Origin of the sequence: Pseudonocardia lutea (assembly GCF_042658055.1) — a bacterium.
In the GTDB taxonomy this organism is placed as follows: Bacteria; Actinomycetota; Actinomycetes; order Mycobacteriales; family Pseudonocardiaceae; genus Pseudonocardia; species Pseudonocardia lutea.
Genome location: NZ_JBHSQK010000044.1, coordinates 130,384 through 185,489, shown reverse-complemented (window position 1 = coordinate 185,489; position 55,106 = coordinate 130,384). Strand labels below are relative to the sequence as shown.

54 protein-coding genes, 2 tRNA genes and 3 pseudogenes (2 of these 59 only partly in view) are annotated in these 55,106 nt (G+C 74.3%); 31 read left to right on the top strand and 28 right to left on the bottom strand.

Annotated elements, in window-relative coordinates:
• Positions 1-616 carry the 3' portion of an RNA polymerase sigma factor gene (locus ACFQH9_RS18435; RefSeq protein WP_379567375.1) on the top strand. The gene continues 530 nt to the left of window position 1, outside the view, so 616 of the gene's 1,146 nt are visible here — the last part of the coding sequence; the start codon falls outside the window, past its left edge; it ends in the stop codon at positions 614-616.
• Between the two features lie 62 nt (positions 617-678).
• Here the strand turns inward: ACFQH9_RS18435 and ACFQH9_RS18430 are convergent, their stop codons facing one another.
• Positions 679-1,566, bottom strand: coding sequence for a MerR family transcriptional regulator (locus ACFQH9_RS18430; protein ID WP_379567374.1), 888 nt, complete (start codon positions 1,564-1,566; stop codon positions 679-681).
• Between the two features lie 429 nt (positions 1,567-1,995).
• Between ACFQH9_RS18430 and ppdK the strand changes: the two genes are divergently transcribed.
• A complete protein-coding gene (ppdK, locus tag ACFQH9_RS18425) occupies positions 1,996-4,716 on the top strand; it encodes a pyruvate, phosphate dikinase (protein WP_379567373.1) in 2,721 nt (906 codons plus the stop codon).
• A gap of 186 nt (positions 4,717-4,902) precedes the next feature.
• The gene (locus tag ACFQH9_RS18420; protein WP_379567372.1) at positions 4,903-5,235 is read left to right on the top strand and encodes a hypothetical protein; all 333 of its coding nucleotides are present in this window, start codon (positions 4,903-4,905) and stop codon (positions 5,233-5,235) included.
• A gap of 131 nt (positions 5,236-5,366) precedes the next feature.
• Here the strand turns inward: ACFQH9_RS18420 and ACFQH9_RS18415 are convergent, their stop codons facing one another.
• Both ACFQH9_RS18415 and ACFQH9_RS18410 read right to left on the bottom strand, forming a co-directional pair.
• Positions 5,367-5,831, bottom strand: a complete 465-nt coding sequence (locus ACFQH9_RS18415; protein ID WP_379567371.1) for a hypothetical protein — start codon at positions 5,829-5,831, stop codon at positions 5,367-5,369.
• A 328-nt stretch (positions 5,832-6,159) separates the two neighbouring features.
• Positions 6,160-6,633, bottom strand: a complete 474-nt coding sequence (locus ACFQH9_RS18410; RefSeq protein ID WP_379567370.1) for an ArsI/CadI family heavy metal resistance metalloenzyme — start codon at positions 6,631-6,633, stop codon at positions 6,160-6,162.
• Between the two features lie 73 nt (positions 6,634-6,706).
• Between ACFQH9_RS18410 and ACFQH9_RS18405 the strand changes: the two genes are divergently transcribed.
• From ACFQH9_RS18405 to ACFQH9_RS18390, 4 genes and pseudogenes are all read left to right on the top strand, one after another.
• Positions 6,707-7,090, top strand: a complete 384-nt coding sequence (locus tag ACFQH9_RS18405) for an ArsR/SmtB family transcription factor (protein ID WP_379567369.1) — start codon at positions 6,707-6,709, stop codon at positions 7,088-7,090.
• A 134-nt stretch (positions 7,091-7,224) separates the two neighbouring features.
• Positions 7,225-7,458, top strand: a pseudogene (locus tag ACFQH9_RS18400) (low molecular weight phosphatase family protein); the annotation flags it as partial.
• Positions 7,459-7,460: 2 nt separating this feature from the next.
• Positions 7,461-8,468, top strand: coding sequence for a hypothetical protein (locus tag ACFQH9_RS18395; RefSeq protein ID WP_379567368.1), 1,008 nt, complete (start codon positions 7,461-7,463; stop codon positions 8,466-8,468).
• Positions 8,469-8,580: 112 nt separating this feature from the next.
• Entirely contained in the window at positions 8,581-9,483 is a 903-nt protein-coding gene (locus ACFQH9_RS18390; protein WP_379567367.1) for an MBL fold metallo-hydrolase, read from the top strand.
• Between the two features lie 60 nt (positions 9,484-9,543).
• Here ACFQH9_RS18390 and ACFQH9_RS18385 read toward each other — a convergent pair whose 3' ends face one another.
• From ACFQH9_RS18385 to ACFQH9_RS18370, 4 genes and pseudogenes are all read right to left on the bottom strand, one after another.
• Complete coding sequence (locus ACFQH9_RS18385; protein ID WP_379567366.1) at positions 9,544-10,101, bottom strand: MarR family winged helix-turn-helix transcriptional regulator; 558 nt, start codon at positions 10,099-10,101, stop codon at positions 9,544-9,546.
• Positions 10,098-10,589, bottom strand: a complete 492-nt coding sequence (locus ACFQH9_RS18380) for a CBS domain-containing protein (RefSeq protein ID WP_379567397.1) — start codon at positions 10,587-10,589, stop codon at positions 10,098-10,100. Before ACFQH9_RS18380 ends, ACFQH9_RS18385 begins: the two co-directional genes overlap by 4 nt.
• Positions 10,590-10,760: 171 nt before the next feature.
• Positions 10,761-11,587, bottom strand: a pseudogene (locus tag ACFQH9_RS18375) (chloride channel protein); the annotation flags it as partial.
• Positions 11,512-11,970 (bottom strand): hypothetical protein, encoded by a 459-nt coding sequence (locus ACFQH9_RS18370; protein WP_379567365.1) that lies wholly within the window; start codon positions 11,968-11,970, stop codon positions 11,512-11,514. The gene ACFQH9_RS18370 and the pseudogene ACFQH9_RS18375, both read right to left, overlap by 76 nt.
• A gap of 125 nt (positions 11,971-12,095) precedes the next feature.
• Between ACFQH9_RS18370 and ACFQH9_RS18365 the strand changes: the two genes are divergently transcribed.
• Complete coding sequence (locus ACFQH9_RS18365; protein ID WP_379567364.1) at positions 12,096-12,287, top strand: hypothetical protein; 192 nt, start codon at positions 12,096-12,098, stop codon at positions 12,285-12,287.
• A 101-nt stretch (positions 12,288-12,388) separates the two neighbouring features.
• Here the strand turns inward: ACFQH9_RS18365 and ACFQH9_RS18360 are convergent, their stop codons facing one another.
• The 5 genes from ACFQH9_RS18360 to kdpF form a co-directional block, all read right to left on the bottom strand.
• Positions 12,389-15,010 (bottom strand): DUF4118 domain-containing protein, encoded by a 2,622-nt coding sequence (locus tag ACFQH9_RS18360; RefSeq protein WP_379567363.1) that lies wholly within the window; start codon positions 15,008-15,010, stop codon positions 12,389-12,391.
• Between the two features lie 67 nt (positions 15,011-15,077).
• Positions 15,078-15,701: a potassium-transporting ATPase subunit C gene (locus tag ACFQH9_RS18355; RefSeq protein WP_379567362.1), complete on the bottom strand. Its 624-nt coding sequence runs from the start codon at positions 15,699-15,701 to the stop codon at positions 15,078-15,080.
• The gene (gene kdpB, locus ACFQH9_RS18350; RefSeq protein WP_379567361.1) at positions 15,701-17,746 is read right to left on the bottom strand and encodes a potassium-transporting ATPase subunit KdpB; all 2,046 of its coding nucleotides are present in this window, start codon (positions 17,744-17,746) and stop codon (positions 15,701-15,703) included. The genes ACFQH9_RS18355 and kdpB overlap by 1 nt, the downstream gene beginning before the upstream one ends.
• The gene (kdpA, locus tag ACFQH9_RS18345) at positions 17,743-19,404 is read right to left on the bottom strand and encodes a potassium-transporting ATPase subunit KdpA (RefSeq protein ID WP_379567360.1); all 1,662 of its coding nucleotides are present in this window, start codon (positions 19,402-19,404) and stop codon (positions 17,743-17,745) included. The genes kdpB and kdpA overlap by 4 nt, the downstream gene beginning before the upstream one ends.
• A gap of 1 nt (position 19,405) precedes the next feature.
• Complete coding sequence (kdpF, locus tag ACFQH9_RS18340) at positions 19,406-19,507, bottom strand: K(+)-transporting ATPase subunit F (RefSeq protein WP_379567359.1); 102 nt, start codon at positions 19,505-19,507, stop codon at positions 19,406-19,408.
• Between the two features lie 520 nt (positions 19,508-20,027).
• Here kdpF and ACFQH9_RS18335 point away from each other — a divergent pair.
• Both ACFQH9_RS18335 and ACFQH9_RS18330 read left to right on the top strand, forming a co-directional pair.
• The gene (locus tag ACFQH9_RS18335) at positions 20,028-20,972 is read left to right on the top strand and encodes a bile acid:sodium symporter (RefSeq protein WP_379567396.1); all 945 of its coding nucleotides are present in this window, start codon (positions 20,028-20,030) and stop codon (positions 20,970-20,972) included.
• 62 nt (positions 20,973-21,034) lie between these two features.
• Positions 21,035-21,202 (top strand): annotated as a pseudogene (locus ACFQH9_RS18330) (cytochrome P450); the annotation flags it as partial.
• Positions 21,203-21,208: 6 nt separating this feature from the next.
• On the opposite strand, the gene ACFQH9_RS18325 reads toward ACFQH9_RS18330, so the two are convergent.
• A complete protein-coding gene (locus ACFQH9_RS18325; protein ID WP_379567358.1) occupies positions 21,209-23,887 on the bottom strand; it encodes a LuxR C-terminal-related transcriptional regulator in 2,679 nt (892 codons plus the stop codon).
• A gap of 266 nt (positions 23,888-24,153) precedes the next feature.
• On the opposite strand from ACFQH9_RS18325, the gene ACFQH9_RS18320 reads away from it, so the two are divergent.
• The 3 genes from ACFQH9_RS18320 (at position 24,154) to ACFQH9_RS18310 (ending at position 28,446) form a co-directional block, all read left to right on the top strand.
• Entirely contained in the window at positions 24,154-24,576 is a 423-nt protein-coding gene (locus tag ACFQH9_RS18320; protein ID WP_379567357.1) for a hypothetical protein, read from the top strand.
• A 23-nt stretch (positions 24,577-24,599) separates the two neighbouring features.
• Positions 24,600-25,868, top strand: a complete 1,269-nt coding sequence (locus ACFQH9_RS18315) for an alpha/beta hydrolase family protein (RefSeq protein WP_379567356.1) — start codon at positions 24,600-24,602, stop codon at positions 25,866-25,868.
• 652 nt (positions 25,869-26,520) lie between these two features.
• Positions 26,521-28,446, top strand: coding sequence for a potassium transporter Kup (locus tag ACFQH9_RS18310; RefSeq protein ID WP_379567355.1), 1,926 nt, complete (start codon positions 26,521-26,523; stop codon positions 28,444-28,446).
• A 229-nt stretch (positions 28,447-28,675) separates the two neighbouring features.
• On the opposite strand, the gene ACFQH9_RS18305 is transcribed toward ACFQH9_RS18310, so the two are convergent.
• On the bottom strand, positions 28,676-28,957 hold the full coding sequence (locus ACFQH9_RS18305) for a hypothetical protein (RefSeq protein WP_379567354.1): 282 nt from the start codon (positions 28,955-28,957) through the stop codon (positions 28,676-28,678).
• Positions 28,958-29,216: 259 nt separating this feature from the next.
• Here ACFQH9_RS18305 and ACFQH9_RS18300 point away from each other — a divergent pair, with 259 nt between their 5' ends.
• Genes ACFQH9_RS18300 through ACFQH9_RS18290 form a run of 3 tightly spaced genes read left to right on the top strand, consistent with a single transcriptional unit; the run spans position 29,217 to position 30,654 of the window.
• A complete protein-coding gene (locus ACFQH9_RS18300) occupies positions 29,217-29,579 on the top strand; it encodes an ArsR/SmtB family transcription factor (RefSeq protein ID WP_379567353.1) in 363 nt (120 codons plus the stop codon).
• A complete protein-coding gene (locus ACFQH9_RS18295; RefSeq protein WP_379567352.1) occupies positions 29,576-30,088 on the top strand; it encodes an SRPBCC family protein in 513 nt (170 codons plus the stop codon). The genes ACFQH9_RS18300 and ACFQH9_RS18295 overlap by 4 nt, the downstream gene beginning before the upstream one ends.
• On the top strand, positions 30,085-30,654 hold the full coding sequence (locus tag ACFQH9_RS18290) for a TIGR03086 family metal-binding protein (RefSeq protein WP_379567351.1): 570 nt from the start codon (positions 30,085-30,087) through the stop codon (positions 30,652-30,654). The genes ACFQH9_RS18295 and ACFQH9_RS18290 overlap by 4 nt, the downstream gene beginning before the upstream one ends.
• A gap of 15 nt (positions 30,655-30,669) precedes the next feature.
• Here ACFQH9_RS18290 and ACFQH9_RS18285 read toward each other — a convergent pair whose 3' ends face one another.
• Positions 30,670-30,831 (bottom strand): hypothetical protein, encoded by a 162-nt coding sequence (locus tag ACFQH9_RS18285; protein ID WP_379567350.1) that lies wholly within the window; start codon positions 30,829-30,831, stop codon positions 30,670-30,672.
• 406 nt (positions 30,832-31,237) lie between these two features.
• Here ACFQH9_RS18285 and ACFQH9_RS18280 point away from each other — a divergent pair, with 406 nt between their 5' ends.
• On the top strand, positions 31,238-32,623 hold the full coding sequence (locus tag ACFQH9_RS18280; RefSeq protein ID WP_379567349.1) for an alkaline phosphatase PhoX: 1,386 nt from the start codon (positions 31,238-31,240) through the stop codon (positions 32,621-32,623).
• Between the two features lie 117 nt (positions 32,624-32,740).
• Here ACFQH9_RS18280 and ACFQH9_RS18275 read toward each other — a convergent pair whose 3' ends face one another.
• On the bottom strand, positions 32,741-33,679 hold the full coding sequence (locus ACFQH9_RS18275; RefSeq protein WP_379567348.1) for an NADP-dependent oxidoreductase: 939 nt from the start codon (positions 33,677-33,679) through the stop codon (positions 32,741-32,743).
• 111 nt (positions 33,680-33,790) lie between these two features.
• Between ACFQH9_RS18275 and ACFQH9_RS18270 the strand changes: the two genes are divergently transcribed.
• On the top strand, positions 33,791-34,324 hold the full coding sequence (locus tag ACFQH9_RS18270; RefSeq protein ID WP_379567347.1) for a MarR family winged helix-turn-helix transcriptional regulator: 534 nt from the start codon (positions 33,791-33,793) through the stop codon (positions 34,322-34,324).
• 149 nt (positions 34,325-34,473) lie between these two features.
• Here the strand turns inward: ACFQH9_RS18270 and ACFQH9_RS18265 are convergent.
• Together ACFQH9_RS18265 and ACFQH9_RS18260 are read right to left on the bottom strand one after the other, a co-directional pair.
• Positions 34,474-34,549, bottom strand: a tRNA-Arg gene (locus ACFQH9_RS18265).
• 24 nt (positions 34,550-34,573) lie between these two features.
• Entirely contained in the window at positions 34,574-35,293 is a 720-nt protein-coding gene (locus ACFQH9_RS18260) for a class I SAM-dependent methyltransferase (protein ID WP_379567346.1), read from the bottom strand.
• 256 nt (positions 35,294-35,549) lie between these two features.
• Between ACFQH9_RS18260 and ACFQH9_RS18255 the strand changes: the two genes are divergently transcribed.
• The 3 genes from ACFQH9_RS18255 to ACFQH9_RS18245 all read left to right on the top strand — a co-directional run bounded on the left by ACFQH9_RS18255 (position 35,550) and on the right by ACFQH9_RS18245 (position 38,981).
• A complete protein-coding gene (locus ACFQH9_RS18255; protein WP_379567345.1) occupies positions 35,550-36,749 on the top strand; it encodes an MFS transporter in 1,200 nt (399 codons plus the stop codon).
• Between the two features lie 94 nt (positions 36,750-36,843).
• Positions 36,844-37,542 (top strand): response regulator transcription factor, encoded by a 699-nt coding sequence (locus ACFQH9_RS18250; RefSeq protein WP_379567344.1) that lies wholly within the window; start codon positions 36,844-36,846, stop codon positions 37,540-37,542.
• Positions 37,539-38,981, top strand: a complete 1,443-nt coding sequence (locus ACFQH9_RS18245; protein ID WP_379567343.1) for a sensor histidine kinase — start codon at positions 37,539-37,541, stop codon at positions 38,979-38,981. Before ACFQH9_RS18250 ends, ACFQH9_RS18245 begins: the two co-directional genes overlap by 4 nt.
• Positions 38,982-38,988: 7 nt before the next feature.
• Here ACFQH9_RS18245 and ACFQH9_RS18240 read toward each other — a convergent pair whose 3' ends face one another.
• Both ACFQH9_RS18240 and ACFQH9_RS18235 read right to left on the bottom strand, forming a co-directional pair.
• The gene (locus tag ACFQH9_RS18240; RefSeq protein WP_379567342.1) at positions 38,989-39,648 is read right to left on the bottom strand and encodes an SRPBCC family protein; all 660 of its coding nucleotides are present in this window, start codon (positions 39,646-39,648) and stop codon (positions 38,989-38,991) included.
• A complete protein-coding gene (locus ACFQH9_RS18235) occupies positions 39,645-40,334 on the bottom strand; it encodes an ArsR/SmtB family transcription factor (RefSeq protein WP_379567341.1) in 690 nt (229 codons plus the stop codon). Before ACFQH9_RS18235 ends, ACFQH9_RS18240 begins: the two co-directional genes overlap by 4 nt.
• Positions 40,335-40,477: 143 nt before the next feature.
• Here ACFQH9_RS18235 and ACFQH9_RS18230 point away from each other — a divergent pair, with 143 nt between their 5' ends.
• Positions 40,478-41,890 (top strand): S1C family serine protease, encoded by a 1,413-nt coding sequence (locus tag ACFQH9_RS18230; RefSeq protein ID WP_379567340.1) that lies wholly within the window; start codon positions 40,478-40,480, stop codon positions 41,888-41,890.
• A 252-nt stretch (positions 41,891-42,142) separates the two neighbouring features.
• Positions 42,143-42,634: a MogA/MoaB family molybdenum cofactor biosynthesis protein gene (locus ACFQH9_RS18225; RefSeq protein ID WP_379567395.1), complete on the top strand. Its 492-nt coding sequence runs from the start codon at positions 42,143-42,145 to the stop codon at positions 42,632-42,634.
• 78 nt (positions 42,635-42,712) lie between these two features.
• Here the strand turns inward: ACFQH9_RS18225 and ACFQH9_RS18220 are convergent, their stop codons facing one another.
• On the bottom strand, positions 42,713-43,336 hold the full coding sequence (locus tag ACFQH9_RS18220; protein WP_379567339.1) for an Rv0909 family putative TA system antitoxin: 624 nt from the start codon (positions 43,334-43,336) through the stop codon (positions 42,713-42,715).
• A gap of 97 nt (positions 43,337-43,433) precedes the next feature.
• On the opposite strand from ACFQH9_RS18220, the gene ACFQH9_RS18215 reads away from it, so the two are divergent.
• The gene (locus ACFQH9_RS18215) at positions 43,434-43,601 is read left to right on the top strand and encodes a hypothetical protein (protein ID WP_379567338.1); all 168 of its coding nucleotides are present in this window, start codon (positions 43,434-43,436) and stop codon (positions 43,599-43,601) included.
• A gap of 35 nt (positions 43,602-43,636) precedes the next feature.
• On the opposite strand, the gene mscL is transcribed toward ACFQH9_RS18215, so the two are convergent.
• The 4 genes from mscL to ACFQH9_RS18195 all read right to left on the bottom strand — a co-directional run bounded on the left by mscL (position 43,637) and on the right by ACFQH9_RS18195 (position 45,950).
• A complete protein-coding gene (gene mscL / locus ACFQH9_RS18210) occupies positions 43,637-44,056 on the bottom strand; it encodes a large conductance mechanosensitive channel protein MscL (protein ID WP_379567337.1) in 420 nt (139 codons plus the stop codon).
• Positions 44,057-44,098: 42 nt separating this feature from the next.
• Complete coding sequence (locus tag ACFQH9_RS18205) at positions 44,099-44,797, bottom strand: SAF domain-containing protein (RefSeq protein WP_379567336.1); 699 nt, start codon at positions 44,795-44,797, stop codon at positions 44,099-44,101.
• Positions 44,798-44,894: 97 nt separating this feature from the next.
• Positions 44,895-45,212 carry an FmdB family zinc ribbon protein gene (locus ACFQH9_RS18200; protein ID WP_379567335.1) on the bottom strand — a complete coding sequence of 106 codons (318 nt, stop codon included), beginning with the start codon at positions 45,210-45,212 and terminating at the stop codon, positions 44,895-44,897.
• A gap of 51 nt (positions 45,213-45,263) precedes the next feature.
• The gene (locus ACFQH9_RS18195) at positions 45,264-45,950 is read right to left on the bottom strand and encodes a 5-formyltetrahydrofolate cyclo-ligase (protein ID WP_379567334.1); all 687 of its coding nucleotides are present in this window, start codon (positions 45,948-45,950) and stop codon (positions 45,264-45,266) included.
• A 34-nt stretch (positions 45,951-45,984) separates the two neighbouring features.
• Between ACFQH9_RS18195 and ACFQH9_RS18190 the strand changes: the two genes are divergently transcribed.
• From ACFQH9_RS18190 to ACFQH9_RS18170, 5 genes are all read left to right on the top strand, one after another.
• Positions 45,985-46,872: a UTP--glucose-1-phosphate uridylyltransferase gene (locus ACFQH9_RS18190; protein WP_379567333.1), complete on the top strand. Its 888-nt coding sequence runs from the start codon at positions 45,985-45,987 to the stop codon at positions 46,870-46,872.
• 4 nt (positions 46,873-46,876) lie between these two features.
• Positions 46,877-48,106, top strand: a complete 1,230-nt coding sequence (gene glp, locus ACFQH9_RS18185) for a molybdotransferase-like divisome protein Glp (RefSeq protein ID WP_379567332.1) — start codon at positions 46,877-46,879, stop codon at positions 48,104-48,106.
• 6 nt (positions 48,107-48,112) lie between these two features.
• Positions 48,113-48,775, top strand: a complete 663-nt coding sequence (locus tag ACFQH9_RS18180; RefSeq protein ID WP_379567331.1) for a GNAT family N-acetyltransferase — start codon at positions 48,113-48,115, stop codon at positions 48,773-48,775.
• 241 nt (positions 48,776-49,016) lie between these two features.
• Complete coding sequence (sepX, locus tag ACFQH9_RS18175; protein ID WP_379567330.1) at positions 49,017-50,447, top strand: divisome protein SepX/GlpR; 1,431 nt, start codon at positions 49,017-49,019, stop codon at positions 50,445-50,447.
• A 45-nt stretch (positions 50,448-50,492) separates the two neighbouring features.
• Positions 50,493-50,568: transfer RNA gene (locus tag ACFQH9_RS18170), tRNA-Ala, on the top strand.
• Between the two features lie 83 nt (positions 50,569-50,651).
• On the opposite strand, the gene ACFQH9_RS18165 is transcribed toward ACFQH9_RS18170, so the two are convergent.
• Entirely contained in the window at positions 50,652-51,272 is a 621-nt protein-coding gene (locus ACFQH9_RS18165; RefSeq protein ID WP_379567329.1) for a helix-turn-helix domain-containing protein, read from the bottom strand.
• Between the two features lie 106 nt (positions 51,273-51,378).
• Between ACFQH9_RS18165 and ACFQH9_RS18160 the strand changes: the two genes are divergently transcribed.
• The gene (locus ACFQH9_RS18160) at positions 51,379-52,212 is read left to right on the top strand and encodes an EamA family transporter (protein WP_379567328.1); all 834 of its coding nucleotides are present in this window, start codon (positions 51,379-51,381) and stop codon (positions 52,210-52,212) included.
• A gap of 33 nt (positions 52,213-52,245) precedes the next feature.
• On the opposite strand, the gene ACFQH9_RS18155 is transcribed toward ACFQH9_RS18160, so the two are convergent.
• Positions 52,246-53,814 (bottom strand): dolichyl-phosphate-mannose--protein mannosyltransferase, encoded by a 1,569-nt coding sequence (locus tag ACFQH9_RS18155; protein ID WP_379567394.1) that lies wholly within the window; start codon positions 53,812-53,814, stop codon positions 52,246-52,248.
• A gap of 93 nt (positions 53,815-53,907) precedes the next feature.
• Between ACFQH9_RS18155 and rsmI the strand changes: the two genes are divergently transcribed.
• Positions 53,908-54,729 (top strand): 16S rRNA (cytidine(1402)-2'-O)-methyltransferase, encoded by an 822-nt coding sequence (rsmI, locus tag ACFQH9_RS18150; protein ID WP_379567327.1) that lies wholly within the window; start codon positions 53,908-53,910, stop codon positions 54,727-54,729.
• A 40-nt stretch (positions 54,730-54,769) separates the two neighbouring features.
• Here rsmI and ACFQH9_RS18145 read toward each other — a convergent pair whose 3' ends face one another.
• Positions 54,770-55,106, bottom strand: the 3' portion of a protein-coding gene (locus ACFQH9_RS18145; protein ID WP_379567326.1) for a cation:proton antiporter. It continues 857 nt past the right edge of the window; 337 of the gene's 1,194 nt are visible here — the last part of the coding sequence; its start codon lies off the right edge, out of view; the stop codon is at positions 54,770-54,772.

Here is a 55,106-nt window from a genome sequence, read left to right as displayed (position 1 = left end):
CGATGTCGACCTCGCCGCCGAGGCCATCCGGCTCACCCGCCGGCTCGCAGCGGCGATCGACCACCCCGAGGTGGCGGGGCTGCTCGCGCTCATGCTGCTCCACCACGCCCGGCGTGCCTCCCGGACCGCGCCGGACGGCAGCCTGGTGCCGCTCGCCGAGCAGGACCGCAGCCGCTGGGACACGGCGGCGATCGCGGAGGGCGTCGCGATCCTGCAGGCGGCGCTGGCCCGCGACCGGCTGGGCGAGTTCCAGGCCCAGGCCGCCATCGCGGCCCTCCACGCCGACGCGCCCACCGCCGAGGAGACCGACTGGGTGCAGATCGTCGAGTGGTACGACGAGCTCGCCCGCCTGACCGACAGCCCGGTCGTCCGGCTCAACCGCGCGGTGGCGGTCGGCGAGGCCGACGGCCCGCGCGCCGGGCTGGCGGCGCTCGCGGAGCTGGACGAGTCCCTGCCACGGCACACCGCGGTGGCGGCCTACCTCCACGAGCGGGCGGGCGACCTGCCGACGGCGGCCCGGCTGTACGCCGAGGCGGCCCACAAGGCCCCCACCCTCGCCGAGCGCGACCACCTGACGCGCCAGGCCGCCCGGCTCAACGCCCGCCGGTCCGGCTGACGGAGCGCACCGATCCTGTCCGCGGTCCCCGGCCGATCCGCCGGACCAGGGCGCTCGCCCGGTCACCGCCGCCCGAGGGTCTCCTCGAGGAGGCGTGCCGCGTCGCGGTGGCTCTCGCCCAGGTAGACGCCGGGCACGCGGCGGCGGGAGGGGCGGGAGAGGAAGGCGTTGCCGGCGAAGAAGGTTGGCGTGCCCAGCCCCGCCGCGGCGTCGAGGGCGGCGACCGCCGCCCGCCGGCCGAGGGACAGGTGGGAGACCACGACGACGGCGACCACGTCCGGCGTCTCGGCGGCGATCGTCAGGCTCGGGACGGGGGTGCGCGCGCCGAGCACCCGGCAGGCCCGGCCGTCCGCGGCGAGGAGCATGCCGAAGGCCTCCAGTCCCAGGGAGTGCAGGTCCCGCGGGCCGCAGGCGAGCAGGACGCACCCGTCGCGGCGCGGCTCGGGCGCGAACGCCACGCTCCGGGCGAGCCAGGTCCGCGCCGCCTCCGTGGCCAGGTGCTCGTGCCCGACGTCGCAGGTCCCGATCTCCCACCAGTGCCCGATCCTGCGCATGGCGGGCACGAGCACCAGGTCGACCGTGGCGCCCAGGCCCAGCCGTCGGGCGGAATCGTCCAGACAGGAGCGGATCCCGCGCTGGTCCAGGGCTCGGGCGGCGCCCAGGAAGCGGTCCACGAGGTCGCGGCCGGGTTCGTCGGAGTCGACCAGGAGGCGGGCGGTCGACGCGGCGTCGCCGGCGCGCCGGCCCCGGGCGATCTCGTCGCGGATGATGCGCAGCTCGTCGATCACCTGCGTCGGGTAGCGGCGGTGCCCGCCGCGGGTGCGGACGACGCCAGGCACCGCGTAGCGGTGCTCCCAGGTGCGCAGGGTGGAGACCGGCACGGCGAGCAGCGCGCTCACCTGCTGGATCGTCAGCGGACGGTCCGGTGGGCTCTGCGTACTGACCGACACGGGATCAGCGTGCGCCCACGGGCCGCCCCGCGCAGCGGTCCCGGAGATTCGAATGCGCAGGTTCGGCCGTTGCCCGGCGGGGCCCGCCGCTGCACGCTGGAACCAGGTCGGCCCGGTGCGCACGGCCCTCGCCCGCCCCCCAGGCGTGGGACGCGCACCGGGCCGGCACCAGAGCGCCGGACCCGGAGCCGGAGCGGTGCGCGACCCGCCCCGGACCCCTTCCCGACCGCCGGTCCGCTCCCCGCGCGGGGCCCTCTGCCGGGCTGCCGCCGCGCGGCCCGCCTCCGTCCGCACCGGATCGAGGCGGGCCCGTGCGTCGCGACGATCCGTCGGCCGGGTCTGGTCCCGGCCGCCGGGGCACGGCAGCATCGGAGACCCGGCTCGACAGCGGACGAGGATGTCCTTGCCCGACGACGTGTGAGGTGGCCGATGCACAAGTACGTCTACGAGTTCACCGAGGGCGGCAAGGACCAGAAGGACCTGCTCGGCGGCAAGGGCGCCAACCTCGCGGAGATGACCCGGCTCGGGCTCCCGGTGCCGCCGGGGTTCACGGTGACCACCGAGGCGTGCCGGCGGTACCTGGCCGACGGGGTGGTGCCCGCGGAGCTGCGGGTGCAGGTGACCCGGGCGCTGCGTGCGCTCGAGGACCGGATCGGCCGCCAGCTCGGCGACCCCGAGGACCCGCTGCTGGTGTCGGTGCGGTCGGGGGCCAAGTTCTCGATGCCCGGGATGATGGAGACCGTCCTCAACATCGGGCTGAACGACGCCTCCGTCCGCGGGCTGGCCACGGTGTCGGGCGACGAGCGGTTCGCCTGGGACTCCTACCGGCGCCTGATCGCGATGTTCGGGAAGACCGTGCTCGACATCGACGGCGCGCTGTTCGCCGACGCGCTGGACGCGCGCAAGCGCGAGCGGGGCGCCGCCCAGGACGTCGACCTCACCGCGGGCGACCTCGAGGAGCTGGTCGAGGTCTACAAGAAGGTGGTGCAGCAGGAGACGGGCCGGCCGTTCCCGCAGCACCCCCGCGAGCAGCTCGACCTGGCGATCAAGGCCGTGTTCGACTCGTGGAACACCGAGCGGGCCCGGCTCTACCGCCGCCGCGAGCGGATCCCGCACGACCTCGGGACCGCGGTCAACGTCTGCACCATGGTGTTCGGCAACCTCGGCCCGGACTCGGGCACCGGGGTGTGCTTCACCCGCGACCCCGCCACCGGCAAGCAGGGCGTCTACGGCGACTACCTGCCGAACGCGCAGGGCGAGGACGTCGTCGCCGGCATCCGCAACACGCTCACGCTCGCCGACCTCGCCGAGCGGGACCCGGCGTCGGCGGAGCAGCTCTACGCCGTGATGCGCCGGCTCGAGACCCACTACCGCGACCTCTGCGACATCGAGTTCACGATCGAGCGCGGGAAGCTCTGGATGCTGCAGACCCGGGTCGGCAAGCGCACCGCCGCCGCCGCGTTCCGGATCGCCGCCCAGCTCGTCGACGAGCAGCTGATCACCCTGGACGAGGCGCTGCAGCGCGTCACCGGGGAGCAGCTGGCGCGGCTGATGTTCCCGCAGTTCGACCGGTCCGCGGAGCGACGGCTGCTCGCCACGGGCCTCGCGGCGTCGCCGGGCGCCGCGGTCGGCGCCGCGGTGTTCGACTCGGCCGCCGCCGTCGCACGCCACGCCGCCGGCGAGCCGGTGATCCTGGTGCGGCGCGAGACCAACCCGGACGACCTCGAGGGCATGATCGCCGCGGCCGGGGTGCTGACCAGCCGGGGCGGCAAGACCTCGCACGCCGCCGTCGTCGCACGGGGGATGGGACGCACGTGCGTGTGCGGGGCCGAGGCGATCGACGTCGACACGGCGGCCCGCACGGCCCGGGTCGGCGAGGTGGTGGTGACCGAGGGCGACATGATCGCCATCGACGGCTCCACCGGCGAGGTCTTCCTCGGCGACGTGCCGGTGATCCCCTCGCCCGTCGCCCGGTACCTCGAGGAGGGCCTCGAGGCCGTGCTGGACCGGGCGGACGAGGAGACCGGGGAGCTCGTGCTCGCGGTGCACCGCATCCTGTCCCACGCCGACGCCACCCGGCGGCTGCGTGTGCGGGCGAACGCCGACACGGGGGAGGACGCGGCCCGCGCCCGCCGGCTCGGGGCCCAGGGTGTCGGCCTCTGCCGCACCGAGCACATGTTCCTCGGTGAGCGGCGGGCGCTGATCGAGCGGCTCGTGCTGGCCGACTCGGCCGCGGCCCGCGACGCGGCACTCGAGGCGCTGCGGCCCCTGCAGCGGGGCGACTTCGTGGCGCTGTTCGAGGCGATGGACGGCCTGCCGGTCACGGTGCGGCTGCTGGACCCGCCCCTGCACGAGTTCCTGCCCGACCGCACCGAGCTGGCGGTCCGGGTGGCCGTGGCCCGGGAACGCGGGGAGGACCCGGCCGCGGACGAGGCGCTGCTCGCCGCGGTGGAGCGGCTGCACGAGTCGAACCCGATGCTGGGGCTGCGCGGTGTCCGGCTGGGCCTGGTGGTACCGGGGTTGTTCGCGATGCAGGTTCGGGCGGCCGCGGAGGCCGCCGCGGAACGCATCAAGGCGGGCGGCCGGCCCGAGGTGGAGATCATGGTGCCGCTCGTCGGGTCGGTGATGGAGCTGCACCTGATCCGGGACGAGACGGACGGCATCCTCGCCGAGGTCGCCGAGCGCGAGGCCGTCACGCTCGACATCCCGGTCGGGACGATGATCGAGCTGCCGCGGGCCGCGCTCACCGCCGGGCGGATCGCCGAGGCCGCGGACTTCTTCTCGTTCGGCACCAACGACCTGACGCAGACGGCCTGGGGGTTCTCGCGCGACGACGTCGAGGCCGCCTTCTTCGCCGCCTACCTGGACAAGGGCGTGTTCACCGTGTCGCCGTTCGAGACCCTCGACGAGATCGGCGTCGGCCGGCTCGTCCGCCTCGCCGTCGAGGAGGGCAGGCAGACCCGGCCGCGGTTGAAGATGGGGGTGTGCGGCGAGCACGGGGGCGACCCCGACTCGGTCCACTTCTTCCACCACGTCGGGCTCGACTACGTCTCCTGCAGCCCCTTCCGGGTCCCGGTCGCCCGGCTCGAGGCGGGCCGGGCGGCGGTGTCCCTCGACGACACCGCGGCCGGGCTCGCCGGCCCGCGCTGAGCCACCGGCCCGCGGCCGTCCGGCCGCGGGCGGCCACGGTCGGCCCGCCCGCTGCTCGGCTCGTCGCCCGCAGCGGGTGAAGTGCCGCCGGGGCGCACCCGGTCGGATGACGGACGCGGTCCCCGCCGCCGGGGGCGGCCCCGGGGGCGGAGCCGGGACCGACTCGACGGGGAGGGAGCGCCTCACATGGACACCGTCGACCCCACGGGCCGCTGGGCGCTCCGTGGTGATCCGGCCCTGCTCACGGAGGCGGCCACGGCCCTGCGTGTGGCCCGCGCGGAGCAGATCTTCGGGGACCGGTTCCCCGGCGAGTACGTGATGTCGGGAGTCGCCCGGCTCCTGGAGGCCATCGCAAGCGAGATGCGCGAGAAGGACACGCTCGGCCACGGCGTGGTGTCGGCCGCCACCGACATGTCCGCGCACATCCTCAGGTACCTGCCCGAGCTCGGGGAGGCGACGAGCCGTCGCGATGGTGCCGCAGGTGCCGATCGCGCCCGCACGTCTCCCCGGAACCCCTGATCGAGCCCGCGCTCGCCCCCGTGGGTGGGCCGGCCCCGACGCCGGACGGTCCGCGCGGCCGTTCGTCGTCGCCGGTCACTCGTACGGCGGGCAGATCGTGACCGTGCTGGGTGCCAGGGGTACGCCTCGCCTCACCACCGATCGTGGTGCGGGTCGTGGGTCCGGCGGAACGAGGCGTGCCGCAGGTCCGCGATGGCCGCGTCGAGATCGTCGGCCACCGCGGCGAGCCCGCACCGCTGCGGCTCCGGGAACTCCTGGGCGACGCGGTGCAGGCGCAGCCCGGCGGCGAAGAGCCGGCCGAGCGCGGCGTCGAGCAGGTCGTCGACGGTCTGCATCGGTCGGTGGTCGGCCTGGGCGCGGTCGAGCTCCGCCGTCCACTGCTGAGCCGCGGTGCGGGCCTGCTCGCCGATCGCGCGCCAGTGCTTGGCCGCCGTGCGGTGGTCGAACGAGGTCGGCGGTCGCCGGTTGCGGTGCAGGCGCTCGTGCTGCTGCGCCGTCTCCTCGCACGCCCGGTGCAGGTCCCGGGAGGTCCGGGCCAGGTCGGCGCGCAGGTCACGGCCACGGTCGACGCCGTTCTGGCGCGGCTCTCCCGGCACGGCGCTCGTCCCCTTCCCCGGGGGCCGTCCTCCCCGGTCCCGGCGGGACCGGCCGGCTCCGCGTCCTCGTCCCTGTCCCCGACGGAAGACGGCGCGGCCGTCCGATCCCTGATGGGATGATCCGCGCCGTTGCGGGTCCCATCGGACGGCCGCGCCGTTGCGGGTTCGGAACAAGGAGTGAGGACCCGCTCCCCGAAGATTCCCGCGAGCGTCGTCCTGCAGAACGCCTTGTCCAGACTTGGCTGTCCCGCCGTCCAGGTTTCGCGGGTTCCCGGGTCGTCGCGGGGCGCACCGGAGCGGGGTCGGACCGGTTCGCCCGGGACTCAGCTCAGCGGCAGCACGGCGCCGACGCCTCGTCCGTGAGCCCCGCGGGGGTGCCGCACTCGCAGGAGGCGTCCGGCGAGGCGCCCGCCGGACGGATCGACGTGGCGCCGGACGCGTCGGCCTTGACGGTGTAGACCTCCCACGGCTCCGTGCCGGGGCCGTGCACCCAGACCTTGTCCTGCAGCGCGTAGCAGCAGGTGGTGTCGTTCTCGACCCGGGTGGACAGGCCCAGCCCGGAGAGCCGGGTGACGGCCTCGCGGACCTCGGCGCTGGTCCCGACCTCGACGCCGAGGTGGTCCAGAACCGTCGGGCCGCCCGGCTCGCCCTCGATGAGCACCAGCTTCAGCGGGGGCTCGGCCACGGCGAAGTTGGCGTAGCCGGGGCGGCGCTTGGCCGGCTCCACGCCGAACAGGGACCGGTAGAAGTCGATCGAGCCCTCGAGGTCGGCGACCCGCAGGGCGAGCTGGACACGGGACATGGCGTCCTCCCTGTTTCGATGGATGTCGAGACAGAGGTTGCTCCCTTGGTTCGATAGCTGTCAAGATAGGCGCATGTCGAAGCAAGCCCTGCCGGTCGCCGACGTGTCCGCGCCGGCCTGCTGCAGCCCCTTGACCAGCGAACCCCTGGACGCGCACCGCGCGGTCGAGCTGGCCCGGGTGTTCAAGGCGCTGGGCGACCCGGTCCGGTTGCGGCTGCTTTCGCTGATCGCCTCCCACGAGGGCGGCGAGGCGTGCGTGTGCGAGCTGACCGGCGTGTTCGACCTGAAGGGCCCGACGATCAGCCACCACCTCAAGGTCCTCAAGGAGGCCGGGCTGATCACCGGCGACCGGCGCGGGACCTGGATCTACTACCGCGTCTCGCCGCGCACGTTGCGGATGCTCGGGGACGTCCTCACCCTGGACCCCGCCGACGAGCCCGCGGGTGTGCCGGCGTGAGCCCGGCCGAACGCCCCGCCGAGCCCTGGCCGGGGTCTCGGACCGCTGATCGAGGTCCCCGTCCTCGTCGCGCTCGTCTCCGTCTCGCTCGCCGCGCCGCGGCGCTGATCGCGCCGGACCCTCCGGGAGGAGCCCTGATGGCCGAGGAACCGAGGAAGCTGACGACCGACGCGGTCGAGCTCTCCGACGTCGTCATCACCATGGGGTGCGGCGACGCCTGCCCGGTCCTCCCGGGGACGCGCTACCTCGACTGGTCGGTCACCGATCCCGCCGGTCGCAGCGTCGACGAGGTCCGCCCGATCCGCGACGAGATCGACGCGAGAGTCCGCGACCTCGTCCGGACGCTCCTCGGCGAGCCGGCGGTGTAGCCGTGCCCGGCCCGGGACGCAGCTGCCCGGTGGCCTACCGCCACCGGCCCGAGGACCTGGCGGGACCGGCGTCGTTCGCCTGCACCACGCTGTACGTGGTCGGCGGCCTCTACGGCAACGCGCACGCGCTCGACGCGGTCCTGGCCCGCGCGGAGGCCGAGCCGGTCCCGCCCGAGATCGTGTTCAACGGCGACTTCCACTACCTCGACGTCGACGCCGACCGCTTCCGGACGGTCGAGGCCGGCGTGCACGCCCACCACGCCACCCAGGGCAACGTCGAGTACGCCCTCACCGTCGACGACGACACGGTCGGCTGTGGGTGCGACTACCCGGACTACGTCGCCGAGCCGGTCGTCGCGAACTCCAACCTCGTCGTCGAACGTCTCCGCGCGAGCCCCGGTCCGGCCGACCCCGGGGTCCGCGGTCGGCTCGCGCAGCTGCCCCGGCACCTCACGGTGGCCGTCGGGGACCGCCGCGTCGGGATCGTGCACGGTGATCCGGAGAGCCTCGCCGGGTGGCGGCTCGCGCTCGAGGCGGTCGACCCGCCCGACCGGGACGCCCGCCGGCACACCGCGTTCGCCGGCCCGTCGACGACGGAGGCCCAGGTGGTCGACTGGTGCCGCCGGGCCGAGGTCGACGCGCTGTGCTGCACCCACACCGGGCTCCCCTTCATGCAGGACCACGAGCACGAGGGCCGCCGGCTCGTCGTCGCGAACAACGGGTGCGCCGGCCTGCCGAACTTCGCCGGAACTCGCTTCGGCCTCCTCACCCGGGTGTCGGCGGACCCGCGCCCACCCGGCGACGGCCTCTACGGCATCACCCTCGCCGGGGTGCGCGTCGACGCCCTGCCCGTCCGCTACGACCACGACCGGTGGCACGCCGAGTTCCTGCGCTCCTGGCCACCCGGCTCACCCGCCCACGCCAACTACGCCGCCCGCATCGAGGGCGGGGCGTGGCCGACCGTCGACCACGCCGCGCGCGGCACGGTCGCGGCCGGACGCGCCCGGTGACCGCGGGCGCCGCCGGGACGGGCGCTCCGTGACCCCGCCCGGGACCGGTTGACGCCGGCCGCGGCGAACGGGCAGAACTACGGGGAGCAACGGTGCGCGACGGGAGGCGTCGATGGGGACGACGGGATGGACACCCGAGGAGTACGGGCGGGTGACGCTGCTGCGGGCGGCGAACGGCGGCGGGTACCCGTACGGGAACTCCCTGCTGATCCGCGGCAGCGCGGGCACGCTCCTCGTGGACCCGTCGCTCGCCCTGATCGAGCAGGACGCCCTGCCGCAGGCCGACGCCGTCGTGGTCAGCCACGCCCACGAGGACCACCTGGTGGCGATCGACGCGTTCGAGGCCCCCGTCCACGTGCACACCGCCGACCTGCCCGCGGTGCAGGACACGCAGGTGCTGCTTGCCGGGTACGGCCTTCCCGAGGACGCGACGGCCCGGTTCGCGGGATCCCTGGCCGAGGAGTTCCGGGTCCGCAGCCGCCCCGACGCCGTCGGCGTACCCGACGGCCACCGCTTCGACCTCGGCGACCGCACGGCGACCGTGGTGCACCTGCCCGGGCACACCGCGGGGCACTGCGGGCTGCTGGTCGAGCCGGACGGCTTCCTCTACATCGCCGACATCGACCTGACCTCCTTCGGTCCCTACTACGGGGACCGGGTGAGCAGCCTCGAGGGCTTCGAGCGGTCGATCGAGATCTGCGGGTCCGTCGACGCGCGCTGGTTCGGCACCTTCCACCAGAAGGGCGTGATCGAGGGCGCGGAGGAGTTCCGTGACCGGCTGCGGGCCTATCGGGAGGTGATCGGGCGGCGGGACGCGGCGCTGACGGAGTTCCTCGCCGAGCCGCGGACCCTCGCCGACGTCGTCGACCACCGCTTCGTCTACCGGCCCCACGTCGACGCCCCGCACGTGGAGACCGTCGAGGCGCGCACGGCCGAACAGCACCTCGCCCGGCTCGTCCGGACCGGGGTGGTCGCGGAGGTGGAGCCGGGCCGCTACCGCGCCGTCGCGGGCTGACGGACCCGCGGCGGGGACACGGGGAGCAGGTGCGGGGCCCGGACCCGGCCGGCTGCGGCGTCAGGCCCCCGTCCCGCCGCGCGCCTCCCGGGGCACGGAGCGCGCGGGGTTCTCCGTGGGCCACCCCAGGCTCCAGGCGGCCTCGGCGGGTTCGCCGGCGGCGTCGGCGAACGCGCCGAGCGCGGCGACCAGGCTCCGGCGCCGGCGGGCGGGCATCCTCGCGAGCGTGTCGTGGATGACCTGCCGACGCTGTGCGGTGACCTCGTCGACGAGCTGCGCACCGGCGTCGGTGAGCTGGAGGAGCAGGTTGCGCCGGTCGGCCGGGTCGTCGCGGCGGTCGAGCAGGCCCGCGGCCACGAGCCGGTCGCAGGCCCGGCTCGCGTTGGAGGGGTGCACGTCCAGGCTCGCGGCGATCGCGCCCAGGTTGAGCGGCCCCCGGCTGGCGATCATGACCATGATCCGCAGCTGCGGCAGGGTGACCCGGTCCTCGATCGCGGCGAACGACCGTGCGGTCAGCCCCACCAGGACCCGGGCCGTCCGCATCACGGCGTCGACCTGCTCGTGCGTGGGCGGGTCGGGGACGGCGGCCCGGTCGGCCCGGTCGGTCCTGCTGGTCATGTCCGCAGTGTCGCGTACCCCTCCCGGCGCCGCCCCGCGCGCCAGGAGCGCAGCCCGAGCGGCCGTTCCCGGTCGTGCTCCTCGGCGAGGTCGCGCAGGCGGCCGTCGAGGAGGTGGTCGACGGTGACCAGCCCGACCAGCCGCGTCGGGTCCGTGCGCTCGACGACCGGTGCGGCGGTGATGCCGTGGCGCGCGAACCGGGAGGCGATCTCGCGCAGGGTGTCGTCGGCGTGCACCACGACCGGCTCGGGGATCAGGACGTCCGCGACGGTGCGGGCCGCTCCGGGCGCCGCGAGGGACTGTCGGGGCACGGCGCCGCGGAGCCGGCCGCGGTCGTCGACGACGGGGTAGAGGCGTTGCAGGGGCGGTACCGCTCGCGCCGGCTGCCCGCTCCCGTCGGCGTCGCGGCGGGTGAGCGTCGCGGTCAGGAGGGCGGTCGACGCGGGGAGCGGGGCGTCGGGCGCGAGGACGGCGGGCTCGGCGGCCATGACCTCGTCGGCGAGCAGGACCTCCAGCGGGTCGACGTCGTACTCGCGGGAGAGGTGGTAGCCGCGCCGGGCGATCTTCTCGGTCAGCACGGAGCGGCGCAGCAGCAGGGCGGAGAGCCCGTAGGCGGCGGCCGAGGCGATCAGCAGCGGAACCAGCACGGCCCACGCATGGGTCAGCTCGAGCGAGAACACGACTCCGGTGAGCGGGGAGCGCATCACGCCGCCCACCACGGCGGCCAGCCCGACCGTCGCCCAGAACCCGGGGCCGACCGACGGGAAGACCAGCCCCTCCACGGCGCCGAGGGCGGCGCCGATCATGAACACCGGGGCGAGGACCCGCCCGAGGTGCCCGACCCGAGCGACAGCCCCCACACGAGGCTCTTCACCAGCAGGATGCCGACGATCAGGGAGACCGTGGCCCGGCCGGTGAGCAGCTCGTCGATGACGTCGTACCCCACCCCCAGCACCCGCGGCTCGATCAGCCCGCCCACGCCGATGATCAGCCCGCCGATCGCCGGCCACCACATCCAGTGCACCGGCAGGCGGGCGAACTGGTCCTCCGAGAAGTAGACCAGCGCGGTCACCGCGACGGCGAGCAGCCCGCCCACGACCCCCGCGCCGACGCAGAGCAGGTCGACGACCGGGGTGGGCCGGACGCCGCCCAGGTCCACCGGGAAGAGCGGGTCGGTCCCGAGCAGCGGTGCCCGCACGACGGTGGCGACGGCCACCGCACACGTCACCGGCAGGAAGCTGCGTGGTCGCCACTCGAACAGCAGCAGCTCGACCGCGAGCAGCACGGACGCCAGCGGCGCGTCGAACGTCGCCGCCATGCCGGCGGCCGCACCGGACACCATGAGCGCCTTGCGCTCGTCGGCGGACAGGTGCAGGTGCTGCGCCAGGATCGACCCGATCGCGCCGCCGGTCATGATGATGGGTCCCTCGGCGCCGAAGGGCCCGCCGGTCCCGATGCTGATCGCCGCGGACGTCGGCTTGAGCACCGCGATCCGGGGCGCCACCCGGCTGCGCCGCAGGAGGATCGCCTCATCGCCTCCGGCATCCCGTGCCCGCGGATCTTCTCCGAGCCGTACCGGGCCATCAGCCCGATGACCAGGCCTCCGACGACGGGTGCGGACAGCACCAGCCACCACGGGTGCGGGCCGGCCCCCGGCGACACCATCGCGGTGGACAGGTGCTGGAAGAACACGGCGTTGGTGATCAGCGCGATCAGCCGCAGCAGCGCCCACGCCGCCACGGCCCCGAGGGCTCCGATGGGCACCGACCACCCGAGCGTGACCAGGACGCGGCGGTTCAGCGTGAAGTCGCCCAGATGGCGGGGCGGCGGCGCGCCGGTGGTGGACGGCGGGGAGTCGTCGACGTTCACCGGGGGATCGTGACCGCCGACGGGTGTACAGCGCAATGATTGCGCTCACGCATTCATTGACGCCGCGGCTGTGTCCTCCGTCACGGGCCGTCGCGACGCGGGTGCGAATGCGCAATCGTTGCCGAATGGCAGAGGTGAAGCAGGCAACGGACTGGGTGGAGCAGCTCGTCGAGCTGCACGTGCTGGCCGAGAACGGGGACGCGGAGGCCGCGCGGAGGGCGGCGGACTGGGTCGCGGAGGATCCGGCGGCGCACGCCCTGTGGACCTCCGTGGAACGCGACTGCGACCGGCTCCGGCGCCCGGAGAGCCGCGGCTGAGCTCGGCACGGTCGCAGGGCCGGCGTGCTCGGCGGGTGACGGCAGCTCGCGCACGAGCGCAATGACCGGAGGGTCGCCTCGGGATGTGCGGGGCCTCGTGGTCACGGCCTCACACGGGGTGGATCGTCGGGTGAGCCCGCCCGGTCGTCGCTGCCGGCCCGCACGACCTCCTCCCGTGGAGGTGAGCCCACCACGAGCCCACCGCCGTCGGCCGGCCCGCGGAGCGTGGGCGGCGGCGCGACGGGCAGCGAGACGACGAGGGTGAGGCCGCCGCCGGGGGTGTCCTCGGCGGTGAGGGTGCCGCTCATGACCTCGGTGAGGCCGCGTGCGACGGACAGGCCCAGCCCGGCCCCGCCGGTCGCCCGGCGGTCGCCGAGGCGCTGGAAGGGCGCGAAGAGCTTCTCGCGCCGCTTCTTCGGCACCCCGGGTCCGGAGTCGACGACCCGCAGCTCGGCGCGGCCCTCGTGGGCACTGGCCCGCAGGACGACCGGGGCGCCGCCGCCGTGCCGCAGGGCGTTGTCGACCAGGTTCGCGACGACGCGTTCGAGCAGCCCCGCGTCGGCGGTCACGGCGGGTAGGTCGCCCGGGATCTCGAGGCGGACCCGGGCGGCGTCGGGCACGCCGAGCAGCGCCCGGGCGGCCACCTCGTCGTAGCCGACCCGTTCGAGCAGCGGCTCGACCGCGCCGGAGGCCAGCCGGGAGGAGTCCAGCAGGTTGTCGACGAGGCCGGTCAGCCGGTCCGCGGACTCCTCGACGGTCTCGAGCAGCTCGGCCCGATCCGTGCCGGACAGCCGGAGCAGGGGATCACGGAGGCTGCCGACCGCCGCCTTGATCGAGGTCAGCGGGGTGCGCAGGTCGTGGCCGACGGCGGACAGCAGCGCCCCACGGGTCTCGTTGATCTCGGCGCGGCGCTGCGCGCGGAGCGCTTCCTCACCCGCGCGCTGGCTGCGCAGCGCGAGCAGGGCCTGCCCGCCGACGGTCTCCAGGAGCCGTCGGTCGTGGGCGGGCAGCGAGCGGCCGGTGCCGATCAGGTGCAGCCCCGGCTCGACGGGGACGTCGACGTCGGCGTCCTCGGGCCGGCCGCACTCCGGCGGTCCCGAGGTGGCGACCCGCCGCCATTCGCCGTCCTCGTGCTCGAGCAGGGCGACGCAGCGCAGCCCGAACGCCTCCCGGACCTTCTGCAGCAGGCGGGGCAGCGGGTCGGCGCGGGTCAGGACGGTGCGGGCGAACGACGCCAGCAGGGCCGCCTCGGTGCGTGCCCGCGCGGCCTGCTCCCCGCGGCGGGCGGCCCGGTCCACGACCAGGGCGACGAGCACGGCGACGATCAGCATCGCCACCACGGTGATCGCGTTCTCCGGTTCGGAGATGGTCAGCGAGTACAGCGGCGGGGTCAGGAAGAAGTTGAGCAGGAGGCCGCCCAGCAGGGCGGCGAGCAGGGCCGGGCCGAGCCCGCCGACCAGGGCCACCACGATCGTGGCCAGGAAGAACAGCACGACGTCCGTCGAGAGCCCGACGATCTCGTCGAGGGACGCGCCGAGCAGGGTCGCGGCGGCCGGGCCCAGCACCGCCAGGACCCAGCCGAGGACGCGCCGGTCGAGCGGGATCGCGCTGTGCAGCCGGGGGAGCCGCAGCGCCGAGGCGCCGGCGGACGCGTGGGTGACCATGTGGACGTCGATCGAGCCCGACTCCCGGATCACGCGGGCCCCGATGCCCTCGTCGAACACCCGGGCCAGCCGGGAGCGCCGCGAGGTGCCGAGCACCAGCTGGGTGGCGTTCACCCCGCGGGCGAACTCGAGCAGGGCGTCGGTGACCCCGCCGGCGCCGCTGTCGCCGACGACGGTGTGGAAGCTGGCCCCGACGTCGTCGGCCAGCCTGCGGAGCGCGTTCGTGGCCCCGACCGGCGCCCCGGCGAGCCCGTCCCCGCGCAGGACGTGCACGGCGAGCAGGTCCGCCTGGCCGGCCCGTTTCGCGATCCGGGTGGCCCGGCGCAGCACGGTCTCCGACTCCGGGCCGCCGGTCAGCGCCACGACCACCCGCTCGCGGGTCTCCCAGGTCTCGGAGATGTGCTTCTCGGCGCGGTGGCGCTGCAGCGCGGTGTCGACCTCGTCGGCCACCCAGAGCAGGGCGAGCTCGCGCAGCGCGATCAGGTTGCCGACCTGGAAGTAGTTGGCGAGCGCGGCGTCGACCTTCTCCGCGGCGTAGACGTTGCCGTGCGCCATCCGCCGGCGCAGCGCCTCGGGGGTGATGTCGACCAGCTCGATCTGGTCGGCGCGGCGGACGAACTCGTCCGGCACGGTCTCCCGCTGCCGGACCCCGGTGATCCGCTCGACGACGTCGTTGAGCGACTCGAGGTGCTGGACGTTGACCGTGGACAGCACGTCGATGCCGGCCGCGAGCAGCTCGTCGATGTCCTGCCAGCGTTTGGCGTTGCCCGACCCGGCGGCATTGGTGTGGGCCAGCTCGTCGACCAGCACCACCTCGGGGCGGCGGGCGAGCACCGCGGCCACGTCGAGCTCGCCGCCGAACCGGGTGGGCCGCCGCGGGACGCTCTCCAGGCCCGCGAGCAGCTCGGCGGTCCTCGCGCGGCCGTGGGTCTCGACGAGCCCGACCACCACGTCCGTCCCGCGCTCCGCGCGGCGGCGGGCCTCGCACAGCATGGCGTAGGTCTTGCCGACCCCCGGTGCGGCACCCAGGTGGATCCGCAGCTCACCGCGTTGGTGCACGGTCCCTCCCGTCGCCCCTCCGGTGGTCACGACCCCACCCCGTCAGTGCGGGACCCGCCCACCGCGCTCACCCGCCGGGCCGCTGCGCGGCGGCCACCGCCAGGTTGAGCCCGGTGACGTTCACGGTCGGCTCGCCCAGGAACCCGAGTATGCGCCCGTCGGTGGCCTGCGCGACGAGGTCCCGGACCCGGCCGACGGGCAGCCCGGTGACCCGCGCGACGCGGTCGACCTGCAGGGCGGCGTAGGCCGGGCTGATGTCCGGGTCGAGTCCGGACGCCGAGGCGGTGACCGCGTCGGTCGGCACGGTCTCGGGCGGGACGCCCTCCCGCTGCGCGATCAGCGCACGCCGCCGCGAGACCGCGTCGAGCAGGTCCTGCGAGTCACCGGCCTCGTTGGAGCCGCCGGAGGTCCTGGTGTCGGCCGGGCCGAGCACGTCCTCGGACGAGGCTGCGGGCCGGGTGTGGAAGTACGGGTCCGCGGCGGGGTCGGCGGGAACCGGGTCGACACCGATCACCGAGGACCCGACGACGGTGCCGTTCCGGGTGACCAGCGAGCCCTCCGCACCCCCGGAGAGCCCGGGGATCCGCGAGACGCCCCAGACGACGAGCGGGTAGACGATGCCGCAGAGCAACGTGAGGAGGATCAGCAGCCGCAGACCGGTCCCGGTCTGCCTGCGCAGTGTGGAGAGCATCAGAGTCCCGGGATCAGACGGACGAGGAGGTCGATGAGGAAGATGCCGAGGAAGGGCGTGACGACGCCGCCGAGGCCGTAGACCAGCAGGTTGCGGCGCAGCAGGCCCGACGCCGAGCGGGGCCGGTACCGCACGCCGCGCAGCGCCAGCGGGATCAGCACGACGATGATCAACGCGTTGAAGACGACCGCCGAGAGGATCGCGGACCGCGGCGAGTGCAGGCCCATGACGTTCAGCAGGCCCAGCGACGGGTACAGCGCGGCGAACATCGCCGGCAGGATCGCGAAGTACTTCGCCAGGTCGTTGGCCACGGAGAAGGTGGTCAGCGCGCCGCGGGTGATCAGCAGCTGCTTGCCGACCTCCACGACGTCGATCAGCTTCGTCGGGTCGGAGTCGAGGTCGACCATGTTGCCGGCCTCCTTGGCCGCGGCCGTCCCCGTGTCCATCGCGACGCCGACGTCCGCCTGCGCGAGCGCGGGCGCGTCGTTGGTGCCGTCGCCGGTCATCGCGACCAGCCGCCCGCCCTCCTGCTCCCGGCGGATGTAGGCCATCTTGTCCTCGGGCGTCGCCTCGGCGAGGTGGTCGTCGACGCCCGCCTCCGCCGCGATCGCCCGCGCGGTGCGGGGGTTGTCGCCGGTGACCATCACCGTGCGGATGCCCATGGCGCGCAGCTCGGCGAACCGCTGCGCGATCCCCGGCTTGACCACGTCGGACAGCCGGATGACGCCGAGGACCCGGTCGCCCTCGGCGACGACGAGCGGGGTGGCACCCTCGTCGGAGACGGCGTCGACCAGCCGGTCGACCTCGCCGCTCTGCACGCCGGTCGCCGCGAGCACCGCGGACGCGGCGCCCTTGCGGATCCGGCGGCCGTCGATGTCCAGGCCGGACATCCGGGTCCGGGCGGTGAAGGGCACGAACTCCGCCCTGGCCTCGTGGGCCGAGGCCTCCGGTGCCAGCCCGTACTCCCGTGCGCACAGGGCGACGACGCTGCGGCCCTCCGGGGTCTGGTCGGCGAGGCTGGACAGCCGCGCCGCCTCGGCCAGTTCCCGCGGCCCCGCCCCGCCCGTCGGGATCAGCTCGGTGGCCTGCCGGTTGCCGAAGGTGATGGTGCCGGTCTTGTCCAGCAGCAGCGTGTCGATGTCGCCCGCGGCCTCGACGGCACGGCCGGACCTGGCGAGCACGTTGCGTTGCACCAGCCGGTCCATCCCGGCGATGCCGATCGCGGAGAGCAGGGCGCCGATCGTCGTCGGGATGAGGCAGACCAGCAGGGCCACCAGGACGACGACGGACTGCGGGCCGCCGGCGTAGGCGCTCATGGGCTGCAGCGCGACGACGGCGAGCAGGAAGATGATCGTCAGCGCCGCCAGCAGGATCGTCAGGGCGATCTCGTTCGGCGTCTTCTGCCGCCGCGCGCCCTCGACCAGCGCGATCATCCGGTCGACGACGCTCTCGCCCGGCGTGGTCGTGATCTCCACGACGATGCGGTCGGACAGCACGGTCGTCCCGCCGGTGACGCCGGAGCGGTCGCCGCCGGCCTCGCGCACGACCGGCGCGGACTCACCGGTGATCGCCGACTCGTCCACGGTCGCGATGCCCTCGACGACGTCGCCGTCGCCGGGGACGGTCTCCCCGGCCTCGACGACGACCCGGTCCCCGACGCGCAGCTCCGCGGCACCCCTGGTGGTGCCGTCGAGCAGCCGCGCGACGGTGTCCCGCTTGGTCCTGCGCAAGGTCTCGGCCTGGGCCTTGCCGCGGCCCTCGGCGACGGCCTCGGCCAGGTTCGCGAACAGCACCGTGAACCACAGCCAGGCGGCGACGAGCCAGCCGAAGAGCGTCGGCTGCCGGACCGCGTCCAGCGTGACCAGCACGGACCCGGTCCAGACGACGAACACGACCGGGTTGCGCAGCTGGGCCTTCGGGTGGAGCTTGCGCAGCGCGTCGGGCAGCGAGGCCCACAGCTGCGCGGGCCGGAACGCGCCGGCCTTCACCGCGGAGCGGGCGGAGGAGGTCTCCTCGGCCCTCCGTTCGAGGGTGGGGGTGGTCATGCGAGTGCCTCCGCGAGCGGACCCAGGGCGAGCGCCGGGAAGAAGGTGAGGGCGGCGACGAGGAGCAGGGTGCCGCCGACGAGGACGCCGAAGAGCGGCTCGTCCGTGGGCAGCGTCCCGGCTCCTGCCTCGACGCGCTTCTGCTGCGCCAGCGAGCCTGCGAGCGCGAGCACGGCGAGGATCAGCACGAAGCGGCCGAACAGCATCGCCAGCCCCAGCGCGGACTGGAAGAAGTCGCCGGTCACCGTGAGGCCGGCGAAGGCGGACCCGTTGTTGTTGGCGGCGCTGGCGAACGCGTAGAGGACCTCGGTGAAGCCGTGGGCGCCGTCGTCGTTCAGGGCGTCGAGGGTGCTGGGCAGGGCGATCGCCAGGCCCGCGCCCAGCAGCACGACGGCGGGCATCACCAGCATGTAGACCGCGGCCGCGGTGACCTCCCGCTGGCCCAGCTTCTTGCCGAGGTACTCGGGCGTGCGCCCGACCATCAGGCCGGCGAGGAACATCGCGACGATCGCGATCACCAGGATGCCGACCAGCCCGACCCCGACACCGCCGGGTGCGACCTCGCCGAGCAGCATGTTCAGCAGGGTCACCCCGCCCGCGCCGCCCGTGTAGCTGTCGTGCAGCGAGTTGACCGCGCCCGTGGACGTCCCGGTGGTCGAGACCCCGAAGAGGATCGACGTGGGGATGCCGAAGCGGACCTCCTTGCCCTCCAGCGCGCCGCCCGCGGCGAGGGTGGCCGGGCCGTTGGGGTGGGTCTCGGCGAACCACGCCACGGCGAGCAGGGCACCCCACAGCACCCCCATGACCGACAGCAGGACGGTGCCCTGGCGGCGGTTGCCGACCATGGTGCCGAAGGTGCGGGTCATGGCGACCGGGATCACGAGCATCAGGAAGGTCTCGAGCAGGTTCGACAGGGCGTTCGGGTTCTCGAACGGGTGCGCGGAGTTGGCGTTGAAGATCCCGCCCCCGTTGGTGCCGAGCATCTTCACGGCCTCCTGCGCGGCCGTCGGCGCCAGGGGCAGGGTGTGCGTCGACCCGTCGACCCCGGTCACGTCCGCACCCGAGCGCAGCGACATCGTCACCCCCGTGAGCAGCAGCAGGACCGCGCCGACGAACGCCAACGGCAGCATGATCCGGACGGTGGCGCGCGTGAGGTCGACCCAGAAGTTGCCGATCCGGTCCGTCCCCGAGCGGACGAAGCCGCGGACCAGCGCCGCGGCGACGGCGAGGCCGACGGCGGCGGACAGGACGTTCTGGACCGTCAGCCCGGCCATCTGCACCGTGTTCCCGAGGACCTGCTCGGGGACGTAGGACTGCCAGTTCGTGTTGGTCACGAACGAGATCGCGGTGTTGAACGCCACCGCGGGCTCGACGGCACCGCGACCGGAGGACAGCGGCAGCAGGGGCTGGAGCCGCTGCAGCAGGTAGAGCAGCACGACCGAGACGAACGAGAAGCCGAGCACGCCGGCGGCGTAGGTGGGCCAGCGCTGGCCGGAGCGGGCGTCGACCCGGACGAGCCGGTAGAGCGCGGCCTCGATCCGCCAGTCCTTCTCGCTCGTGAACACCGTGGCCATGTAGTCGCCGAGCGGGGCGTAGCAGGCCGCGAGCAGCACCAGCAGCAGCGCGACCTGCAGGAGGCCGGCGAGGGTGTCGTCCACGTCAGAACCTCTCCGGCCGCACCAGGGCCACCACGAGGTGGACGAGCAACGCGAGCGCCACGACCCCGCCCACCACGTTCGTCACGAGGTCGGCGGTACTCACAGGCGCTCCAGACCGCGCAGGCACAGCACCAGGACGGCGAACCCGCCGAGCAGCAGCAGTGCGTAGAGCACATCGGCCACCGGACAACTCCTCACACTCGGCCGCCGGACCCTCCGGCGAGACCGACGGCGAGTCTGGGCCGGGCCGGGAGCGGTGTGGGGACTCCGAACAGGACCTTGACGTCCCGCCGCCCGATCTTGACGCGATCTTGACGGCCCGAGACGCGTGCTGTCGTTCGTCACCTGTGCAGGACGGGGTCCGGGACGCATGACCAGCGTCACCCTGCAGTCCGTACCCGGGTACGGGCTTACCGTCGTCCCCGAGAGGAACGTGGTGGTCGACGTCCGGGTGCCGGCGGAGAGGGCCGGCGTCCTCGACGGCCTGGTCGAGCAGGCCCGGCGGACCCGCGCGGCGCGGCCCCACCGCGGCAGGGCGATCGGCGCCGTCGACGAGCGGCGGGACGGAGGACCACGTGAGCGGGACCGGGAGCAGCACCGCCGGCGCCGGCCTGGTGGCACGGATGGAGCGCCACCAGGTCCCGATCTACGTCGGCGCCATCGTGGCGGGCCTGCTGGTGGGGTCGGTCGCCCCCGGCGCGGGGGCGGGCCTGGAGATCGCGATCAACCCGGTCCTGGGCCTGCTGCTCTACGTGACCTTCCTGCAGGTCCCCGCGCGGGCGCTGCTGCGGTCGCTGCGAGCCGGGCGGTTCCTCGGCGCGGCGCTGGCGGTGAACTTCGTGGTCGTCCCGCTGGTCGTCGCCGCGCTGGTCGGGTTCCTGCCCGCCGACCAGGGCGTGCGCCTCGGGGTGCTGCTCGTGCTGCTCGCGCCCTGCGTGGACTACGTGATCGTGTTCTCCGGGCTCGCCGGGGGCAGCAGCGACCGGCTCCTGGCCGCCACCCCGCTGCTGCTGATCGCGCAGATGCTGCTGCTGCCGCCCTTCCTGCTGCTGTTCCTCGGGCCGGGGCTGGCGGAGGTCGTCGACGTCGGCCCGTTCGTCGAGGCCTTCCTCGTCCTGATCGTGATCCCGCTGGCCCTGGCCTGGCTGACCCAGGCCTGGGCCGCCCGGCACCGGACCGGGACGACGGTCGTCGGTGCCGCCGGGGCGCTGATGGTGCCGCTGATGGTGGCGACGCTGCTCGTCGTGGTCGCCTCGCAGGTGCCGAAGGTGGGCGGCGACCTGTCCGCCGTCGCCGCCGTCGTGCCTTCCTACGTGGTCTTCCTGGTCGTGATGGTGCTCCTCGGGACCGTGGTCGCGCGCCTGTTCCGTCTCGGCCCGGCGGAGGGACGCGCGATCGTGTTCACCGGGGCCACCCGCAACTCCCTGGTCGTGCTGCCGCTCGCGCTCGCCCTCCCGGACGCCTTCGCCGTGGCCTCGGTCGTGGTCGTCACGCAGACCCTCGTCGAGGTCGTGGGCATGGTCGTCTCCGTGCGGGTCGTCCCCCGGCTCCTGCGGACACGGGGCTGAGGCGCCTTCGCCGGGGCGCGGTGCTCGAGGCCCGTGCAGGGCCGGTGAAGGCGCCGTGAAAACCCCACGTGCTCGACCTGCGCAGCCGGGACGGCGTGCACCTGGCCTTCGGGCACGGCATCCACCAGTGCCTGGGGCAGCAGCTGCCCCGCGTCGAGATGCGGGTCGCCCTCCCCGCGCTCGTCGCCCGCTTCCCCACGCTGCGCCTCGCCGTACCGGCCGACGAGGTCCGGCGCCTACCCGGCCCGCTGGGTCGGCCGGACGAGTCGCACGAGCTCGTGCCGTGTCGACGTACCGGTCTTGGCGTAGGCGTTCGAGAGGTGGAACGCCACGGTGCTGCGCGTGACGAAGAGCTCCTTCGCGATCTGCGCGTAGCTGAGCCCGTCGAGCAGGAGAGCCGCCACCTCGCGTTCCCGGTCGGACAGGGGGGCGAGGGGGTCGTCCGCGGCCGGGCCGTGGTCGGCCGCGGGCAGCAGGGCCGAGGCGTAGGGCGCGGCTCCGAGCGCGAGGAGGGCGCGTTCCGCGCGGGTCCGTGTCTCGGCGGCCCCGGGGTGACCGTCGCGGGCGGCGGCGTTCGCGGCGTCGACCCACAGCAGGGCCTCGAACGAGAGGAGGTCCGGGAGCCCGTCCCGGGCCGTGGCGCCGAGGTGGTCGGCGACGGGGGTGCCGCGGGCGCTCCGGGCGAGCGCGCGGAGCCAGTCGATCGCTCCGGTGCGCCACGCTCCGCCCGTGCGGTTCGCGAGCTCGTCGGCCCAGCCGTCGGTGCCGTCGGGGTCGCCCGCCCAGGCGGCGGCGATGCCCATGGCGAGCAGCCAGAGGTGGGGGACGACCCCGCCGGCCTGCGTGCGGGGGTCGCCGAAGTCCGCGGTGCGCCGGGCGAGCCAGTCTCGCCGTCGTGCCGCGGTGCCGGCGAAGGCGAGGGCGGCGACGTCGGCGATGTCGCCGGCGTGGAGGACGGAGGGGAGCGGCCCGGCGAGCCGGGCGTCCCGGCTGTCCGCGAGGGGCGTGTCGAGGTCCGCGCCGCTCGCGATCGCGGCCAGCGGAACGGTCGCCGCGACGAGGGGATGCGGGACGTCGCGCGGCGCGGACCGCGCCAGGCCGATGGTGATGGAGGCGCGTCGCCAGTGGCCCCCCGTCCACTGGGCGAAGCCGAGGAGGGCGTGGAAGGCGCCGTCGCCGAGATCCATGGTCCCGTCGTTGATCTGGTCCGTGACGACGGTCAGGTCGTCGACGGCCTTGGTGGTGGATCCGGTCAGGGCGTAGGCCGAGCCGCGCCACGCCAGCCGGATGCGCCCGTCCGGTGAGGCCGCGAGGGTGGCGCGGTCGGTGGACATGGCGTCGTGGAAGCCCCAGAGATCGCGGCCGGGGGCCGTGGTGGTTTGCACGGCCTGGCCGTAGGCGAAGGTGAAGAGGGCGCGGAGCGCGGGGTCCTGCACGGCGGAGTCCGCGGCCTCCTGCAGCGGGACCAGCGCTTCGCCGGCGGGCCGGCCCGCGCCGATGGCCGTCCAGCCGCGCAGCACCCGTGCCCGGTAGGCGTTGAGCGGGTCGAGGGCGGCGAGGTCGGCCGGGCCGAGCGGGTCGAGGACGGCCGCGGCCTGCACCCACTGCTTGGCGGCCGTGAGCCGCATGGCGGCGACGACCCGGCGCTGGGCACTCGACGCCGCGTCGGGGTCGGCCCCGTCGACGCCGTGCCCGTCCCCGTCGTCGTGGGGGCCCTGGTCGTGGGCCAGGACCGCCTCGAAGTCGGCGTCGAGCTCGCGCCGCCGCCGCGCGGCACCGCCGGCGGTGACGCTCGCGGCCAGGCGCCGGAACCGCGTCGCCTCCCGGAACAGGGCCCGCTGGTGGAGCTGGTCGGCGTGCCGCTCGAGATCGTCGGCGAGCCCGTCGTCCGGGCCGGGGATCGCGGCGAGGCGGTGGCGCAGCCGCGCGCCGGCGTCGGTGACGCGGGCGGCCGCGGCCCGGTGCAGCCGGCGTCGGACGGGAGTGGGGATCAGCTCGTACACGGCCGCCCGGATGACGGCGTGGGAGATGCGCGCCCGCGCGAGGGCCGAGGTCCGGTCGATCACGACGAGACCCGCCTCGCGGAGCACGACGACCGCGCCGTCGACGTCGTCGATGCCGCCGACCGCGGCCGCCGTCGGGAGGTCGGTCCAGGCGTCGCCGAGGACGGCGAGGGTGTGGAGCAGCCGGGCCGCGCCCGGTGCGAAGGTGGTGACGCGGGTGTGCAGCGCGGCGGCCAGGTCGACGGGCGCGGGGAGCTCGCCGCGGGCGGCCAGGGCGGTCAGCTCCGGGACGGAGTGCTCCTGGAGCAGCGCGCGGATGTGCAGCGGGTTGCCGCTGGTGTGGGCACGCAGCTGCCGGGCGAGGTCGGCGGGGGCGGTGGGGTCGTGCGCGGCGACGAGGGCGGCGGCCGCCTCGTCGTCGAGTCCGTCGAGACGGACGAGATCGGTGACCGACCGTCGCCAGGCCGGGTGGCGCCTGCCGAGCGGCCGGTGCGCGGCGAGCACCAGCAGTCGGTCACCCGCGGCGCGCTGGACGAGCGCGGCCACGGTGTCGACGGACTCGGGGTCGATCCACTGCAGGTCGTCCAGCACCAGGCCGACGGGTCCCCTCGCCAGCAGCGGGTCGACCACCTGCGCGAGCAGCCGCGTCGCCTGCAGGAGGTGGCGGGGCGTCGGCTCGCCCGGGGGGAGTGCGCCCCAGTCGTGCAGGAGCTGGAACCGGTCGTCCTGGGCGCTCTCCTCGCCGTAGGCGCGGAGCACGGAGAAGCCGTCGAGCTGCCCCAGCGCCGCGCGGAGCAGGGTGCTCTTCCCGAAGCCGGCCTCGCCCTCGACGGCCAGGACCCCGGGGCCTCCCGCCCGGGCCGTGGCCGCGGCGGCGTCCAGCGCCTCGAGGATCGGGCCGGGCCACCGCACAGGTCACCTCACGACGAGAACTGTCCATTCCGGCTAGGTACGTGCGACTGGGCCGCGCCCACACTCATCCTATCCGCGACGAACGCGCACACACCACGATTCGAGGTGCAGCATGAACCCCGTCAAGATCGTGATCGGCTTCGTTCCCTTCCTGTTGCTCACCGTTGTCGGGCACTGGCTGCCGATCGGTTGGGCNGGCCCCCCCCGTCGTCGTGATCGCGATCACTGCGCGCGGCGGCCTCACGATGCTCCCGGTCGCCCAGGCCGTGATCCTCGTCGGCTTCGCGCTCCTGGGATTTCTCGCCGGGGCGTCCGTCTCGGCATTCCTCGGCGTGTACGGGCGGGGCCTCGCGTCGCTGGTCCTGGGTCTGTTCATCGTCCTGACCGCCACGTCGACGCCGTTCACCGCGCAGTTCGCCCGGGAGGCGGTGCCGCCGGCCGAGTGGGGCAACCCGCTGTTCGTCGAGGTCAACCGGAAGCTGAGCCTGGCGTGGGGCGCCGTCGTGCTGGTCCTGGGCGCCTGTCACGTCCTCGGCGCATTCCTCGACGCACAGCACGTCCACCCCGTGCTCGCGCTGCTCGTCGACTGGGTCGTGCCCATTCTCGCGTTCGTGCGCGTCATTTCCTACACCCGCCGAATCGCGGCGCAGCACTCGTCGCCGTCGGTCCGACCGTCATCCCACGGATGACCCGCTCCCGAGAGGAAACAGTCATGTCCGTCGTCTCCGATACGGCTCTGACGGTCGAGCAGCTCGACCGCCGGGGCACGACCTCGCACGAGGTGTACACCGCCGGCTTCTACGAGGGCGACCGAGACTTCAGCGTCCGCACGTTGTTGGGGAAGGCCACCCGGGGTGGCGCCGACATCGGCGAGGTGCTGGCCACCATCGCGGGTGTGAAACCGAAGGACGACGCCGGGTGGTTCGCCGCCTGGGTGGCCCTGGGCGACCGCATCGCAACCATCGCCGCCACGAGCGCCCAGGGTGGTCACCGGGTCAGCGCGGCCCGCGCCTACCTGCGGGCGGCCAACTACTACGCGGTCGCGGTGAACGCGATCGACGGCCTCGACAGCACCGAGCAGCTGCTGCCGACCTTCCGCGCCCACCGCGCCGCCTGGGAGGGGTTCCTGGCGAACACCCGGTGGCCGGTCGAACGGGTCGACATCCCCTACGAGGGCACCAGCATGCCGGGCTGGATCTTCCGTCCCGACGCCTCGACCGCGGCACGACCGACGCTGGTCATGAACCTCGGCAGCGACGAGGCGATCACCGGCGTGTGGAGCGAGGGCGCGGAGGGCGCGCTCGAGCGCGGCTACAACGTCCTGCTGTTCGAGGGGCCCGGCCAGCAGTCCATGCTGTTCGAACGCGGCATCCCGTTCCGCCACGACTGGGAGAAGGTCCTCACCCCGGTCGTCGACTTCCTCGTCGCCCGCGACGACGTCGACACCGACCGGATCACCCTGTACGGGGTGAGCCAGGCCGGCTACTGGGTGCCGCGTGCGCTCGCGTTCGAGCACCGCTTCGCCGCGGCGATCGCCGACGGCGGCGTCGTCGACGTCGCCCGCTCCTGGTACCAGCACATCCCGCACCGGATCCTCGCCGCCTACCTGAAGGGCGACAAGGAGCGCTTCGACAAGGAGATGGAGCTCGCCTTCCACCTGCCCGGCACCCGGGCGGGCAGGCTGGCCTGGGCCTTCCGCTCCCGCCCCTACGGGGTCGGCGGCTACTCCGCCGCGCTCGACGAGGTGGCCAAGTACGACCTGACCGAGGTCGCCGGCCGCATCACCACGCCCCTCTACGTCATCGACGCCGACGGCGACCAGTTCTTCGCCGGACAGCCCGCAGAGCTCGCCGCGCTCGTGCCCGGCTCGACCCACGTCCGCTTCACCCAGGCCGACGGCGCCAGCTACCACTGCCAGCCCCTGGCCCGCGAGCTCACCGAGCAGCGCATGTTCGACTGGATGGACGAGCAGATCCGCTGAACTCCCCAGAGCGGCGCGGACGGGTCTCGACGGCTGCCATTCATCGGCGGCTGCAAGCCCTACGTCCCGCTCGCGCGTCGGTGAGGTGGCGCCGGTGCGGGCGGTGCCGAGGACGCGCTGAAGACAGGCGTCATCGGCGGCGGGACGGGACCCGGGACTCGTTGCGCGGGCTGCACGGGACACCGGGCAGCCCTCGCGTTCGGAGGGGTCTCGCGCACGAGGGCTGCTCACCCACGGTTCACGCCCACGGCCATGGTCGGCGAGAAGTTCACCCGCGCTGACGAAGCGTGAACTACGTATGGACAGCGCACAGGTGCTTCGCCCGCGTGTCGCCCCGCAGGAGACGTCGAATTCCCGGCCGGCACTCCGGGCAAGTCCTGGCGGCCAGAAGGGTGATCACGGTCCCGCCACGGAGGAGACCGCCACGGCTGTCGCGGGTGTACGAACGTCGCAGATCTGGTGCGGCTGCCGCTACCCCACGCTCGTCGGTCCTGGCGTGCCGACGATCCGACTGCGCGCTCGACAAGTCGCGCAACTGTCGTACCACGCTCCGACTGCGACGGAGCAGACTGTGCCTGTGGATCAGCACGAGGCCCGCCCGCGCATACCGGCCGATCCGGCACCCGGGTCGGCGCCTGTGGAGTCGGCGCCGGTGGAGTCGGCGCCCTCGGACAGCCGGCCCGCGCATCCCGCGGCGCACTCCCGGGGCCTCGCGGGGCTGGTGCTCGGCGCACTGGGCATCGTGTTCGGAGACATCGGCACGAGCCCGCTCTACGCCGTCCAGACGGTGTTCTCGATCGACGACAACGCCGTCAGTCCGACGGTGGAGGACGTCTACGGGGTCGTGTCGCTGATCTTCTGGTCGGTCACGATCGTCGTCACGATCAAGTACGTGACCCTGGTGCTGCGCGCGGACAACGACGGCGAGGGCGGGATCATGGCGCTCGCCGCGCTGGTGCGCACCGTGTCGAGGCCGTTCGCGCGGCGGGCGGCGGTGGGGCTCGCGCTGGGGGTGGTGGGGGCCTCGCTGTTCTACGGGGACTCGCTGATCACTCCGGCGATCTCGGTGTTGTCGGCCGTCGAGGGGCTGGAGGTGGCGCGTCCGGAGCTGACCGAGCTCGTGCTGCCCGTCGGGGTCGCCATCCTGGCGGTCCTGTTCGTGGTGCAGCGCTGGGGCACCCACCGCGTCGGCCGGCTGTTCGGTCCGGTGATGGTGGTCTGGTTCCTGACTCTGGCGGTGCTGGGGGTGCCGCACATCGTGACGCACCCCGGGGTGCTGCTCGGGCTCTCGCCCACCTACGTGTTCTCCTTCGTCGTGGACCACCCGTACACGGCCTTCATCGCGATGGGGGCGGTCGTGCTGGTGATCACCGGTGCGGAGGCCTTGTACGCGGACATGGGGCACTTCGGGCGCCGGCCGATCCGCCTGGCCTGGTTCTCGCTCGTCTTCCCCGCCCTGATCGTCAACTACCTGGGCCAGGCAGCCCTGATCCTCGACGATCCCGGTGCGATCGACAATCCCTTCTACCTGCTGGCGCCGGGCTGGGCGCGGCTGCCGCTGGTCGTGCTGGCCACGCTCGCCACGGTGATCGCCTCGCAGGCGGTCATCTCGGGGGCGTTCTCGGTGTCCCGGCAGGCGGTCCGGCTCGGCTACCTGCCGCCGCTGACGGTGCGTCACACCTCGACGCGGGAGAGCGGCCAGATCTACGTTCCCGTGGTGAACTGGCTGCTGTTCGCCGGGGTGCTGATCCTGATCGTGACGTTCGGGTCGTCGGCCCGGCTCGCCACCGCCTACGGGCTCGCGGTGACCGGCACGCTGCTGCTGACGACGACCCTGCTGCTCATCTACGCCGGTACGGCGTGGCGCTGGCCGTGGTGGCGGATCGCGCTCGTGGCCGTCGTGTTCGGCGGGCTGGAGTCGCTGTACTTCGCGGCGAACCTGACCAAGATCGCCCACGGCGGGTGGTTGCCGGTGCTGGTCGCGGTCGTCGTGGTCACCGTGATGGCGACCTGGCAGCGCGGTCGTCGCATCGTCACCGCCCGGCGTGCCGAGCTGGAGGGCCCGCTCGCGGAGTTCGTGGAACGCATGCGGGTCGAGCGGATCCCCCGGGTGCCCGGCGTGGCGGTCTTCCCGCATCCGACGAGCGAGACGGCGCCGCTGGCGCTGCGGGCCAACGTCGAGTTCAACCACGTCCTGCACGAGCGGGTCGTGATCGTGTCCGTCGTGTCCGAGAACGTCCCTCACGTGCCGCCGGCCGAGCGCGTGACCGTGGACCAGCTCGGGCCGCACGACGACGGCATCGTCCACGTCGCCGCACGATTCGGTTTCCAGGACGAGCAGGACGTCCCGGCCGTGCTCCGGCTCGCCTGCGGGCACGCCGCGGAGCTCGACTTCGATCCCGCGGACGCGTCCTACTTCCTGTCCCGGATGACCTTGGAGCGCGGATCGCAGGCCGGGATGCACCGCTGGCGCAAGCGGTTGTTCATCGGGCTCGCCCACAACGCGGCCACTCCCGCGGGGTACTTCAAGCTGCCCGTGGACCGTACCGTCGTCATGGGGTCGCGGGTCGAGCTGTGACGGCGCTGTCGGTCCGGCGTGCCAGGCCGCCCGGGTCGAGCCCGCGGCAGCCTCGGCGATCCCGGTAGGCAGCGTCCTCGGTCCCGAGGTGTCCGCGGAAGCGGTCAGCGGATGACCTTGGTGATGATCGCCGTGAAGCGGAGCAGTTGGATGCGGACGACGGGGCCCTCTGGGCCGCGGATGATCGCCGGCGCCGGTTCTCGAGCCGCGACGAGCGAAGGCTGCCAGTTCAGTCCGGGAAGTTCGCGACGGAGCGCGTGGGGAAGCGCTGTCGTGAGTCGCCCGGCGATGTCGCGACGACTGCCGGCGGCGACGAGGTCGACGTCCTCGGAAAGGCGCCCGTCGGGGATGGCGACGGGCCAGGGCCGTTTCCGCCGATGAAGACGACCTCGTCGGTCGCCTCGGCGCTGATGGCGGCGAGGAGGTGCGAGATCAGGCGGTCGCGCAGGACCTGGGACTCGTCGACGCCGAAGGTCCGTGCGACGTCCTGGAGTTCGTCGGGGTCGAGCACGTCAGGTCCCGTGGGCGGTGAGGGCGTCGTCGAGTGCGCGGCGCGCTGATACCCATCAGAGCGCTGTCCGCGATGTGTCCACCTGTCCCGGCCACCCCGAGTGCAACGGCTTCCAGAGATGGCCTGACTCGCTGCTTCCCAGGGGCCGTCGGCGGCGCCGTACGACCGACGGCTCGCGTTCTCCATCAACCAGGCGGTTGACGTTCGTTGGGGGGCGGCCTAGGATCGTCAACCTAATGGTTGAGGTTTGGGGGCCGAGATGGGGGACCCGCTGTCGAAGGTGTTCGCGGCTCTCGCCGATCCGACCAGGCGCGACCTGGTGGCGCGGCTGACCGAGGGCGACGCCACGGTGGGGCAGTTGGCGGCGCCGTACCGGGTGAGCGTGCAGGCCATCTCCAAGCACCTCAAGGTGCTCGAGAAGGCCGGTCTGGTCAGCCGTTCCGCGGAGGGGCACCGCAGCCCGGTGCACCTGGAGGCGGAGGTCTTCGACCTGATGACGAAGTGGATCGAGCGCTACCGGCAGCGGGCCGAGGCCCGCTACCGGCGGCTGGACGCCGTGCTGGCGGAGATGGACGACGACGAGGAGGCCGGGCACCGCCCGGCGGGTGAGGAGATGGCATGAACGACACGATGACGAGCGCGACGATCGAAGCCGATCCGGCGGTCCCGATCATTCGCATCACGCGGGACTTCGCGGCCACCCCGGCCCAGCTGTTCCGGGCGCACACCGACCCGGAGCTCTTCGTCCGGTGGGTCGGCCCGGACGGGATGACGACCACCCTGGACCGCTGGGACGCCACCACCGGCGGCAGCTGGCGCTACGTCGCCACCCGGGAGGGCATGGAGTTCGGCTTCCACGGCTGCTTCCACGAGGTCCGGCCGGACCGGATCGTGCAGACCTTCACCTGGGAGGGCGACCCGGACGGGGTCGCGTTGGAGACGCTCACCTTCGAAGACCTCGGCGGCGGCCGCACCCGGCTGCGCGCACAGTCGCTGTGCGACAGCTTCGAGGGCCGGGACGCCTGGCTGCGCAGCGGGATGGAGGTCGGTGTGGACCAGGGCTACGCCAAGCTGGACGCCCTGCTCGCCAGCGGTCAGATCGCCGGGACCGCCGAAGGAGCCGAGGCATGACCCTCCCCGCAGACCCGGCCGAGCGTCATCGCGTGGTGACCGCCGGGTTCACCGCTCGGGTGCGGGGCGCGTCCGACTGGGACGCGCCGGCCCCGGTGCCCGGCTGGCGTGCCCGGGACGTGGTCGGGCACCTGGTCGAGTGGTTCCCGGATTTCCTGGAGAGCGCGACCGGGCTGGTGCTCGACCGCGGCCCGTCGCCGGAGGAGGACCCGGTGGCCGCCTGGCAGGTGCACGCCGACGCGGTGCAGCGGCTGCTCGACGGACCGGAGGTGGCCACCCCGTTCCGGCACCCGATGGTGGGGGAGATGCCGCTGCCGGTCGCGGTCGACCGGTTCTACATCTCCGATGTCTTCATGCACACCTGGGACCTGGCCCGCGCCACCGGCCAGGACGAGCGGCTCGACCCGCAGACCTGCGCCGACCTCCTCGCCGGGATGGAGCCGATCGAGGAGCTGCTGCGGTCGTCGGGGCAGTACGGGCCCCGGGTGCCGGTCCCGGACGACGCGGACGTGCAGACCCGTCTGCTCGGCTTCATCGGTCGCGACCCGCTGCGTGGCACGCCATGACGTTCACGTCGTCGCCTACGCCTCGTTGCCCGAAGTACTCGTTCCAGGCGTTGATGAACAGCAGGGCACCGAGGGAGGCGAGGGCACGACGAGGGCGGAGCAGAGGTTGGGCAGCACGACCCCGGCGATCGTGTCGAGCGTTCCGAGCTGGTTGAGCAGGACGTAGTCGGACAGCATCGTCACCTGGAACGGGACGAGCCAGGTTGCGACGAACAGCAGGTGGCGCGTCCGGGCGAAGCGGAAGCCCAGGCGGCGAAGGCGTAGCCGGCGAGTAGTCCGTCATCTTGTCGAGCGCTCGTGCGCGTCCAGGTTTCGCCGACGTTTGTCGGACGCAACGAAGCGTGGCGATTGCGACATCGCCAAGGCTCCGGTGGGAAGCCGGGATGCCGAAGGATGTGTGGTGCAGAGCGTTCATGTCGATCTTCGGCTCTGTTCACCGTCGATGCCCGATCTCGTCGGTTCGGTCCCTTTATCTGCCAGAGTCCGTCGCCACCCGAAAGAGGGATCTGTGACCACCTCTGACGCTTCCCACCACACCCCCGCGACTGCTTCCAGGACCGAAGCCGGCCTGAACCGACGAGCCTTGCTGCGCAACTCCGCAGCCGTCGGCCTGGGCATCGCCCTGTTCGGCAGTATCGACGCGATCGCGGGTCGTCCGGCGTTCGGCGCGCCGACCCGCGCAGCCTCCGGGTACGGGCCGCTGGTAGCGGATCCCCGCAAGCTGCTGTCACTGCCCGAGGGCTTCAGCTACAAGATCGTTGCCGAAGCGGGCGTCACCCGCCTGACCGACGGCGGCGAGCCCACGCCGAGCGACACCGACGGGACCGCGGCGTTCACGGTCAGGGACCGAACCGTCCTGGTGAACAACCATGAGATCGGTGGCGACGAAGCCTTCCCCGTACCTCACCGACCTGGTCTCACCTATGACGAGGGCGCGGCAGGTGGGACCACCAACATCGAGGTGAGCGCCACGGGCGACCGGCTCGCCGAGTACGTCTCCGTCGCAGGAACGCACAACAACTGCGCGGGTGGCGTCACCCCCTGGGGGACCTGGCTGACCTGTGAGGAGACCGAGGACAAGGCCGGCAAGTCCGTCGGCTCCGGAGTCCTGTCCAAGGACCACGGGTTCGTCTTCGAGGTCAGCCCGGTGGGGCAGGAGAACGTCGGCAACAGCCCGGTCCCGCTCACCTTCCTCGGGCGCTTCGCGCACGAGGCCGTCGCGGTCGACCCGAGGACCCTGGCCATCTACCTGACCGAGGACGCCAACGACCCGCACGGCCTGCTCTACCGCTGGATCCCGCCGAAGGGCTTCGAGGGTGGCAAGTGGACCCTGAAGGGCCTCGACGAGGACGCAGGGAGCCTGCAGGCGATGCGCTGCAGCCGCGGCAGCACGCACGTCAAGGACCTGTCGGAGGCGACCACACCCGGTACTCAGTACAAGGTGGACTGGGTCGAGGTGCCGGACAGGCTCGCCGGGACGACCTCGACCCGCAAGCAGTTCGCCGATGAGGCGATCACCCGGAGCCGCAAGTTCGAGGGCGCGTGGTGGGCGGACGGTGGCGCGTACATCGTCGCCAGCTACGCGCGTGCGTCGGACGGCAGCGTCAACGAGCACGACGGGCAGATCTGGTTCTACGAGCCGGGCAAGGAGCGGATCACCCTGAAGACGATCTTCACGGTCAACGCGACGCCGGACCAGGACGGCACCAACTTCGACGGCCCGGACAACATCACCGTCTCCCCGTACGGCGGGGTGATCCTGGCCGAGGACGGCGAGGGCGTGCAGCACCTGGTCGGGGTCACCGACCAGGGCAACTCGTACGCGATGGCCCGCAACGACCTGAACGGCAACGAGTTCGCCGGCCCGACCTTCAGCGGGGACGGGAAGCAGCTGTTCGCCGGCATCCAGTCCCCGGGCCACGTCTTCGCCATCACCGGTCCGTGGCGGCGACCGTCGAACGGGGCCTGAGTGCCGCACGCGCGGGTCGACGTCCGAACGGGCCCGCGCTGCGGCGCGGTGGACACGGCGGTCGCCGCGGTCCCTCGATCCCCCTCGCCGTGGCGTCGAGGTCCTCGCGAGGGGGTGTCAGTCGACGGGCGGGATCGCGACGACCTTGCCGTGGACCTGCCGCGCCTCGGCCTGCTCGTGGATCGCGGGCAGCTCGCTCAGCGGCACGCGACGGGCGATCTCCACGCGCAGTTCACCGCTGTCGACGAGGGCGACGAGGTGCGAGAGCGCGTCCGCGTCGGGGTGGACGAAGATCGTCGCTGCTCGCACCTTCCGCTCGTCGTCGCCGGGTGTCGGCACGGTCGGTGTCGTGGAGACGACCACGCCGCCGTCGCGAACCAGTGGGACCAGGGCGACGAACCCCTCCGCGGTGATCGGGGCCAGGTTGAGTAGCACGTCGACCGGCTCGGTCACCGCGTCGAGCAGTGAGGTGGCCGTGTGGTCGACGATCTCGTCCGCACCGGCCGCCTCGACGACCTCACCGCTGCGCGGGCTCGCCGTGGCGATGACGTAGGCACCGGCACGCTTGGCCAGCTGCGCGGCGTACCCGCCGACCGGACCGCCGGCGCCGTTGATCAGGACCCGCTGACCGGGCTGGAGCTCGCCGGCCTCGAACAGCGCCTGGAAGGCGGTGAGCCCGACCGACGGCAGCCCGGCGGCATCGGCCAGCGGGATGCGCGTCGGAGCCTTGACCACGGCCTCCGCCGGGGCGACGACGTACTGCGCCGCCGAGCCGTCGGCGGCCATGGGGAGGAATCCGACGACCTCGTCGCCGACGGCGAGGCCCTCCACTCCCTCGCCGAGCGCGTCGACCGTTCCGGAGACGTCGTAGCCCGGGATGTGCGGCAGTGTCACCGGGATCGGCAGGAAACCGCCGCGCATGCCGCCGTCGGCCGGGTTGAACGCCGACCCCGCCACCCGGAGGCGCACCTCGCCCGCGCCGGGGACCGGCTCCTCGACGTCCTCGTAACGCAGGACCTCGGGGCCGCCCGTCTCGTGGAACCGCACTGCCTTCATGACGCTCTCCTCAGCGACGTGCTTCGGATTCGAAGCAACTGCGGACGACGCTAACACTGCTTCGAATCAGAAGCAAGTACTTCGAGTTGGAAGCACTGATAGGCTCCGCCCGTGTCCCCCTCGCCGCCGCCACTCGACGCCACGCAGCTCGGCGCGTACTTCGCCCTCATCGAGGCGAGCAGCATGCTGAAACACGCCGTCGAGCAACAGCTGCGCGAGGCCGGGGACCTCAGCTACGTGCAGTTCCAGATCCTGGCCACCCTCGGCGACTCCCCGGCGGGCAGCCGACGGATGACCGATCTCGCCGACGGCGTCGTCTACAGCCGCAGCGGGCTGACCTACCAGGCCCAGACGCTGGAGAAGCGGGGCCTGGTGACCCGCACGCCGTCCCCCGACGACGAACGCAGCGTCGTCGTCACCCTCACCGACGAGGGCCGAGCGGTGCTCGCGAGTGTCTTTCCGGGCCACGTCGCCGTCCTCGACGACCTGTTGTTCGCCGCCCTGTCCCGCTCCGACGTCGAGGCCCTCGCCGACATCCTCGGACGTGCGCGAGACCACATGCGCCGGACGCCGCCGCGCTCGGCCGGACAGCGGCGGCGCAGGAAGACCCCCGAGGAGGACCCGACTCCCAGCCGCCCCCGGTAGACCGACCGAGCCGTCCTGGTCGACACCCACACCGTCGCCCGGTCGACGTCGATGTCACGCCGGCGCAGCGCGGAGAGTCCCCCGCGACGAGCACCGGTGATCATCGTCGGACGAGCATGCCCCGGCTCAGCGAAACGGCTGGTCAAGGGTGGTGCCCCCGGCAGGATTCGAACCTGCGACACCCGCTTTAGGAGAGCGGTGCTCTATCCCCTGAGCTACGAGGGCCTGGCAGCAGCCTACCGGGAGCGGTCAGCTCCGCTGCGTCGCCGTCGGCCTCCCGGCGGGGGCGGCGTGCCGACGGAGCCGGTGCACGCTCACCTCGGGGTGAGCGGTGCCGGTCGTCCCGACGGTCGCCCATCGCTCGCACCCGGCGAGGAAGTCACGGGCGGGCGGGCGCCCCTGATCGGCCAGCCAGATCTCGCCGGTGCCGCAGACGAGCCGGGGGAGCAGGCCGGCGAGGGCGTCGAGGAAATCGTGGCCGTAGAGCACGTCGGCGGCCAGGACGAGGTCCCACGGGGCACCGGCGATCGCCGACCAGGGGTCGGACCAGTCGCACTGCGCCACCTCGAGCCGGATGCCGTTGCGGCGGGCGTTGTGGGCCGCGAAGGCCAGGGCGCCGGGCGCGTGGTCGGTGGCCAGGACCCGGGCCCCGCCCTGCGCCGCGGCGAGGCTCGGCAGGGCCAGGCCGCAGCCGAGCTCGAGAACCCGCGCCCCGGCCACGTCGGCGCGCGCCACGGTCTCCGCGAGCTCGATCCCGCTCGGCCACGGCTGCGCCCAGTAGGGCGGCTCCGTCCCGTCCTTGCCGAAGTTCTGCGCGTAGATCTGGTCGAGCGCGTCGCTGGGGTGGACGAGCTCGATCCGCCCCGTCGGCAGGTCGACGGAACTGTGACCGACCCCGGTCAGACCGGAGGGCACCCCCGCGTCGGGGACGTCGCCGTACAGGGTGAATCCGCTGGTGGCGGAGGGCATGAAACCTCAGGTTCCTCGTTCGGGTGCGGCACCGGGGGCGCCGCCGTTCCCGGCTCCCTGCGCCCGGCGGTAACGACTCGTCGGGCGACCGGGCGGCGCCCCTCGACAACTGCTGTGGTTCCGACCCTACGCGCCTTCGTCCCGGCGGGCGCTCTGCGGCGGAGGTGCGGTCGGACGCGCTTCGGATCCGGGGTGACCCGTCGAACACGCGGCAGGGCCTGAACGCGACCTACCCTGGAACGGTTCGGCTTTCGCGATGCGTAAGGGGGTCTCGGTGCGGTCGGTGCGCGTCGCGCTGCTCGTGCTGGCGCTGGGGGCGTTCGCCCTCGGGACGGGCGAGTTCACCGTCATGGGGCTGCTCCCGGAGGTGGCCGGGGACCTGCACGTCTCGATCCCCGAGGCGGGGCACCTCGTGTCGGCCTACGCGATCGGCGTCGTCGTCGGGGCGCCGCTGCTGATCGCGGCCGCGACCCGGCTGCCGCGCCGCCGGGCGTTGATCGTGATGATCGGGCTGTACGGCGTCGCGCACCTGCTCTCCGCGGTCGCGCCGGGCTACCACCTCGTGATGCTCGGGCGGTTCCTGTCGGGCCTGCCGCACGGCGCGTACTTCGGCATCGCGGCGATCGTGGCGGGTTCGCTCGCGGCGCCCGACCGGCGCGCCCGCGCCATGGCCCTGATGTTCGCGGGCCTCACGGTCGCGAACATCATCGGCGTCCCGCTCTCCACGCTGCTCGGCCAGCTCGTGGGCTGGCGGTGGACCTTCGCGGCGGTCGGGGTCGTCGGGCTGGTCGCCGCTGTCCTCATCCGGTTCGTGGTGCCGGACGTCCGGCCCGAGGGCGGGCGGCCCCGGCTCGCCGACGAGCTGCGGGCCCTGACCCGGCGCCCGGTCTGGCTGACCCTCCTCATCGCGGTCCTCGGCGGGGCGACCCTCTTCGCCAGCTACAGCTACGTCGCGCCGATGCTCACCGAGGTCGCGGGCTACCCGGCCGCCGCGATCACGCTGCTGCTGGCGATGTTCGGGGTAGGGATGACGATCGGCAACTCCCTCGGCGCGCGGTTGGCGGACATCGACCCGATGCGCGCGATCCGCCTGGTCCTGGCCGCCGACGCGGTCGTCGCGCTCGCGCTGGTGCCGGCGATGCACCACCCGGTCAGCGCGGCGATCGTGCTGTTCCTGTTCGCCGTCACGACCTTCTCGCTGATCCCCTCGGCCCAGCTGCGGATCATCGACGGCGCCGCGGGCGCCCCGCACATGGCCGCGGGATCGATGCACGCCGCGTTCAACCTGGCCAACGCGCTCGGCGCCTGGCTCGGCGGGGTGGCGATCGCGCTGGGGTTCGGGTTGACCGCTCCCAACGTCGTCGCGGCCCTCCTCGCGCTTGCCGGCCTCGGCGTCGCGACGGTCTCGGCGATGGTCGAGAAGCGCAGCGCGCAGCGGGAGCCGGTCTCGGCGTAGCACGCACGCCGGCCCCGAACGGCTCCCGGTCCGGAGCCGGTGAGCACGGGGCCCTCTCAGACGCTTCTCAGAACCTCGCGCGAGACTGGCCGCCATGCGAATCCTCGTCGTCGACGACGACCGTGCGGTGCGCGAGTCGCTGCGCCGCTCGCTCGCCTTCAACGGCTACCAGGTCGATCTCGCGAGCGACGGGCTGGCCGCGCTCGAGGCCGTCGACGCGCAGCGGCCGGACGCCATGGTCCTCGACGTCATGATGCCGCGGCTGGACGGGCTGGAGGTCTGCCGGCGCATGCGTGCGGCCGGCGACGAGCTGCCGATCCTCGTGCTCACCGCGCGGGACGCGGTGTCCGACCGGGTCGCGGGGCTCGACGCCGGGGCCGACGACTACCTGCCCAAGCCCTTCGCCCTGGAGGAGCTGCTGGCCCGGCTGCGCGCCCTGCTGCGCCGCCGGACGGCCGACGACATCGCGGCGGCCGCGGGGCAGTCGCAGGTGCTGGAGTTCGCGGACCTCTCGCTGGACCCGGACACCCGCGACGTCCGCCGCGGGGAGCGGGCGATCAGCCTGACCCGCACCGAGTTCTCGCTGCTGGAGCTGCTGCTCTCGCACCCGCGCCGGGTGCTGACCCGCGCGCAGATCCTCGAGCAGGTCTGGGGCTACGACTTCCCGACCACCGGCAACGCGCTCGAGGTCTACATCGGCTACCTGCGGCGCAAGACCGAGGCCGAGGGCGAGTCCCGGCTCATCCACACCGTCCGCGGCGTTGGGTACGTGCTGCGCGAGACGCCGCCGTGACCGTGCGCGGGCCCTGGGCCTCGGCCCGGGAGCGGCTCGACCGGGTCAGCCTGCGCGCGCGGATCGGGATCCTGGCCGCGGGGGTCGCGGCCGGCGTCGTCGTACTGGTCTCGCTGGCCGCCTTCCTGATCGTGCGGGAGAGCATCCTGCAGACCCTCGACGACAACCTCTCCCAGCGCGCCACGGCCGCGGCGCAGAGCGAGCTCGCCAAGCCCGAGCTGATCTCGACGATCCCGCCGGAGGTGCTGGGTGCCGGGGACATCCGCGTGGCGCTGCTCTACGCCTCGGGGTTCGCCCAGTCCGCCGAGGGTGCCGCCTCGGCGCCGCCGCTCAGCGACACGGAGCTCGACGTCGCGCGGGGCGACGAGGACGAGACCTTCCGGACGGCGGCGGGCTACCGGGTGGTCGCGGTCGAGGCCGGCGAGGGCCGGGCGCTCGTGATCGCGCAGAAGATGGACTCGACGCAGGCCGTGCTGTCCGAGCTGGCCACGGCGCTGCCGGTGATCGGTGGCATCGGGGTGGTGCTCGCCGGGTTCGCCGGCGTGGCGGTCGCCCGCGCGGGGCTGCGCCCGGTGCAACGGCTGACCGCGGCGGCCGAGCGGGTCACGGCGACGGGGGAGCTGCGGCCGATCCCGGTGAGCGGCTCCGACGAGCTCGCCCGGCTCACCCAGAGCTTCAACGAGATGCTCGGCGCGCTGGCCGCCTCGCAGGAGCAGCAGCGGCGCCTGGTCGCCGACGCCGGACACGAGCTGCGCACCCCGCTGACCTCGCTGCGGACCAACCTCGAGCTGCTGGCGGCCGCCTCCGAGCCGGGCGCCCCGACGTTGCCCGCCGAGGACCGCAAGGAGATGCTGGCCGACGTCCGGGCGCAGGTCGAGGAGCTCACGCAGCTCATCGGCGACCTCACCGAGCTGGCCCGGGAGGACGCCCCGGCGGTGCCGCGGGAGCCCGTCGAGATGACCGACGTCGTCGAGCGGGCGCTGGAGCGGGTGCGCCGGCGGGCCGGGGACCTCGACTTCGACGTGACGACGGTGCCGTGGACGCTGGTCGGCGACGCCACCGCCCTGGAGCGGGCGGTGCTGAACCTGCTGGACAACGCCGTGAAGTGGAGCCCGCCCGGCGGCACGGTCCGGCTGCGGATGGTGCCGCTCGACGACTGGACGATGGTCGTCGAGGTCGCCGACTCCGGCCCCGGGATCGCCGAGGCCGACCTCCCGCACGTCTTCGAGCGCTTCTACCGCGCCGACACCTCCCGCACGATGCCGGGCTCCGGGCTGGGGCTGGCGATCGTGCGGCAGGTGGCGGTGCGGCACGGCGGGGCGGCATGGGCCGGCCCGGCCCCCGAGGGCGGCGCGCTGCTCTCGCTGCGGCTGCCCGGCCGTCGCGGTGACGTCCTGCCGCCGGAGGAGCGCGCCGCCGGGATGGCGACCCCGGGCTGACCCCCCGTCAGCCCCGGACCGTGTCGGCGAACCACCGCGTCCAGGCCGCGGCCTCCGCCTGCACGTCGACCCCGGACCGGTAGTCGTGGTGCCCGACGGCGACCGGCATCCCGATCAGGGAGCGCTCGTGGAAGCGGACCAGCGCGTCCGCGGTGCGTACGCCCAGGTAGTGGTCGGTGCGCTTGTCGACCACGCCGGGCACCCCGAGGACCTCGACCGCGTCGCCCTCCGCGGGGTCGCCGAGGGCGGCGAGGACGCGCTTCCAGGCGTCGGGCGTGTTCGGCGCCTCGGCCTCGACGTACACCGCGGGGCGGCCGGGGAAGTGGCGCAGGTACTCGCCGAGGGTGAAGAGGTAGAGGTCCCAGCCGAAGCCGGTCATGGTCTCGAACTCGTCGCCCCAGTCGTCCTCGGCCATGCCGCTGTGCACGAACCGCAGCACGGTCGTGCCGCCGCTCGCGGCCTCCAGGACGTACTCGATGGCCTGGGTGCCGAAGCGTTGCTCGAGCCGGTTCGGCGCGTCCTCGTCGATCTCGGCGCCCACCTCCGCCGGGTCGGGGCCCGTCATGAACCAGCCGGCCTGGCCCTCCGGCGTCGCGATCGCGCGCCAGACCTCCTCGGGGCTCACGGGCAGGACCACCTCGCGGCGGATCTCGAAAGGGCGGCTCACGGCGACTCCTCGTGTCGTGTCGTGGACCCGGTGTCGGGCCGGGTCCCGGTGTCGGACCGGTTCCCGGTGCCGGATCCGGTGTCGGGCCGGGACCCGGTGTCGGGCAGTGCGGGATGGACGGCGACGACGACGCGGTGCGGGCGCCCGCCGGGTGCCGTCTCGTCGTGGTAGCGGGCGACCAGCGAGCCGACGGCCTCGCCGAGCTCGCGGGCGAACGCCGCGCGGTCGGCGGCGGTGGCGAACCGGATCTCGCCGTCGATGGCGAACGTGGCGACCCGCTTGCGGCCGGCCCGGGTGATCAACGTGCCGACCTCCCGGAGCAGCCGCGCCGCGAGGGCGAGCAGCCACTGGGCGGACAACCGGTCCGGCTCGCGTTCCGGGTCCGGCGCCACCAGGGCCCAGGCCTGCGGGGACACGACGTAGGCGCTCGCGGTGGCCCGCAGCACGCGCTCGGTCATGTTGCCCTTGCGCCGCTCCTCGAGCAGCTCGACGAGGCCGTGGGCCTCCAGTGCGCGCAGGTGGTAGTTCACCTTCTGCCTGGTCAGGCCCAGCTCGGCCGCGAGCGAGGTGGCCGAGCCCGGTTCCCGCAGGGCCCGCAGCAGCCGGGCCCGGACGGGGTCGAGGGCAACCGCGGCGGCCGCCCCGTCCTGGATCACTGCGGTTCCGCCCGCCGTCCGGTTCGTCACGATCCCCACGCTCTCACCGACAACAAAGCCTGTCAAGAAGGGAGATATTGTCGGAGCCGGCGGACGCCGGCGCGGTACCGCCGCCTACTCTGTCGCGGCGGTGGCCGCGGACGCGCCGCCGGAGCGAGGAGCACGGGACCCGCATGACCGACGACGAGCGCTCCGGCCACGGCGCCGGAGGGCGGCACGCCGCCGGGCGCACGCCCGACGGGAACCCCGGCGACGGCGAGATCGGCGGTGGGGCCGTCGGTGAGGGTGGCGGTGAGGTCGGCGGCCCGCCCCTCGTGCCGGGGGACCCGGGGGAGCCGACGCCGCCGCAAGGTCTGTCGGTGCCCGATCCGATGACGGACACGGGTCGGCACGCGCTGATCGAGTCGGTGCATCCCCCGCCCGCGCCCGTGGCCGAGGTGCCCGCCGCGCCGACCGTCGAACCGCACCCCGCGAGCGAGGGTCCGGCTCCGACCGGGTCGGTCTACCGCTCGCCCGAGGCGGGGCAGCTGCGGCGCTACGCCCCGCTGGCGGCCGCGGCCGTCGTCCTCGCGCTGCTCGCCGGCCTGGCCGGGGGCTGGATCGGCTGGACGCTCGCGGGCCGGAGCGTGTCCGACGGGGCGCTGGCGCGGCCCCTGCCGCAGGCGGATCCCGCGTCGGCGCAGCTCACGCCGGTCGAGGCGGTGGCGGAGAAGGTGCTGCCGAGCGTCGTGCTGCTCAAGGTCGAGGGCGGCGGCCCCGGTGAGGACGAGGGCTCCGGCGTCGTGCTCAGCCCGGACGGCCTCGTGCTGACCAACGACCACGTGGTCGCCGCCGCCGCCACGGGCGGCACCGTCACCGCGCTCCTGCAGGACGGGCGCGCCTTCCCCGCGCGGATCACCGGCCGCGACTCCGGCTCCGACCTCGCCCTCGTCCGCCTCGACGGCGCGACCGGGCTCACCGCGGCGGAGCTGGGCAACTCCGAGTCCCTGCGGGTGGGCCAGCAGGTCGTGGCGATCGGCGCGCCGCTCGGCCTCGACGGCACGGTGACCACCGGCATCGTCAGCGCGCTCGACCGGGCGGTCAGCGTCGGCGGGGAGCAGGGCGGGCAGGCGACCGTGCTCAACGCCGTCCAGCACGACGCCCCGATCAACCCCGGCAACTCCGGCGGTCCGCTCGTGGACCTCCAGGGCCGGGTCGTGGGGATCAACTCGGCCATCGCCAGCACCGGAGGCAGCCAGGGCGGCTCGATCGGCGTCGGTTTCTCGATCCCGGTCAACCAGGCACGCCGCGTCGCCGACGAGCTGAACCGCACCGGCCGGGCGATCCGGGCGGTCCTGGGGGTCACGGTCACCGGCGTCGGGCAACCCGCGAGCGGCGGCGCCGTCGTCGGGCAGGTGACGCCGGGTGGTCCCGCCGCGCAGGCCGGGCTGCACCCCGGCGACGTCGTGCTCCGGGTCGCCGACCGGCCGATCTCCGACGGCGACGAGCTGGTCGCCGCGATCCGCGACCACGAGCCCGGTGAGCAGGTCGGACTCACCCTCGCCGATCGCCGGGTCACCGTCACCCTCGCGGGCGAGCCGAGCTAGGGCCGCCGGGGGAGCCGGACATGTCAACCGGCGCAGATCCGGACCGCGAGCAGCGCGCGGGACGCATTTCGGGTCATGATGGATGTGTCCGTGTCGTGGTGCCCCGCGACGCGGTCACAGGGCCCGCGTCGGTGCCGGCACCCCCTCCCAGCGCCGGCGCGGTCCCGCCCTCCTCGACCCCTCCGACCGGGCGGGGAACCCACCACCCGAGGCGCCCGCCCGTGCCGGGACTACTACGGTGAGCACATGGAGATGGCGACCCCGCAGCTCGGCCGTGCCCTCGTGGTGATCGTGGACGACCGGGTGAGCCACGGCGAGACGCAGGACCGCACCGGTCCGCTCGTCGCGGAGCTGCTCGAGGAGGCCGGCTTCGTGGTCGACGGCGCGATCACCGTGCCGGGCGAGGCCGTCGCGATCCGCAACGCGCTCAACACCGCCGTGATCGGCGGCGTCGACCTGGTGATCACGGTCGGCGGCACCGGCGTGTCGCCCCGCGACGTCACGGCCGACGCCACCGCCGGCGTGCTCGACCGCCCGATCCCCGGCATCGCCGAGGCGCTGCGGGCCTCCGGGCTCGCCGCCGGCGCGGTCGACGCCGGGCTCTCCCGCGGGCTGGTCGGCATCTCCGGCAGCACGCTCGTGGTGAACCTGGCCTCCTCGCGCGCCGCGGTGCGGGACGGGATGGCCACGCTCTCGCCGCTCGTCACGCACGTCATCAGCGAGCTGTCCCGCCTCGACGCCTGAGCGCGCCTCCCCACCCGAGCTCGACGCCTCAGCGCCGCACTGAGCGCGCCTCCCGGCGGCCCGCCCGGAGCGCGGCCGTCAGACCGACGGGGTGGTGCCGGTACCCGGCTTCGTCCCGGCGTCCGCGTCGGTGGCTCCCGGCGTCACGCCGGTGCCTGGTGCCGCCGAGGTTCCGGGTGTCGCGGCGGTTCCCGGTGTCGGGGCGGCTCCGGTGCCGGTGCCCGGGGTCGCGGTCGGCGTCGGCGAGGGCGGGGCCGGGCTCGTCGGCCCCGGGGTCGCGGTGGGCGCGGTGGTCGCGGTGGTCGCGGTGGTCGAGGTGGGCGGGGCGGTCGTGCCGGTGGTCCCCGTCGTGCTCGTCGTGCCGCTCCCGCCCGTCGCACCGCCGGCCGGGGTGCCGCTCTGCTTGAGGACCTCGCCGACCTTGTCCTTCACCGTCCCGATCTTGTCGCTGTACTTGTGCTTGGTGACGTGGTCGACCTTCTGCGCCGCCTTCTCCACCAGCGGCCCGGCCTTCTCGCGCGCCTGCACCGCGTACGGGCCGGCCTTCTCCTTGGCCTTCGCGACGTAGGGCGCCGCCTTCTCGGACGCCTTGTCGAGGTAGGGGCCGGCCTTCTCCTGGGCCTGCTCGAGGTACGGCTTGGCCTTGTCGAGCAGTTCCTTGCCCTTGTCCTGCAAGCCCTTGCCCTTGTCCTGCAAGCCCATGGGTCTCCCCCGCTGTTCGTCACCCGGTCACCGGCCGTCCGGCCGTCCCGCCATGATGCACCGGAACCGGCCCGCTGTGGCCTGGCACGATGGAGGAATGGCCGAATTGCCGGATCGGGTGCGCCGCAGGCTCGCGGAGGTCTTCGGCGACACGATGCCCGACGTGACCCGGGACGAGCTCGACGACCCGCGCCCGGCCGACCGCGAGCGGGACGAGGAGTGGTACCGGGCGAACCGCCCGCCGCACCACGACCGGGACCGGTAGCCGCCCGATGACCGGTCCGTCGGCGCGGAGGGGGATCAGGCCTGGTGGCGGCCGTTGCCGCTCGAGTTCGCCTGCGCCTTGAGCAGGTCGCGGATCTCGGCGAGCAGCTCGACGTCCGTCGGTTCCGCGGGGCCCGGCTCCTCGCCCCGCCTGCGGCGGTTCTTGATCGTCTGAATGGGCAGGACGAAGACGAAGTAGACGATCGCCGCGACGATCAGGAAGTTGATCGCCGCCGCGATCACCTCGGAGAAGTTGATCAGGGTGCTGGGCTTGTCGGCCTGCAGCTGGACGCCCAGGGCCGGCACGTCCGGCGGCGTGATCGCGTTGAGCAGCGGCTGGATGATGCTGCTCGTGAACGCGGTGACGATCGCGGTGAACGCGGCGCCGATGACGACCGCGACCGCGAGGTCCACCACGTTGCCGCGCAGGATGAAGTCCTTGAAGCCCTTGAGCACGGTTCCCCTCCGGTGACCCGACCGACTGCTTGATCGCTTCCGTCAACGGAGGGTAACGGCGACCTGATCGGAGAGCGAGGCGGCGGCGACGCGCGTCGCGAGCTCCCGCGGCAGCGCGACCAGCGCCGAACGGCCGCGCCCGCTGCTCCCGGCGGGGGTGCCGCCGGGTTCCAGCACGGTGAGGACCACCGCGGAGTCGGCGAGCACGATGGGCTCGCCGCCCTCCGGTGCGGCCGCCACCACGTCCACCCGGACACCCGGAGTGAGCAACGCGGCCACGTCCGGATCGGCGAGCCGGACCGGCACGGCCGCGGCGTCGGGCAGGCCCGTGGCCGCCGCGGCCAGGGCGGCGCCCGCCAGGCGGAGGTCGGTGAGGGGTTCGCCGGCGCGCAGGGCGCCGGCCAGGACGCGGCCCTCGGCCGCCGCGACGCCGACCACACCGGCCGGCACGAGGTCGGCGGGCCAGGTCGCCACGGTCAGGTCGGCCGCGGCGACGACGCTTCCCGGCGCCAGGTCCCGGGCGGCCACGACCACCTGCGCCGTGCCGCCGCCGGCGCCGGGGGACAGGGCGAGCACGGCGGCGACGGCCACGAGCACGCCGGCGACGCACCGGCGGACCAGCACGGCCCGACGCCAGCTCGCCCGGCCGAGGAACGCGGCCACGGCCTCGACGGGGCCGGGCGCACCCTGGGAACCGCCCGGGGTGCCCCGCGGGGCCGGACGGGCGCGACGCTCTGCCATGCCCGTGACGCTAGGCCGGGAGCGCACGGGCTCCCGGCCTGGTCATGGACCTGTGGAGGAACGGGGCGGGGTGTGGACAACTCCCGCCCCGGAGGGCTCAGGAGGCGGCCGCGGCGGGGGCGCTGGTGGACGATGAGCCGGAGTCGGTCTTCGCCGGGCCCGACCCGGAGCCGGAGTCCGACTTCGCGGCGGCGCCTGCGCCGTCCGAGGAGCTCGAGGAGCTCACGGTGCTCGAGCCGGACCGGCTGTCGGTCCGGTAGAAGCCGCTGCCCTTGAACACGATCCCGACCGAGGAGAAGACCTTGCGCAACTTGCCGCCGCAGACGGGGCACTCGGTGAGCGCGTCGTCCGAGAAGGACTGCACGGCCTCGAACCGGTGGTCGCAAGCGGTACAGGCGTACTGGTAGGTCGGCACGTGATCCTCCGGAAACTGGCACTCTGTAGGAGCGAGTGCCAGCATAACCCGTCAGCCCCGTCCGTTGTTCCCCGTCGCGACGGTTCCCGGGGTCGGCAGCACCACACCCGTGACGGGCTGGTCGTGCGGATCGGCCGGCACCTCGTCGAGCAGCTCGCCGTCGTGCAGCAGCGCCACCACGGGCACGCCCGGCGGCACGGCGCCCAGGGTGCGGTCGTAGTAGCCGCCGCCCCGACCCAGCCGGCGTCCGGCCCGGTCCACCGCCAGCGCGGGCACCAGGACGAGCACCGCCGTGCGCAGCGCGGCCGGGCCGAGCCGCGGGGTGGTCGGCTCGCGCAGCCCGAGCGGGCCGGGGCCGAGCGAGCCCGGGCCGGTGTAGGCGGCCCAGTCCAGGGGCCCGGGCCGGGGCGGCACCACCGGGAGCAGCACCGAGCGGCCCGCGGCGCGCAGCCCGTCGAGCAGCGCGGTCGACCCGGGTTCGGCGCCGATCGGCAGGTACGCGCACACCGGGCCGTCGCGCAGCTCCTGGGCCAGCTCCAACACGTGGCCGCGCAGCTCCTCCGCCGCGGCGGCCCGCTGCTCGGTGGTCAGCGCGCGGCGGCCGGCCAGCAGCCGGGCGCGCAGCGCGTCCTTCCGCCGGGCGACCCCGGGGGGCGCGGCGTCGTCACCCCGGGTCCCCCCGTCCTCCGGCCCGGCCCGGCCGGCACCCGGTTCGTGGGCCGTTTCGCGCTCCAGCACCCGCCCACGCTAGCCGCGCCGATAGGCTCGCGGGATGAGCCAGCCCTCCGTCCTGCGCTCGGCCGTCGTCCCCGCCGCCGGTCTGGGCACGCGTTTCCTCCCGACGACCAAGGCCGTGCCCAAGGAACTGCTGCCCGTCGTCGACACCCCGGGCGTCGAGCTGATCGCCGCCGAGGCCGCCCAGGCGGGGGCGCAGCAGCTGCTGATCGTCACCTCGCCGGGCAAGGAGTCCGTCGCCGGGTACTTCGAGGCGGCGCCCGACCTGGAGAAGACGCTCGAGGCCCGCGGCAAGGAGGAGCTGCTGGAGAAGGTCCGGCGGGCGCCCGGGCTGCTCGAGGTCAAGACCGTCTACCAGTACGAGCCCAAGGGGCTCGGGCACGCGGTGGCCCAGGCCGAGCAGGCCCTGGCGGAGGACGAGCAGGCGATCGCGGTCCTGCTGCCGGACGACATCGTCCTGCCCACCGGGGTGCTCAACCGGATGATCGAGGTGCGCGCCGAGAAGGGCGGCAGCGTCCTGTGCGCCTTCGACATCCCGAAGGAGGAGATCTCGCCGTACGGGGTGTTCGACGTCAGCGACACCGGGGACCCGGACGTCAAGCAGGTGCACGGCATGGTGGAGAAGCCCTCCGCCGAGGAGGCGCCCTCGACCTTCGCCGCCGCCGGCCGGTACGTGCTGGACCGGGCGATCTTCGACGCGCTCCGCCGGATCGAGCCCGGGGCGGGCGGCGAGCTGCAGCTCACGGACGCCGTGCAGCTCCTGATCGACGAGGGCCACCCGGTCCACATCGTGGTCCACCGGGGTGGCCGGCACGATCTCGGCAACCCGGGCGGCTACGTCCGCGCGTTCGTCGACTTCGCGCTCCAGCACCCGGACTACGGCGCGTCCCTGCGCACCTGGCTGCGGGAGCGACTGGAAAACTGACGTCGTGCGGAGTGTCGACGAGCAGCTCAAACGGGTTCTGGAGATCGCGGTCCGGCCCGCGCCCGTGCGCGTGGCGATCTCCGACGCCCAGGGTCTGCGCAGCGCCGAGGAGGTCGTGACCTCCCGCGCGTTGCCCGGCTTCGACCAGGCCGCGATCGACGGCTACGCCGTGCGCAGCGTCGACGTCGTGGGCGGCAGCGAGGCCGAGCCGGTCGGACTGCCGGTCGTGGGCGAGATCCCCGCGGGGTCGCGGCAGCCGCTGCGGCTGCAGCCCGGGCAGGCCGTGCGGGTCACCGCCGGCGCCCCGCTGCCCACGCTCGCCGACGCCGTCCTGCCCCTTGCGCACACGGACGGGGGCTCCGCGCGCCTGCAGGTCAGGCGCGGGGTGCCGTCCGCGGCGTACGTGCGCCGGATCGGCGAGGACATCCAGCCCGGGGACGTCGCCGTGCGCCGGGACGACCTCATCCGGGCGGCCCAGGTCGCGCTGCTCGCGGCCGCCGGCCGGGACAAGGTGCTGGTGCACCCGCGCCCGCGGGTCTCCGTCGTCTCCATGGGCGACGAGCTCGTCGACGTCGCGCGGCCGGCGTCGGCCGGGCACGTGCCGGACGTCTGCTCCTCCGCGCTCGCGGCCGCGGCGCGCGAGGCGGGCGCCGAGATCCCGCGCCCGCCGCGGCTGGTCCGCTGCGACGCCCGCGAGCTGCGGTCCGCGGTGGAGGACCTGCTGCCGTTCAGCGAGGTCGTGGTGGTGTGCGGCGGGGCGGGCGGCAACGCCGGCGCCGAGGCCAGGGCCGCGTTCACCGGGCTGGGTGAGATCGACACGACCCGGGTCGCGATGTCGCCGGGCTCCTCGCAGGCCTTCGGCCGGCTCGGCCGGGACGCGGTGCCGACCTTCCTGTTCCCGTCGAGCCCCGCGACCGCGCTGCTGCTGTTCGAGGTGTTCGTCCGGCCACTGGTCCGCCTCGGCCTCGGCATGCCGGACCCGTACCGCCGGCTCGTGTCGGCGCGGCTGACCTCGCCGATCAGCTCACCCCCGGGGCGGCGCTCCTACCTGCGCGGCCGGCTGCTGCGCGAGGTGGCGTCGGGGGACTACCTCGTGCAGCCCCTCGCCACGGGCGGCACGCACCTGCTGGCCACGCTCGCCGAGGCCAACGCGCTGATCACGGTGCCGGAGGAGGCCACGGACGTCACGGTGGACGAGCGCGTCGACGTCAGCCTGCTCTCCACGCGCCGGTAGCGCCCGGTGGCCCACTCGCTGCCCGAGTACGCCGGGCGTCACCCCGGGTGGCCGGCGCGGCTCGGACCCCTCGCGGTGCCCGGCGGCCGGGTGGAGCTCCGGCCGGTCAAGCTCTCGGACGGCGCCGCCTGGTCGGAGATCCGCATCCGCGACCAGCAGCACCTCGTCCAGTGGGAGCCGTCGACACCGGGCGGCTGGGCCCGCCGGAACTCGCCGGGGGAGTGGCCCGGCCGCTGGTGGCTGCTGCGCTCGGCCGGCCGGCGCGGGGCCGCGCTGCCCTTCGCGATCACGCTCGACGGCCGGCTCGTCGGTCAGGTCATGATCGGCAACGTCGTGCGGGAGCCGCTGCTCTCGGCCTACGTCGGCTACTGGTGCGACGCGCGGGTCACGAACAAGGGCGTCACGACCGCGGCCGTGGCGCTCGCCGTCGACCATTGCTTCGGGCCCGTCGGCCTGCACCGGCTGGAGGCGACCGTGCGCCCGGAGAACGGGCCGAGCCTGCGGGTGCTGACCAAGCTCGGCTTCCGCGAGGAGGGCCTCTTCCGCCGCTACCTCGACGTCGACGGGGCCTGGCGCGACCACCTCTGCTTCGCCCAGACCGTCGAGGAGCTGCCGCCGGGCGGTCTCGCCGCGCGGCTCGTCGCGGAGGGAAGGGCCTCCCGGGCCTGACCTCCCCCGAGGGGTGGCGGCGCGTGCCCGGAACGGTGCGTCGTCGCAGGCAGTGCTCACTCGTACACCAACCGTCACACCCGTCCCGGGCGAATCAGGGAACCCGCGTGTGATGACGGCGCGTCGTTCGCCGGATCCCACGTTCGGGCTCACTACCGTGGTGGCTCCGGGCGTGATCTTGGCTCCGGCTGCCGGAGGGGGACGCGTCTCGACTGCGCCGTTCGGGGGGAGGAAGGCAGCCGTGCCCAGCTCGCTGATCTTCGCGGGTCTCGTGGTGCTGTGGTTGCTGATCCTCGTCCCGGCGGTCGCGCGGCGTCAGCAGGAGGTCGTGCGGCCCAGTCCGGCCGCGCTCTCCGGCCGGGTGCTCGCGCGGCCCGTGCGGCACCGGAGCCTGGAGGTGTACGGGATGGACACGGACGACGAGCGCGGGGGCGCCACCCTCGCGACGAGCACCGGACCCGGCACGGGGGCCCGCGTGCCCGCCGCCCGCGAGGCGACGCGCGAGGAGCGGGACGAGCCCGACGACGCGGACCTCGCCGAACGGGGTGCGGCCGACGAGACGGACGACGGCCTCGCCGCGCCGGTGGGCGACCTCGACGCGAGCGACGACCACGACGGGGGCGAGGCCCACGAGGCCGACCGTCTCGAGGCCGATCGTCTCGACGACCGGAACGACGAGGGGCTCGACGACCGGCTCGACGACCGGCTCGACGAGGACGGGCGCGACGACCGAGCCGACCTCGACGCCACCGGTCTCGACGGCACCGACCGTGACGGGCCGGCCGCCGGTGACCCGGACGAGGGCTACGCCGCCGCGGGCTACTACTCCTGGGACGAGGAGGACCGGCGCGGCGACGGCGCGGGCGCCGCTCCGGCCCGGCGCGAGCCGCGGGAGGGCGACGAGGCCGACGACCGGCGCTGGGAGCGTCCCCCGGCCGCCTTCCGGCCGGGCCGCGGCGGGTTCGACCCCGAGGCCGCCGCGCTGGCCGCCCGCGCCCGCTACGCCTTCCGCCAGCGCGTCGTGATCGGGCTGCTGGTGCTGGCCGTGGTGTCCGCCGGCGTCGCCCTGCTCGTGCTGCCCGCGATCTGGTGGGTGCACGGCCTGGTCGACCTCACCCTCGTCGGGTACCTCGTGTACCTGCGCCGCCAGGTGCGGATGGAGGAGGCGATCCGCGCCCGCCGGGCGGCCCGCATGGCAGGCACCCGCCGTGCCGCGGCCGCGGACGACCCCGAGCTCGACGACTGGGCCCGCCGGGGCCGCGAGGCCGCCCGGCCCCGGGACGCCCACGACGGGTCCGCGGAGGCGGGGTACGACGACGAACCGGACGGTTCCGCCGATCGCGCGGAGGACGGCGACCGCGCCGGGGACGACGACCGGGACGACGCCGGGGACGACGACTGGACCGCCGACGACGGCGAGCCCGATCGCGTCCGCGGCACCGGCGAGCCGGTCGGCGTGCTGCCCGCGAAGCGCCGCACGGTCGGCGGCGACGACCCGGCCGACACCGGCTTCGAGCCCGCGCTGCCGCGCCTCCAGCCGGCCCCGCCGCCCCCGCTGCCTGCGGGGACGGAGCTGGTCGACGTCGACGAGGACGAGGACGAGCTGCCGCTGGACATCGACGAGGGGCGGCGCGGACACGCGAGGACCTACCGCCGTGCAGCCGGCGAATAGCGGCTGATATGGTTCCTCCTGCACGGCCGGAAGGCCTGCAGGCCTGGGGCTGTAGCGCAGTTGGTAGCGCGTCTCGTTCGCATCGAGAAGGTCAGGGGTTCGATTCCCCTCAGCTCCACCACCACGCCACGAGAACCCCGGCCGGTCCCGGCCGGGGTTCTCGCGTTCTCGCCCTTCGCGCGCGTGGAGGTAGTGCGAAGAGCGTCACAGCTCGTCCGGCACCGCCGGGGCGATCGAGGTCGGCGGGACGAGCCCCGCGTCGCCGGGCTGCAGCACGACCATCGTGAACCGGACCGGCCCGTCGCCCACGCCGGCGTAGCGGTGCGGCACGTGCGCCTGGAACATCACCGTGTCCCCCTCGCCGAGCTCGTGCTCGGCGGCGCCGACCCGCAGCCCGAGCCGGCCGTGCAGCACGGACAGGACCTCCGCGGTGCCGATGGGGTGGGCCTCGCCGTCGAACGCGTCGCCGGGCTGCAGAATCCAGTCCCAGAGCTCGACGACGTCGGGCGGGTCGGTGCCGATCCGGAACACCGCGGTGCTCCCGGCCTCGCTGCTCCACAGCGGGACGGCCTGCTCGGCGCGCCGGAGGACGACGCGCGGGGTGGCGTCGCCGTCGACCAGGGAGGTCACGCCGACGCGTAGGGCCTCGGCCAGGTGCACGAGCGTGCCGATGCTGGGGTTGCCGCGCGCGGTCTCGATCTGGATCACCGTGCCGCGGCTGACCCCCGACGCGGCGGCGAGCGCGTCGATGGTCATCCGGCGCTGCTGGCGCAGGGCGCGGACGTTGCGGCCGATCGCGGTGGCGACGTCGTCGGGGGACTGCACCGATCCATTCTGCCGTACCGGGAGGGATACTCGGTTGTACTTCCCGGACCGGCTCCGTACAGTTCAGTGACGTGTCCCCGCTCGTCCAGTTCGCTGTACCCGCCTGATGGCCGCCGGCTTCGCCGCACCGTCGGCCCTGCTCTCCGCCGCCGCCTACGGCTTCGCCGACTTCGCCGGCGGGATGGCCGCCCGCCGCGCGCCCGTCCTCACCGTGACCGTGGTCGCCCAGGTCGCCGGGCTGATCGCGCTGTTCCCCGGGCTCCTGTTGGTGCCCGGCAGCCCCAGTGTGTCCGCGGCCTGGATCGGCGCCCTGGCCGGCCTCGCCGGCGCCTCCGGGCTGCTGCTGTACTTCCGCGGCCTCGCCGTCGGGCCGATGGGCACGGTCGCGCCGCTGTCCGCGGTCGTCGCGGCGGGCCTGCCGCTGCTCGTCGGGATCGTCGGCGGGGAGCGCCCGGGGCCGTTGACCATCGTCGGCATGCTCGTGGCGCTGGTCGCCATCGTGCTGGCCACCACGGGCTCCCGCCGGGAGAAGGCGGCCCTGAACGGGGTGCTGCTCGGCCTGGCGTCCGGGGCGGGCTTCGGCCTGTTCTTCGTGATCCTCGACGCCACGCCGGCGGACTCCGGCCTCTGGCCCCTGGTCTTCGGGCGGATGGCGTCGGTGACGCTGCTGCTCGTCCTCACGGTGATCCGGCGCCCCGGCCGCGGGGGCGGCCTCCGGCTCATGATCGCCAGCGGGGTGCTCGACTCCGCCGCCAACGTCTTCTTCCTGCTCGCCACCCGGGTCGGCGCCCTCGGCGTGACCTCGGTGATCGTGGCGCTCTACCCGGTGGCGGTCGTGCTGCTGGCCCGGGCGGTCCTGCGCGAGCGGCTGACGGGCGTGCAGCTCGCCAGCGTGGTGCTGGCGGTGGGGGCCAGCGTCACCCTGGCCTCCGGCGGCTGACCCCACGAGGGGCGGCCGAGGCCGGTCACGGGGTCAGCGCCAGGACGGCAGCCAGAGCTCGGCCTGCCAGTGCTCGGGCGTGATCGGCAGGCCGACCAGGATGGGCCAGAGCCAGGCGAAGTTGGCGACCACCGCGCCGACCCACAGCCCGACGACGAGCAGCCCGGTGCGTCGGCGTTCCGAACGCGCCCGACGCGCCCGGCCCAGGACGTCCCCCATGACGAGCACGGTGGCCAGCACCAGGAACGGGGCCACCGGCGTCATGTAGAAGAAGTACATCTGCCGGTCGATGTTGACGAACCACGGCAGGAAGCCCGCGGCGTAGCCGACGAGCACGGCCGCGTACCGCCAGTCGGCGCGGGTGAGCGTGCGCCAGATCCCCCAGGCCAGCACGGGGATCGCCGGCCACCACAGCGCGGGCGTGCCGACCAGCATCACCGCGCTGGTGCACTCGGTGGCGTCGCAGCCGTTCACCGACGCGCTCGACTCGTAGTAGTAGAGCATCGGGCGCAGCCCCATCGGCCAGGTCCAGGGCTTCGACTCCCACGGGTGCGGGTGCCCGGCGGGGGTGTCCAGGCTCTCGTGGAAGTCCAGCACGTGGCCGCTGTAGTACCAGAGCGAGCGCAGCGCGGCGGGCACGACCGACCAGGCCCCGCCGGTCCCGACCTGGTTGCCCACGGCGTGCCGGTCGATCCCGACCTCGCTGCCGAACCAGGCCCACCAGCAGTTCAGATAGGTCAGGACCGGGACCGCGAGCAGCGACCACAGCGCCGGGGCCAGGTCACGGCGCAGGGCGCCCACCCACGGCCGCGCGACGCCGGCCGCCCGGCGCGCCGAGACGTCCCACAGCACGACGAGGACGCCGAAGAAGGCCACCCAGTACAGGCCCGACCACTTCACCCCGCAGGCCAGCCCCAGCAGCACGCCCGTGGCCAGCCGCCACCAGCGCACGCCGAGCGGGGGCCCGAAGGGCGAGTCGCCGATCCGGTCCGCGACGGCGGCGAGCCGCTGCCGCACGTCGTCCCGGTCCCGGACCAGCGTGCAGAAGGCGGCGAGCACGAAGAAGGCCTGGAAGACGTCGAGCATCCCGACCCGGGACTGCACGTGCGACACGCCGTCGCAGATCAGCAGCACGCCGGCGATGCCGCCGAGCAGGGTCGACCCGGTGAGCCGCCGCGCGACCCGCACGATCATGAGGATCATCAGGGTGCCGCAGAAGGCCGCGGCCACCCGCCAGCCCACCGGGTCGTAGCCGAAGAGCCACTCGCCCAGCGCGATCAGCTGCTTGCCCAGCGGCGGGTGCGCGACCAGCTCGTAGCCCGGGTTGTCCTCGACGCCGCCGTTGCGCAGCATCTGCCAGGCCTGCGGCACGTAGTGCTTCTCGTCGAAGACCGGGGTGCCGGCGTCCGTGGGATGGCCGAGCCCGGCGAACCGCAGGACACCGCCGAGCACGGCGAGGGTGATCGCGAGCAGCCAGCTGCGGGCGGTGTCGGTGGGCGGCGGCGGCCCGAGCCGCACGACCGGGTCCGGTTCCGGGGGCCGCAGCGGCGGGGGAGTGCCGACGGTGACGGCCCCGATGACCTCGGGCTCGTCGTCCTCCACCACCCGGTCGGTCCGCACGGCCCGGTCGGCCCGCACCGCGGTCCGCGACCGCGCCCCGATCGGCTCCACCGGCCCGATCGTAGGCTCAGAGCCATGCTGGTTCTCGCCGCCACCCCGCTGGGCGACGCCCGGGACGCCTCGGTCCGCCTGCGCGAGGCGATCGGCACCGCGGACGTGATCGCGGCCGAGGACACCCGCCGCTTCCGGGCGCTCGCCGCGGCCCTCGACGTCCCGGTCACGGGCACGGTGCTCAGCCACTACGACGCGGTGGAGACGGCGAGGCTGCCGGGCCTGCTCGACGACGTGCGGGCCGGACGGACCGTGCTGGTCGTGACGGACGCCGGGATGCCGGCGGTGTCGGACCCGGGCTACCGGCTCGTGGCGGCCGCGGCGGCGGAGGACCTGCCGATCACCTGCCTGCCGGGCCCGTCGGCCGTGACGACCGCGCTGGTCCTCTCCGGCCTGCCCTGCGACCGGTTCTGCTTCGAGGGCTTCGCCCCGCGCAAGGCGGGCGAGCGGACGCGCTGGTTGGCCCAGCTGGTGACCGAGCCTCGGGCGATCGTGTTCTTCGAGTCCCCGCACCGGCTCCGCGAGACGCTCGACACGGCCGTGGAGGTGCTGGGCCCGGACCGGGCCGCGGCGGTGTGCCGCGAGCTGACGAAGACCTACGAGGAGGTCCGCCGCGGCCCGCTCGCCGAGCTGGCCGAGTGGGCGGCCGGCGAGGTGCGCGGCGAGATCACGGTCGTGCTCGCCGGGGCGGCGCCGAGCGCGGCCCCGCCCGTGGAGTCCCTGGTGCCCGCGGTGCGGGAGCGGGTCGCCGAGGGCGAGCGGCTCAAGGACGCCGTGGCGGCGGTGGCGAAGGCCGCCGGTGTCGGGAAGCGGGAGCTCTACAACGCCACCCTGCAGTCCTCGTGAGTGGCGACGGTCGCTGGAGCGACTGTCGCCACTGCGGGGATCAGTTGCCGGCGGTCGGGGCGGGCGCCGGGGCGGAACGGCGCTGCAGCGCGCGGGCGACGGGCTCGACGAACTTCGCCGCGATCGGCCCGAGGATCGCCATGATCAGCACGTACGCCGTGGCGAGCGCGGCGAGCTGCTCCGGCACCGCGGCGTAGGACACGGCCAGGCCCGCGATGACGATCGAGAACTCCCCGCGGGCGATCAGCGCGGCGCCCGCGCGGGCCCGGCCGAGCTTCCCGATGCCCTGCCTGCGGGCCGCCCACCAGCCCGTGCCGACCTTGGTGAGCGAGGTGGCGACGGCGAGCACGACCGCCCAGCCGAGCACCGGCGGGATC

Bases quoted from the DNA above. Each gene is read 5' to 3' on its own strand.
- ACFQH9_RS18420 (WP_379567372.1), top strand. From the start codon at position 4,903: ATGGACACCGTCGACCCCACGGGCCGCTGGGCGCTCCGTGGTGATCCG.
- rsmI (WP_379567327.1), top strand. From the start codon at position 53,908: ATGCTGGTTCTCGCCGCCACCCCGCTGGGCGACGCCCGGGACGCCTCG.
- ACFQH9_RS18315 (WP_379567356.1), top strand. From the start codon at position 24,600: ATGTCCGTCGTCTCCGATACGGCTCTGACGGTCGAGCAGCTCGACCGC.
- ACFQH9_RS18220 (WP_379567339.1), bottom strand. From the start codon at position 43,336: ATGGGCTTGCAGGACAAGGGCAAGGGCTTGCAGGACAAGGGCAAGGAA.
- ACFQH9_RS18380 (WP_379567397.1), bottom strand. From the start codon at position 10,589: ATGGCCGCCGAGCCCGCCGTCCTCGCGCCCGACGCCCCGCTCCCCGCG.
- ACFQH9_RS18335 (WP_379567396.1), top strand. From the start codon at position 20,028: ATGGAGCGCCACCAGGTCCCGATCTACGTCGGCGCCATCGTGGCGGGC.
- ACFQH9_RS18405 (WP_379567369.1), top strand. From the start codon at position 6,707: ATGTCGAAGCAAGCCCTGCCGGTCGCCGACGTGTCCGCGCCGGCCTGC.
- ACFQH9_RS18385 (WP_379567366.1), bottom strand. From the start codon at position 10,101: ATGACCAGCAGGACCGACCGGGCCGACCGGGCCGCCGTCCCCGACCCG.
- ACFQH9_RS18205 (WP_379567336.1), bottom strand. From the start codon at position 44,797: ATGGCAGAGCGTCGCGCCCGTCCGGCCCCGCGGGGCACCCCGGGCGGT.
- ACFQH9_RS18275 (WP_379567348.1), bottom strand. From the start codon at position 33,679: ATGAAGGCAGTGCGGTTCCACGAGACGGGCGGCCCCGAGGTCCTGCGT.
- kdpB (WP_379567361.1), bottom strand. From the start codon at position 17,746: ATGACCACCCCCACCCTCGAACGGAGGGCCGAGGAGACCTCCTCCGCC.
- ACFQH9_RS18390 (WP_379567367.1), top strand. From the start codon at position 8,581: ATGGGGACGACGGGATGGACACCCGAGGAGTACGGGCGGGTGACGCTG.
- ACFQH9_RS18355 (WP_379567362.1), bottom strand. From the start codon at position 15,701: ATGCTCTCCACACTGCGCAGGCAGACCGGGACCGGTCTGCGGCTGCTG.
- ACFQH9_RS18215 (WP_379567338.1), top strand. From the start codon at position 43,434: ATGGCCGAATTGCCGGATCGGGTGCGCCGCAGGCTCGCGGAGGTCTTC.
- ACFQH9_RS18285 (WP_379567350.1), bottom strand. From the start codon at position 30,831: ATGCTGTCCGACTACGTCCTGCTCAACCAGCTCGGAACGCTCGACACG.
- ACFQH9_RS18295 (WP_379567352.1), top strand. From the start codon at position 29,576: ATGAACGACACGATGACGAGCGCGACGATCGAAGCCGATCCGGCGGTC.
- ACFQH9_RS18365 (WP_379567364.1), top strand. From the start codon at position 12,096: ATGGCAGAGGTGAAGCAGGCAACGGACTGGGTGGAGCAGCTCGTCGAG.
- ACFQH9_RS18255 (WP_379567345.1), top strand. From the start codon at position 35,550: ATGCGTAAGGGGGTCTCGGTGCGGTCGGTGCGCGTCGCGCTGCTCGTG.
- ACFQH9_RS18230 (WP_379567340.1), top strand. From the start codon at position 40,478: ATGACCGACGACGAGCGCTCCGGCCACGGCGCCGGAGGGCGGCACGCC.
- ACFQH9_RS18190 (WP_379567333.1), top strand. From the start codon at position 45,985: ATGAGCCAGCCCTCCGTCCTGCGCTCGGCCGTCGTCCCCGCCGCCGGT.
- ppdK (WP_379567373.1), top strand. From the start codon at position 1,996: ATGCACAAGTACGTCTACGAGTTCACCGAGGGCGGCAAGGACCAGAAG.
- ACFQH9_RS18300 (WP_379567353.1), top strand. From the start codon at position 29,217: ATGGGGGACCCGCTGTCGAAGGTGTTCGCGGCTCTCGCCGATCCGACC.
- ACFQH9_RS18290 (WP_379567351.1), top strand. From the start codon at position 30,085: ATGACCCTCCCCGCAGACCCGGCCGAGCGTCATCGCGTGGTGACCGCC.
- ACFQH9_RS18225 (WP_379567395.1), top strand. From the start codon at position 42,143: ATGGCGACCCCGCAGCTCGGCCGTGCCCTCGTGGTGATCGTGGACGAC.
- ACFQH9_RS18250 (WP_379567344.1), top strand. From the start codon at position 36,844: ATGCGAATCCTCGTCGTCGACGACGACCGTGCGGTGCGCGAGTCGCTG.
- ACFQH9_RS18160 (WP_379567328.1), top strand. From the start codon at position 51,379: ATGGCCGCCGGCTTCGCCGCACCGTCGGCCCTGCTCTCCGCCGCCGCC.
- ACFQH9_RS18260 (WP_379567346.1), bottom strand. From the start codon at position 35,293: ATGCCCTCCGCCACCAGCGGATTCACCCTGTACGGCGACGTCCCCGAC.
- ACFQH9_RS18410 (WP_379567370.1), bottom strand. From the start codon at position 6,633: ATGTCCCGTGTCCAGCTCGCCCTGCGGGTCGCCGACCTCGAGGGCTCG.